Source organism: Bradyrhizobium sp. LA2.1 (assembly GCF_040547725.1).
GTDB lineage: Bacteria > Pseudomonadota > Alphaproteobacteria > Rhizobiales > Xanthobacteraceae > Bradyrhizobium > Bradyrhizobium barranii.
Genome location: NZ_JBEPQI010000005.1, coordinates 226,718 through 282,384 on the forward strand (window position 1 = coordinate 226,718; position 55,667 = coordinate 282,384).

Annotated in this window: 53 protein-coding genes and 1 pseudogene (2 of these 54 running past the window's edge); 34 read left to right on the plus strand and 20 right to left on the minus strand. The window is 64.5% G+C overall.

Annotation, left to right across the window (positions count from 1 at the left end):
- On the plus strand, nucleotides 1-250 hold the 3' portion of the coding sequence (locus tag ABIB95_RS11470; protein ID WP_014492689.1) for a hypothetical protein. The gene continues 209 nt to the left of window position 1, outside the view; the window shows 250 of its 459 coding nt (coding positions 210-459); its start codon lies off the left edge, out of view; it ends in the stop codon at nucleotides 248-250.
- Between the two features lie 122 nt (nucleotides 251-372).
- Here ABIB95_RS11470 and ABIB95_RS11475 read toward each other — a convergent pair whose 3' ends face one another.
- Nucleotides 373-1,143, minus strand: a complete 771-nt coding sequence (locus tag ABIB95_RS11475; RefSeq protein WP_028147148.1) for a response regulator transcription factor — start codon at nucleotides 1,141-1,143, stop codon at nucleotides 373-375.
- 817 nt (nucleotides 1,144-1,960) lie between these two features.
- Between ABIB95_RS11475 and ABIB95_RS11480 the strand changes: the two genes are divergently transcribed.
- Complete coding sequence (locus ABIB95_RS11480; RefSeq protein WP_354239372.1) at nucleotides 1,961-2,887, plus strand: hypothetical protein; 927 nt, start codon at nucleotides 1,961-1,963, stop codon at nucleotides 2,885-2,887.
- Nucleotides 2,888-2,901: 14 nt separating this feature from the next.
- Here the strand turns inward: ABIB95_RS11480 and ABIB95_RS11485 are convergent, their stop codons facing one another.
- Complete coding sequence (locus ABIB95_RS11485; RefSeq protein WP_028147146.1) at nucleotides 2,902-3,483, minus strand: MarR family winged helix-turn-helix transcriptional regulator; 582 nt, start codon at nucleotides 3,481-3,483, stop codon at nucleotides 2,902-2,904.
- Between the two features lie 548 nt (nucleotides 3,484-4,031).
- Between ABIB95_RS11485 and ABIB95_RS11490 the strand changes: the two genes are divergently transcribed.
- Together ABIB95_RS11490 and ABIB95_RS11495 are read left to right on the plus strand one after the other, a co-directional pair.
- Nucleotides 4,032-5,258, plus strand: a complete 1,227-nt coding sequence (locus ABIB95_RS11490; RefSeq protein WP_354239735.1) for an MFS transporter — start codon at nucleotides 4,032-4,034, stop codon at nucleotides 5,256-5,258.
- A 101-nt stretch (nucleotides 5,259-5,359) separates the two neighbouring features.
- The gene (locus ABIB95_RS11495; RefSeq protein ID WP_354239374.1) at nucleotides 5,360-6,247 is read left to right on the plus strand and encodes a dienelactone hydrolase family protein; all 888 of its coding nucleotides are present in this window, start codon (nucleotides 5,360-5,362) and stop codon (nucleotides 6,245-6,247) included.
- A 58-nt stretch (nucleotides 6,248-6,305) separates the two neighbouring features.
- Here ABIB95_RS11495 and ABIB95_RS11500 read toward each other — a convergent pair.
- Both ABIB95_RS11500 and ABIB95_RS11505 read right to left on the minus strand, forming a co-directional pair.
- Nucleotides 6,306-7,570 (minus strand): annotated as a pseudogene (locus ABIB95_RS11500) (serine hydrolase domain-containing protein).
- Between the two features lie 121 nt (nucleotides 7,571-7,691).
- A complete protein-coding gene (locus tag ABIB95_RS11505) occupies nucleotides 7,692-8,540 on the minus strand; it encodes an NAD-dependent epimerase/dehydratase family protein (protein ID WP_354239376.1) in 849 nt (282 codons plus the stop codon).
- A 143-nt stretch (nucleotides 8,541-8,683) separates the two neighbouring features.
- Here ABIB95_RS11505 and ABIB95_RS11510 point away from each other — a divergent pair, with 143 nt between their 5' ends.
- Nucleotides 8,684-9,439, plus strand: coding sequence for an HAD family hydrolase (locus ABIB95_RS11510; protein ID WP_063981326.1), 756 nt, complete (start codon nucleotides 8,684-8,686; stop codon nucleotides 9,437-9,439).
- A gap of 24 nt (nucleotides 9,440-9,463) precedes the next feature.
- On the opposite strand, the gene ABIB95_RS11515 is transcribed toward ABIB95_RS11510, so the two are convergent.
- Both ABIB95_RS11515 and ABIB95_RS11520 read right to left on the minus strand, forming a co-directional pair.
- Complete coding sequence (locus tag ABIB95_RS11515) at nucleotides 9,464-9,871, minus strand: nuclear transport factor 2 family protein (RefSeq protein WP_014492699.1); 408 nt, start codon at nucleotides 9,869-9,871, stop codon at nucleotides 9,464-9,466.
- A gap of 98 nt (nucleotides 9,872-9,969) precedes the next feature.
- The gene (locus ABIB95_RS11520) at nucleotides 9,970-11,454 is read right to left on the minus strand and encodes a mannitol dehydrogenase family protein (protein ID WP_354239378.1); all 1,485 of its coding nucleotides are present in this window, start codon (nucleotides 11,452-11,454) and stop codon (nucleotides 9,970-9,972) included.
- Nucleotides 11,455-11,599: 145 nt separating this feature from the next.
- On the opposite strand from ABIB95_RS11520, the gene ABIB95_RS11525 reads away from it, so the two are divergent.
- From ABIB95_RS11525 to ABIB95_RS11555, 7 genes are all read left to right on the plus strand, one after another.
- Entirely contained in the window at nucleotides 11,600-12,409 is an 810-nt protein-coding gene (locus tag ABIB95_RS11525) for a FadR/GntR family transcriptional regulator (protein ID WP_354239380.1), read from the plus strand.
- Between the two features lie 89 nt (nucleotides 12,410-12,498).
- The gene (locus ABIB95_RS11530; protein ID WP_354239737.1) at nucleotides 12,499-13,458 is read left to right on the plus strand and encodes a sialic acid TRAP transporter substrate-binding protein SiaP; all 960 of its coding nucleotides are present in this window, start codon (nucleotides 12,499-12,501) and stop codon (nucleotides 13,456-13,458) included.
- Between the two features lie 233 nt (nucleotides 13,459-13,691).
- Nucleotides 13,692-14,270: a TRAP transporter small permease gene (locus tag ABIB95_RS11535; protein WP_354239382.1), complete on the plus strand. Its 579-nt coding sequence runs from the start codon at nucleotides 13,692-13,694 to the stop codon at nucleotides 14,268-14,270.
- Between the two features lie 4 nt (nucleotides 14,271-14,274).
- Nucleotides 14,275-15,681 carry a TRAP transporter large permease gene (locus ABIB95_RS11540; RefSeq protein WP_028160738.1) on the plus strand — a complete coding sequence of 469 codons (1,407 nt, stop codon included), beginning with the start codon at nucleotides 14,275-14,277 and terminating at the stop codon, nucleotides 15,679-15,681.
- On the plus strand, nucleotides 15,678-16,727 hold the full coding sequence (locus ABIB95_RS11545; RefSeq protein ID WP_354239385.1) for an L-idonate 5-dehydrogenase: 1,050 nt from the start codon (nucleotides 15,678-15,680) through the stop codon (nucleotides 16,725-16,727). Before ABIB95_RS11540 ends, ABIB95_RS11545 begins: the two co-directional genes overlap by 4 nt.
- 73 nt (nucleotides 16,728-16,800) lie before the next feature.
- The gene (gene uxuA, locus ABIB95_RS11550) at nucleotides 16,801-17,991 is read left to right on the plus strand and encodes a mannonate dehydratase (RefSeq protein ID WP_354239387.1); all 1,191 of its coding nucleotides are present in this window, start codon (nucleotides 16,801-16,803) and stop codon (nucleotides 17,989-17,991) included.
- Between the two features lie 114 nt (nucleotides 17,992-18,105).
- Nucleotides 18,106-19,257, plus strand: a complete 1,152-nt coding sequence (locus ABIB95_RS11555) for an alpha-hydroxy acid oxidase (protein WP_354239389.1) — start codon at nucleotides 18,106-18,108, stop codon at nucleotides 19,255-19,257.
- Between the two features lie 20 nt (nucleotides 19,258-19,277).
- Here the strand turns inward: ABIB95_RS11555 and ABIB95_RS11560 are convergent, their stop codons facing one another.
- Nucleotides 19,278-20,216, minus strand: a complete 939-nt coding sequence (locus ABIB95_RS11560; RefSeq protein WP_354239391.1) for a LysR family transcriptional regulator — start codon at nucleotides 20,214-20,216, stop codon at nucleotides 19,278-19,280.
- A gap of 212 nt (nucleotides 20,217-20,428) precedes the next feature.
- Between ABIB95_RS11560 and ABIB95_RS11565 the strand changes: the two genes are divergently transcribed.
- Genes ABIB95_RS11565 through ABIB95_RS11590 form a run of 6 tightly spaced genes read left to right on the plus strand, consistent with a single transcriptional unit; the run spans nucleotide 20,429 to nucleotide 26,325 of the window.
- Complete coding sequence (locus tag ABIB95_RS11565; RefSeq protein WP_354239393.1) at nucleotides 20,429-21,511, plus strand: ABC transporter ATP-binding protein; 1,083 nt, start codon at nucleotides 20,429-20,431, stop codon at nucleotides 21,509-21,511.
- A gap of 36 nt (nucleotides 21,512-21,547) precedes the next feature.
- Entirely contained in the window at nucleotides 21,548-22,264 is a 717-nt protein-coding gene (locus ABIB95_RS11570; RefSeq protein WP_354239395.1) for an HAD family hydrolase, read from the plus strand.
- Nucleotides 22,265-22,279: 15 nt separating this feature from the next.
- Entirely contained in the window at nucleotides 22,280-23,587 is a 1,308-nt protein-coding gene (locus tag ABIB95_RS11575; RefSeq protein WP_354239397.1) for an NAD(P)/FAD-dependent oxidoreductase, read from the plus strand.
- A 27-nt stretch (nucleotides 23,588-23,614) separates the two neighbouring features.
- A complete protein-coding gene (locus ABIB95_RS11580) occupies nucleotides 23,615-24,661 on the plus strand; it encodes an ABC transporter substrate-binding protein (RefSeq protein ID WP_354239399.1) in 1,047 nt (348 codons plus the stop codon).
- 24 nt (nucleotides 24,662-24,685) lie between these two features.
- The gene (locus tag ABIB95_RS11585; protein WP_354239401.1) at nucleotides 24,686-25,543 is read left to right on the plus strand and encodes an ABC transporter permease; all 858 of its coding nucleotides are present in this window, start codon (nucleotides 24,686-24,688) and stop codon (nucleotides 25,541-25,543) included.
- Complete coding sequence (locus ABIB95_RS11590) at nucleotides 25,540-26,325, plus strand: ABC transporter permease (protein WP_085405285.1); 786 nt, start codon at nucleotides 25,540-25,542, stop codon at nucleotides 26,323-26,325. Before ABIB95_RS11585 ends, ABIB95_RS11590 begins: the two co-directional genes overlap by 4 nt.
- Before the next feature lie 198 nt (nucleotides 26,326-26,523).
- Here ABIB95_RS11590 and ABIB95_RS11595 read toward each other — a convergent pair whose 3' ends face one another.
- Nucleotides 26,524-27,174, minus strand: a complete 651-nt coding sequence (locus tag ABIB95_RS11595; RefSeq protein WP_354239404.1) for a TetR/AcrR family transcriptional regulator — start codon at nucleotides 27,172-27,174, stop codon at nucleotides 26,524-26,526.
- 207 nt (nucleotides 27,175-27,381) lie between these two features.
- Here ABIB95_RS11595 and ABIB95_RS11600 point away from each other — a divergent pair, with 207 nt between their 5' ends.
- The gene (locus tag ABIB95_RS11600; protein ID WP_354239406.1) at nucleotides 27,382-28,722 is read left to right on the plus strand and encodes an MFS transporter; all 1,341 of its coding nucleotides are present in this window, start codon (nucleotides 27,382-27,384) and stop codon (nucleotides 28,720-28,722) included.
- 21 nt (nucleotides 28,723-28,743) lie between these two features.
- Nucleotides 28,744-30,237, plus strand: coding sequence for a carboxylesterase family protein (locus ABIB95_RS11605; RefSeq protein ID WP_354239408.1), 1,494 nt, complete (start codon nucleotides 28,744-28,746; stop codon nucleotides 30,235-30,237).
- A 50-nt stretch (nucleotides 30,238-30,287) separates the two neighbouring features.
- Here ABIB95_RS11605 and ABIB95_RS11610 read toward each other — a convergent pair whose 3' ends face one another.
- A complete protein-coding gene (locus ABIB95_RS11610; RefSeq protein ID WP_354239410.1) occupies nucleotides 30,288-31,172 on the minus strand; it encodes an NmrA family NAD(P)-binding protein in 885 nt (294 codons plus the stop codon).
- Between the two features lie 58 nt (nucleotides 31,173-31,230).
- On the opposite strand from ABIB95_RS11610, the gene ABIB95_RS11615 reads away from it, so the two are divergent.
- A complete protein-coding gene (locus ABIB95_RS11615) occupies nucleotides 31,231-31,860 on the plus strand; it encodes a TetR/AcrR family transcriptional regulator (RefSeq protein WP_354239412.1) in 630 nt (209 codons plus the stop codon).
- Here ABIB95_RS11615 and ABIB95_RS11620 read toward each other — a convergent pair.
- The gene (locus ABIB95_RS11620; RefSeq protein ID WP_354239414.1) at nucleotides 31,853-32,413 is read right to left on the minus strand and encodes a GNAT family N-acetyltransferase; all 561 of its coding nucleotides are present in this window, start codon (nucleotides 32,411-32,413) and stop codon (nucleotides 31,853-31,855) included. The genes ABIB95_RS11615 and ABIB95_RS11620 overlap by 8 nt on opposite strands.
- Entirely contained in the window at nucleotides 32,347-34,044 is a 1,698-nt protein-coding gene (locus tag ABIB95_RS11625; protein WP_354239416.1) for a GMC family oxidoreductase, read from the minus strand. The genes ABIB95_RS11620 and ABIB95_RS11625 overlap by 67 nt, the downstream gene beginning before the upstream one ends.
- A gap of 262 nt (nucleotides 34,045-34,306) precedes the next feature.
- Between ABIB95_RS11625 and ABIB95_RS11630 the strand changes: the two genes are divergently transcribed.
- Nucleotides 34,307-35,077: a metallophosphoesterase family protein gene (locus ABIB95_RS11630; protein ID WP_354239418.1), complete on the plus strand. Its 771-nt coding sequence runs from the start codon at nucleotides 34,307-34,309 to the stop codon at nucleotides 35,075-35,077.
- A 42-nt stretch (nucleotides 35,078-35,119) separates the two neighbouring features.
- Here ABIB95_RS11630 and ABIB95_RS11635 read toward each other — a convergent pair whose 3' ends face one another.
- The 4 genes from ABIB95_RS11635 to ABIB95_RS11650 are packed head-to-tail and all read right to left on the minus strand — an operon-like array spanning nucleotide 35,120 to nucleotide 38,148.
- Nucleotides 35,120-35,848 (minus strand): aspartate/glutamate racemase family protein, encoded by a 729-nt coding sequence (locus tag ABIB95_RS11635; RefSeq protein ID WP_354239420.1) that lies wholly within the window; start codon nucleotides 35,846-35,848, stop codon nucleotides 35,120-35,122.
- Between the two features lie 39 nt (nucleotides 35,849-35,887).
- Nucleotides 35,888-36,646: an amino acid ABC transporter ATP-binding protein gene (locus tag ABIB95_RS11640; RefSeq protein ID WP_354239422.1), complete on the minus strand. Its 759-nt coding sequence runs from the start codon at nucleotides 36,644-36,646 to the stop codon at nucleotides 35,888-35,890.
- The gene (locus ABIB95_RS11645) at nucleotides 36,643-37,305 is read right to left on the minus strand and encodes an amino acid ABC transporter permease (RefSeq protein WP_166102640.1); all 663 of its coding nucleotides are present in this window, start codon (nucleotides 37,303-37,305) and stop codon (nucleotides 36,643-36,645) included. The genes ABIB95_RS11640 and ABIB95_RS11645 overlap by 4 nt, the downstream gene beginning before the upstream one ends.
- Nucleotides 37,306-37,311: 6 nt before the next feature.
- Nucleotides 37,312-38,148, minus strand: a complete 837-nt coding sequence (locus ABIB95_RS11650) for a transporter substrate-binding domain-containing protein (protein WP_354239424.1) — start codon at nucleotides 38,146-38,148, stop codon at nucleotides 37,312-37,314.
- Nucleotides 38,149-38,384: 236 nt separating this feature from the next.
- Between ABIB95_RS11650 and ABIB95_RS11655 the strand changes: the two genes are divergently transcribed.
- The 10 genes from ABIB95_RS11655 to ABIB95_RS11700 all read left to right on the plus strand — a co-directional run bounded on the left by ABIB95_RS11655 (nucleotide 38,385) and on the right by ABIB95_RS11700 (nucleotide 47,728).
- On the plus strand, nucleotides 38,385-39,302 hold the full coding sequence (locus ABIB95_RS11655; protein WP_354239426.1) for an NAD(P)-dependent oxidoreductase: 918 nt from the start codon (nucleotides 38,385-38,387) through the stop codon (nucleotides 39,300-39,302).
- Nucleotides 39,303-39,319: 17 nt separating this feature from the next.
- A complete protein-coding gene (locus ABIB95_RS11660) occupies nucleotides 39,320-39,673 on the plus strand; it encodes a RidA family protein (RefSeq protein WP_028160714.1) in 354 nt (117 codons plus the stop codon).
- 9 nt (nucleotides 39,674-39,682) lie between these two features.
- Nucleotides 39,683-40,909 carry a pyridoxal phosphate-dependent aminotransferase gene (locus ABIB95_RS11665; protein WP_354239428.1) on the plus strand — a complete coding sequence of 409 codons (1,227 nt, stop codon included), beginning with the start codon at nucleotides 39,683-39,685 and terminating at the stop codon, nucleotides 40,907-40,909.
- The gene (locus tag ABIB95_RS11670) at nucleotides 40,906-42,567 is read left to right on the plus strand and encodes a thiamine pyrophosphate-binding protein (RefSeq protein ID WP_354239430.1); all 1,662 of its coding nucleotides are present in this window, start codon (nucleotides 40,906-40,908) and stop codon (nucleotides 42,565-42,567) included. Before ABIB95_RS11665 ends, ABIB95_RS11670 begins: the two co-directional genes overlap by 4 nt.
- A 3-nt stretch (nucleotides 42,568-42,570) precedes the next feature.
- Complete coding sequence (locus ABIB95_RS11675) at nucleotides 42,571-43,836, plus strand: NAD(P)/FAD-dependent oxidoreductase (protein ID WP_354239432.1); 1,266 nt, start codon at nucleotides 42,571-42,573, stop codon at nucleotides 43,834-43,836.
- A gap of 9 nt (nucleotides 43,837-43,845) precedes the next feature.
- Nucleotides 43,846-44,589 carry an aspartate/glutamate racemase family protein gene (locus ABIB95_RS11680; protein ID WP_014492734.1) on the plus strand — a complete coding sequence of 248 codons (744 nt, stop codon included), beginning with the start codon at nucleotides 43,846-43,848 and terminating at the stop codon, nucleotides 44,587-44,589.
- A gap of 120 nt (nucleotides 44,590-44,709) precedes the next feature.
- Complete coding sequence (locus ABIB95_RS11685) at nucleotides 44,710-45,402, plus strand: GntR family transcriptional regulator (protein ID WP_225005418.1); 693 nt, start codon at nucleotides 44,710-44,712, stop codon at nucleotides 45,400-45,402.
- A gap of 356 nt (nucleotides 45,403-45,758) precedes the next feature.
- Nucleotides 45,759-46,301, plus strand: a complete 543-nt coding sequence (locus ABIB95_RS11690; RefSeq protein WP_354239434.1) for a thiamine pyrophosphate-binding protein — start codon at nucleotides 45,759-45,761, stop codon at nucleotides 46,299-46,301.
- Nucleotides 46,301-46,891, plus strand: coding sequence for a thiamine pyrophosphate-dependent enzyme (locus tag ABIB95_RS11695; RefSeq protein ID WP_354239436.1), 591 nt, complete (start codon nucleotides 46,301-46,303; stop codon nucleotides 46,889-46,891). The genes ABIB95_RS11690 and ABIB95_RS11695 overlap by 1 nt, the downstream gene beginning before the upstream one ends.
- A gap of 57 nt (nucleotides 46,892-46,948) precedes the next feature.
- A complete protein-coding gene (locus tag ABIB95_RS11700) occupies nucleotides 46,949-47,728 on the plus strand; it encodes an SDR family NAD(P)-dependent oxidoreductase (protein ID WP_063981355.1) in 780 nt (259 codons plus the stop codon).
- Nucleotides 47,729-47,732: 4 nt separating this feature from the next.
- Here the strand turns inward: ABIB95_RS11700 and ABIB95_RS11705 are convergent, their stop codons facing one another.
- From ABIB95_RS11705 to ABIB95_RS11715, 3 genes are read right to left on the minus strand one after another with little or no spacing between them, the layout of a single operon-like run.
- Nucleotides 47,733-48,560: a carbohydrate ABC transporter permease gene (locus ABIB95_RS11705; RefSeq protein WP_354239438.1), complete on the minus strand. Its 828-nt coding sequence runs from the start codon at nucleotides 48,558-48,560 to the stop codon at nucleotides 47,733-47,735.
- Nucleotides 48,557-49,405, minus strand: coding sequence for a carbohydrate ABC transporter permease (locus ABIB95_RS11710; protein ID WP_085405270.1), 849 nt, complete (start codon nucleotides 49,403-49,405; stop codon nucleotides 48,557-48,559). Before ABIB95_RS11710 ends, ABIB95_RS11705 begins: the two co-directional genes overlap by 4 nt.
- 6 nt (nucleotides 49,406-49,411) lie before the next feature.
- Nucleotides 49,412-50,752 carry an ABC transporter substrate-binding protein gene (locus ABIB95_RS11715; protein ID WP_354239440.1) on the minus strand — a complete coding sequence of 447 codons (1,341 nt, stop codon included), beginning with the start codon at nucleotides 50,750-50,752 and terminating at the stop codon, nucleotides 49,412-49,414.
- A 77-nt stretch (nucleotides 50,753-50,829) separates the two neighbouring features.
- On the opposite strand from ABIB95_RS11715, the gene ABIB95_RS11720 reads away from it, so the two are divergent.
- Together ABIB95_RS11720 and ABIB95_RS11725 are read left to right on the plus strand one after the other, a co-directional pair.
- Nucleotides 50,830-51,885, plus strand: coding sequence for a LacI family DNA-binding transcriptional regulator (locus tag ABIB95_RS11720; RefSeq protein WP_354239442.1), 1,056 nt, complete (start codon nucleotides 50,830-50,832; stop codon nucleotides 51,883-51,885).
- Between the two features lie 36 nt (nucleotides 51,886-51,921).
- Nucleotides 51,922-54,072, plus strand: a complete 2,151-nt coding sequence (locus tag ABIB95_RS11725; RefSeq protein WP_354239444.1) for an ADP-ribosylglycohydrolase family protein — start codon at nucleotides 51,922-51,924, stop codon at nucleotides 54,070-54,072.
- A 6-nt stretch (nucleotides 54,073-54,078) separates the two neighbouring features.
- On the opposite strand, the gene ABIB95_RS11730 is transcribed toward ABIB95_RS11725, so the two are convergent.
- On the minus strand, nucleotides 54,079-54,873 hold the full coding sequence (locus tag ABIB95_RS11730; RefSeq protein ID WP_354239446.1) for an IclR family transcriptional regulator: 795 nt from the start codon (nucleotides 54,871-54,873) through the stop codon (nucleotides 54,079-54,081).
- Nucleotides 54,874-54,892: 19 nt separating this feature from the next.
- Nucleotides 54,893-55,667 carry the final stretch of an FAD-dependent oxidoreductase gene (locus ABIB95_RS11735; RefSeq protein WP_231143313.1) on the minus strand. It continues 959 nt past the right edge of the window, so 775 of the gene's 1,734 nt are visible here — the last part of the coding sequence; its start codon lies beyond the right edge, outside the window; its stop codon occupies nucleotides 54,893-54,895.

A 55,667-nucleotide genomic window follows, 5' to 3' on the forward strand; every position in this document is an offset into this window, starting at 1 on the left:
CACCGTTGAGGCGCGGATCATGCACCAGCTCAACGTCCCTCCGGAGCCGTTCGTCGTCGACGAGGCCTTCCGCAGGATCTATGCCGACGACCGCCTCGATTTCAGGAAGCTCGCCCGTTACGACCTTTCCATCCTCACGACGGCCATCAAGCAGCGCGTCAACGAGCGGATGCAGGCCGACGTCGTCCAGGACGTCCTGGTCGAGGACTTCAACTATGTTTCGAAGGAAGAATTCCAGCAGAAGCCGTAGCTGTCGCGGCGCCGGCATCGCGAGATCGCTGTTCCGCTATCCCTGCCGCTGAAAGTGCAACGGCCTCTGCGAAGGGTACTCCGCAGAGGCCGTTGTCGTTTTCGTGGCGGTGCCCTGCCGCGTTAGTTTCCGGCCGGGTACGCCGCCGGGGCGGCATGTGCCCTGTTCAGGAGGATGCCGACCTCGTCGAGTTCCTGCATCGGCACGTCGATGGTCTCGCCGGCAGGGATGTTGAGGCGGTATCCGACGTAGCGCCTGGCCACGATCGCGTCGAAGCCGAGGCGGTCGCGGAGTTTCTTGCGCAGCTTGCTGACGTGGCTCTCGATCACGCTCTCGTCGAAGGTCGACTCGAAGATGCCGTAGACCGCGTTGAAGATCTGCGTCTTGGTGATCCACTTGCCGTGGTTGCTGACCATATACTCGAGAATGCGCAGCTCGCGGCGGGGCAGGGTGAGAGCGTGGCCCGCGATCTCGGGGTCACGTCCGTTGAAGAAGACCTGGATCCTGGTCTCGCAGGGCCTCGGCAGCTCGCCCACCCGGCGGCGCGCGATTGCGGCCGTTCGGGCGAGGATCTCGCGCAGGTGAATTGGCACGTGGACCACGTCGTCGACGCCCGATTCGAACAGCTCAAGCGTGTTCTTGAGCATCTTCTGGCCGCTCATGGCGATGATGGGCGCCGAGGAACGCTTGCGCATCGCCCGTGGCAGGCTTCCGCGGGCATCGCAGTCCCCGAGGAGAAAGGCGTCGACCGCCGCCAGATCCGGTTCGCTCGCAGATTGCAGCCAGTCCCAGAATTCTCCGGAAGAGAAGCCGATCGACGATACACCTTCGCGAACGAGCCCTCCAACGTAGCTGTTCGTGACGCTCTCGCGATCATCAACGATAATATACATTAGTCTTTCGCCCCTGTTTCGCACTTGTTGCGGCCGGATGGTTGTTGTGATGCCCGGCTCGGCAACCATGCTGTTTGACGATATTTCCATCCCGCGAACCGTTGTTATGGTTTCGATATTCGCGGGCAGCCCTACGCATTCAGTCCCTGCGTGTGCAGGCCTGCTACTTCGACTCGATACTGAACGCTTACTGCGTGAGGCTCGGCGGGTGTCTTACGGATCACCTCGCGGAGCGGATTGAGACAGACCTAGAACAGTTGCGCCAACTTGCCGATTGCGTCCGAACGCACCTGAACTGTGTCGATCTCCTCGCCAACTGGCGAGAATCACTTGAGTAGGACCGTAACAATTGCCGATTTCCGATCAAGCGCGCGCAGCAAAGCGGTTGCTATGCGTGTTTGATGCTGTTGATTCGTTTCTGGTTGTTTCTTTGTATGTTCGATCGCATCAGTTGATTTGGTAATCGAACTAGTTTTGCACCGTAGCGTTTCTAAAGTTCCGCATCCCCGCGTAATCACAGCTATTTTGCGCGGTGCTGCGGGTCATGCGCATAGTGGGGTTTTCAACCCGGGATTGACTCTCCTGCCGGTGTTTCCCCATGCGACAATTCGACTCATGTATGGCGCGGCGACTCCAGCTTGGCGAAATCTTGGCGAGTGTGTGTCTTTCGAGTCGCACTCTCGCCACGTCCATGACGCTTTTGACTCATGCGACGTCGCATCGGGCGCGATGAAAAGTTTTCGCTGCGCACGTTTCAGGCAAGCTTCGGCAAATAACTTCACCGTTCGATAGATCGAACCGAACGGAGCATTTTCACATGTTGTCCGATGGACAAGCTCGTCCCAACGCGACCGCTGATGTTTCCGCGGCGGCGAAGCCGGCTCCGGATGCGCGCGATACAAGCACGACACAGACGGCCAAGCCCGCTGCAAGCGCGAAGCGTGTGTCGGCTGCGGCGAACGACGAGACTCTGGCGAAAGAGGCGCTCGAGGGGCTGAAGCGTATTCGCGCCAAGGCGCGCCTCGACAAGATGGCGATACCGAAGCCTGCGCCGACCGTGATGAAGCCGGCCGTGATCGTAGCCAAGCCGCCGCCGCCGCGTCCGACATGGGTCGCGCCGCTCGCAACATTGGCGGTCGCTGCGATCCTGGTGGTCTGTGCCTGCACCGGCGTGATCGCCTATCTCACCACGCAGCCCGCCCAAAGCAACGTTGCCGCCAATACGGAGATCAGGAATCTGCGCGAGACTGTCGCGCTGCTGCGCAAGCAGGTGTCGGGCGTGTCCGAAAATCTCGACGGCCTGCGCACCGCGGTCGATCAGTCGAGCAAGGCGACCAACGATCGCTTCGGCAGGTTCGCCGAGAATCTGGACCGTATCGAGCGGGTGAGCTCGTCCTCGACGGTGAAGCTGGACAAGCTCGCCCAGGCTCAGGCCCAGGCGCCGGCGGCCGTCGCCTCGCAGTCGCCCTCGCAGACGATGCCGATGATGGCCTCGGTTGCCGCGCCCGAGATCACGGGTTCGGTTCCTCCGTCGGCGCCGCGCAAGGTGGTCAAGGGCTGGTCGGTCCGCCAGGCCTATGAGGGGATTGCGATCCTGCAAGGTCCGAACGGCGTCATCGAGGCCGTGCTTGGACAGCAGGTACCCGGCCTTGGCCGCATCGAAGAGATCAAGAACGAGAACGGCCGTCTGGTCGTGGAGTCCAGCGGCGGCGTCATCTACTCGTCACGCAAGGCGACGCCGTGATCGAGGGCCGCCTCCTATTGGCGATGATGCTCGAAGCTGGTGCATAGCAGATCGATCTCCGCCTCGGCGATCGGCGCGCGAAACAGGCGGCAGCTGAACTCGGCGGCGCCGGGCTTGCCGTCCGTGGCGGTGCGATCTTCGCGCAGGAAGATGCATCGCTTGCAGACGTCGGTATGGTGCCGCTGCTCGGCCGCGTCGGCCTGATCGAGCACGTGCCGGAGCGTGTCGCGAAAGCGGATCTTGGCCTCGTCGTCGAGGACGGCGATCGGCTCGAGGAGAACGCTGATGGGGTCGCGCACCAGGAACTTCTTGCCCTGCTGCGTCACGCTCAGCGTCACCGAACGCTTGTCCGTCGCGGAGCGCTTTCGCTCCAGATATCCGAGCCGCTCGAGCTCGCCGATGATGAAAGAGGCGGTGCCGCGCGTGGTGCCGACGTAGCTCGCGAGCGCCGAGGGCGTCCGCGAGAAACGGTTGGCGCGGGACAGAAAGCGCAGGGCCATCCATTCGCGATCGCGCAAGCCATGCTTGGTGCCTTCGAACCACAGGATGCGGGCCATCTGTCCCAGCAATTCAATCGCTTCGCGAGCTAAAATCATTTCAGTTCCAGGTCGGACAAGCTTTATTCAATTGGGCCTTTGGTAGCGCAATCTGGGTGGACGAGAATGAAAGTTCTCGGGCGATTCTTCGTCCGTTGCCGGATGGAGGGACCGCGCTCGGGAAGTTGCATCCGTTGTGCAGATGGAACTTCCGGCCGTGGAACTAGAGCGTCACACAGAAAGTTCGAGTAAATCGCACGGCTCAACTCTTCTGAAAATTTCAATCAAAATCACGAGAGCTTGCGCGTGAATTGACGGCGATGTGCGACGCCTGAGCAACATGATGTGTCATTGTCGCCACTGCGAGGCCCATTTGTTGCGGCCTGGAGTTTCGAATACGCAAAAGGGCGCATCACCTGTAACGCTTGGCGATGTGGCTGGCCGGGAGAGAACCCTCTCTTTCGGTTAATGGATGTTGCGACGCAATGCAGCCAGACGGTTAAGTCCGGCAAACGAGCGAATCCAGGGAAGTCAAAGTGTCGTTGGGAATTGAGCAAGCGGCGCCGTTCAACGTCAAACGAGCAGCATTCGCGGCCACCATCGGCAACATGCTCGAATTCTACGACTTCATTACCTACAGCTTCTTCGCCATCCAGATCGGCCATACCTTCTTCCCGACCGGAAGCGAGTATGGCAGCCTGATGCTGTCGCTGGCGACGTTCGGGGCCGGCTTCGTGACGCGGCCGATCGGCGGGATCGTGCTCGGCATCTATTCAGACCGGATCGGCCGGCGGCCCGCCATGCTGCTGAGCTTTGCGTTGATGGGAGCTGCGATCCTGACCATCGCGCTCACGCCGTCCTATCGCATGATCGGCGTCGCCGCGCCCATCATCGTGATTGCGGCGCGCATGGTGCAGGGCTTCGCCCTCGGCGGCGAGGTCGGACCGACCACCGCCTATCTCCTCGAGATTGCCCCGCCCGAGCATCGGGCGCTGGTCGTGGCATGGCAGCCGGCGAGCCAGGAGATCGCGGCGACCGCCGGTGCGCTGGTCGGCGTCATCCTGAGCACGACCATGGCGCCGGAGATGCTGGACTCCTACGGCTGGCGGGTGGCGTTTCTGATCGGGGCCGTCTGCCTGCCGTTCGGGTTCTGGATGCGGCGGACGCTGCCCGAGACGATTCCGCATGCCGATGCCGGTGTCGCAGCGAAACAGCGCACGGGTCACCTCTCGCAGGCCCGGCGTCACCTCGGCATCATCGCGCTGGCCTTGATGATCCTGGCCAGCGGCACGATCTCGACCTATGTCACGCAATACATGACGACCTATGCGCAGAATACCCTGCACGTGTCGTCGACACTGGCTTTCGCCGTGTCGCTCGTCAGCAACGGCATTCAGTTCGTCGGCGCACTGGCCGGCGGATGGCTCGCCGATCGTCTCGGCCGCAAGCCGATCATGATCTGGCCGCAGCTCGCAACCCTCCTGCTCACCTATCCGACCTTCCTGTGGATCGTCCATGCACCGGGCGCGCTGTCGCTCCTGATCGGCTTCGGCGTGCTATCGATCATCGGCTCGCTGCCGTTCACCGCGTTCTATGCGACCTTCATCGAAGCGCTGCCCCAGAACATCCGCGGAGGCGTGTTCGCGACCGTCTACGCGGTGGCGATCGCGAGCTTCGGAGGTACGGCGCAGCTCGTGGTCACCTGGCTCCTCCACGTCACCGGCAATCCGCTGGCACCGGCCTGGTACCTCCTGCTTGCGGCGATCGTCGGACTTGTCGCAATGAGCCTGATGCCCGAAACGGCGCCGGTGAAAAGACGTCAGGGCCTGGCCTGAACGCGAACATGCTCGCAGGCTGGTGATTTGCGTTTCGCCGGCAATTATCGGCGAATGCGCCGCCTGAGGAATCAGGGCCAAGCATCAGGAAGGATCGACCGATGAGCTTCGAAACCACCATGACATCCGACGTCGTCGGGCTGACGAAAGTCGCCCCGGTCTCGCGCCGCGGATTCATGAGCGCCACCGCGGCCGTCGCTGCCGGCTACACGCTTGCGGCCGGTCCGGTCCGTGCCGAAATCATCACGACAGATACCGGCGGCCTTCAGGCTGGCGACGCCAGGATCAAGGTCGGGTCCGAAGAGATGCCTGCCTATTTCGCTCGCCCGGCCGGCAACACCAAGGCGCCGGTGATCATCGTGGCGATGGAGATTTTCGGCCTGCACGAATACATCAAGGACGTGACACGGCGCCTCGCCAAGCTCGGCGCATTCGCGGTCGCGCCCGACTATTACTTCCGCAAGGGTGTCGATCTCACCAAGGTCACCGACATCAAGGATCTGCTGCCGGTCGTCAATGCCAAGCCGGACGCCGAGTTGCTGTCCGATCTCGATGCGACGGTGGCGTGGGCGGGATCGCAAGGCGGCGACACCACGAAGCTCGGCATCATCGGCTTCTGCCGGGGTGGCCGCAATGTCTGGGAATACGCCGCCCACAGTGGCACCCTCAAGGCTGGTGTCGCGTTCTACGGTGCGCCGGTCGATCCCGCCAATCCGGTGTGGCCGAAGAGTCCGCTTCAGCTCGCCCCCGAGATGAAGGCGCCGGTGCTCGGCCTCTATGGCGGCGCCGATACCGGCATTCCCGTGGCCCAGGTCGAGCAGTTCAAGGCGACGCTCGAGCAGGACAAGAAGGTCGCCGAATTCAAGATCTATCCGCAGGCGCCGCACGGCTTCCATGCCGACTATCGCGGCAGCTATCGCAAGGATGCGGCGGAAGATGCCTGGAAGCAGGCGCAGGCCTGGTTCAAGAAGTGCGGCGTGTTGAGCTGACGCCAGATTCGCAAAGGGCGACCCGAGCGGCCGCCCTTTCTATTCCAGCGCGCCGGTCTCACTTCGTCATCGCGCCGTAGACGATGTCCTGCACCTGCTCGCGATAGTATTTCCTGAGCTCGCCCGGCGCCGCCGTTCTCACCACCACGACGAGACGCTCCTTGGGATCGCAGAAGAACTGCGTCCCGTAGGCGCCGTTCCAGGTGAACTCGCCGGGATTGCCGGGAACCGACGACAGCCCCTCGCTGGTCCGGACCGCGACCGCGAGACCAAAGCCGAAGCCGGCGCGATGCGGCTCGATGTTGGCCACGTTGTTCTTGATCTCGGGACCGAGGTGGTTGGTCGTCATGTGATGCACGGCCTTCGGGGAAAGAATGCGCTGGCCGTCGAGCTCGCCGCCGTTGAGCAGCATCTGGCCGAAGCGGATGTAATCGCCCATCGTCGCGAACGAGCAGGCACCGCCGCAGTCGAACTTGGTCGGGGTGTCCAGCAGCTTGATGGCTTGCGGCTTGCCGGTCAGCGGATCGTTGGCAAACGGGCGGGCGAGGCGAGGGCGCTGTGCGTCGGTCGGGTTGAAGGTCGCGTCCTTCATGCCGAGCGGCTGCCACACATTGGCGGCGAGATAGTCGCCGAGCCTCTGTTCGCTGACCTTCTCGACGACGGCGCCGAGCACGTCGATCGAGAAGCCGTATTCGAACTCGGTCGAGGGCTGATGCGCCAGCGGCAGTTTTGTGATGCGGTCGATGAAGGCCTCAGTGTCGCCTTCCACCGCCGGGGCGACGCCATCGGGGTATTGCCGCGCCACCGGGCTCGATGAGTCGGGGCGGCCGCCATACATCAATCCGGACGTATGCCGGTAGAGATCGTGGATGAAGATCGGGGACGCCTGCGGTTCGAGCTTGAGCGAGCCATCGGCCCCGGTCGCGCCGACCTTCATGTCGGCAAAGCCGGGATAGTAGTCGGACAGCTTCGCCTGGAGCGGCAACTGGCCTTTCTCCATCAGCGTCAGGCCGGCGACCGCCGCCATTGGCTTGGTCATCGAGGCCAGCGCGAAGATCGCGTTGGCATCGGCGTGCCCTTGTCGGGATCGAGCATGCCGTAAGCCTTATAGTGCACGAGCTTGCCGTCCCGCGCCACCGCAACGACGGCGCCGGGGACGCGCTTGGCGGCGATCTCGCGCGCGAAGAAGCTGTCGAGCCGCGCGAGACCCTGCTTCGAGAAACCGGCGTCATCAGGGTTGGCTTCGGGCAGTGGTGCGGCGCGCGCCGTACCGAATGTGATGACGGCAGCCGCCGTCGCGATCATGGCGATCGTCTTGTTCATTGCATCCTCCCAAGGCGAGCTCGTTCTGTGGTGGCTCGCCGAGCGGCTAGATCACGGCTGCGCCTGAGCGAAGTCAAGCGCGGGTGGGGCATGTCTGGGACGCGTCGGAGATAACCGGAACCTATCGCCCTTGCCCGGTGCGCCACAATGCATCCAGGCCATGCCGATAGGTCGGATGGGCAAGCGTGACACCGAGCTCGTGCTTCAGTTTCGCGTTGGAGACCCGGGCACTGCTGGCATAGAAGCTGCGGGCCATCGCCGACATCTCGGCAGTCTCGAACGGCTCTTCGGGCGGCGGCGCAAGGCCCATCAGCTTCGCCGCATAAGCGATCACATCCTGCGGCGGCGCCGGCTCGTCGTCGCAGACGTTCCAGGTGCCGCCGTCACTGTGCTTCACCGCGGCCATGATCGCGCTCGCGATGTCGTCGGCGTGGATGCGATTGAAGACCTGCCCCGGCTTGATGATGCGCCGGGCCGTCCCCGCCCGCAGCGTCATCAGCGCGTTGCGGCCGGGCCCGTAGATGCCCGCAAGCCGCAGGATCGCGACGTCGCCGCGCGCCGCGGCGGTCCAGGCTTGCTCCGCCGCAACGCGCGTTCGCGTGCGGTCGAGGGTGGCCTGCGGCGGCGTGCTCTCGTCCACCCAGCGGCCTGCGTGATCGCCATAGACGCCGATGGTGGAGAGATAGACGATCTTCCGCCGCCGGAGCGCGAGCGCGTCGCCAAGGGCCGTAACTGCGGGGTCGCCCGCGCTGCCGGGCGGGATCGATATGAGAAGGACACCGGCGTCGCGGACTCGCTCGACCACCTCGCGGGCCGGACTGCTGCCGGAAAAGGCGTGCACCTCGATGCCGGCAAGGTCGTTTCGCTTGCCGGGATCGCGCACGGTGCCGGCGATATGCGAGAAGGCGCCGCCGAATTGGCCGACGAAATGCCGGGCACTGTAGCCGAGGCCGAGGATGAAGAGCCGCATGCGCCTGCCGTGCTGGAGTTCCCGCTCGCGCGAGCTGCGCGCCGTTCGCTCATAAGGGATTTTTGGGTCCGGCAAAAGATATTGCAATTTTACTCGGCCGCCAGGGCAGGCGATGCTCGCTTGTCAGGAGGGAGGCGTCGGTCATGCAGGCAGAAGCGCCGGCCGCAGTGCCATGCGGTGCCGCCGAGTTGATCGGGCGCGCCGCCGCACTGATCTTCGATGTCGACGGCACGCTGGCCGAAACCGAGGAGCTGCATCGGCGGGCCTTCAACCACGCCTTCGTTCGCCACGGTCTCGACTGGCAGTGGGACCGGGCCGTCTACAAGGAGCTGCTGCGTGTCACCGGCGGCAAGGAGCGCATGCGCGCCTTTCACGCGAGGCTGCAGGTTGCGCCGCCATTGCCGGATGCCGATATCGCAGCCCTTCACCGCATCAAGACCGCGCATTACGCCGAGCTGATCGAAACCGGCTGCTGCCCCTTAAGGCCCGGCGTGGCGGACCTGCTCACCGCCGCGAGGGCCCGTGGCCAACGGCTTGCGATCGCGACCACCACCTCGCACGGCAATATCGATGCGCTGCTGTCGCAGGCGCTGGGAACGCGCTGGGCGGCGGATTTTGATGCGGTCGTCGCCGGCGACGATGTCCGCCACAAGAAGCCGGCCCCCGATGTCTATCTGGAAACCCTGGCGCGGCTGAAGCTGGGCGCAGCCGACTGCGTCGCGATCGAGGATTCTCGCAACGGTCTGATCGCGGCCTCGCGGGCGAACATTCCGGTGCTCATCACCAGAAGCATGTTCTTTCGGGACGATGATTTCAGTGCGGCGCAGGTCGTGCTGGACGATTTGTCGGAACTCGGGGGCTCAAGACAAAAAACTGAAAAACAACCCCATGCACAGTAGAAGGCGCCGGCCGGCCCGCCGCGGTCAGTGGACGCGGTGGCTCGTTCTATCGTCTTCAGCCTGCTCGACAATCTGCGCGATTGGGCTCGACTGGTGGTGCACCAGCCGCCAGCCGTCGCCGACACGGCGAAAATGGTTGGCCGCGGCCAAAGCGGTGCCGTCGACGATCTCGATGCAGAGCACGCGCGCGCTGTCGCCGTCGACGATCGCCTGCGGTTCGGCACAAACGATCTGCGGCCGCTCCGGATTTTGCAGGATGTCGCGCCAGCTGCCGATCACCGTGGCTCGGCCGATGATGGCCGGCCAGCCGGGATGGATGCAGGAAATGGCGTCGTCGTCCGCCCACATCCGCTCCATTTCGTCGAAATCGCCCGTTGAAAAGGCGGCGTAGAAGGCCGCGTTCGCGGCGATGACCTTATTGTCCTTTGCCATGCCTCTCGGGTGGGGCAATGGCAGGCAAAAATCAAGCGCGACTTCCGTCCGACTTTGCGTTCGATTTGGACCGCAGTGCAGCATTGCCTGCTTTGTGGTCACGCCGAGACAAATGTCTCCACGGCTCGCCGCGCACCATCCTTATAAAGACGGCCGAGCGCCGTGGTCACGGCCTCGCGCAGGCGCGGCTCAGTGCCCAGCGGTCCGAACACTTTCTCGACCCCGAGCAATGCGGGCGCGAGCCGTTCGGCGACGGGACCCGCCTCGCGCGCCAGCGCGGCGAACTCGGCGGCGAGCGGATCGCGAACGTCGATGGCGCGGCCCTGCTCGTCGCGTGCGGTGACGTAACGCATCCAGCCGGCCACCGCGAGTGCATGCGTCGCGATCGGCAGGTCTTTGCGCAGGCGATCCTGCATCGCGCCGAGCAGGCGCTGCGGAAGCTTCTGCGAGCCGTCCATCGCGATCTGCCAGGTACGGTGATGCAGCGCGGGGTTGGCGAAGCGCTTGAGCAGCGAGGCGCGATAGGCGGCGAGATCGGTGCCAACAGGCATCGTCAGCGTCACCGCGGCCTCTTCCATCACCTGCGCGGCGAGACGGGCGAAATGCGGATCCAGCATGGTGTCGGCGATGGTCTCGTAGCCCGCGAGATAGCCGAGATAGGCCAGCGCCGAATGGCTGGCGTTGAGCAGCCGCAGCTTCATCAGCTCGAACGGCTTGACGTCGGTGACGAGCTCGACACCGGCGGCGGCGAGATCGGGCCGCCCCGCCGTGAAGCGGTCCTCGACCACCCATTGCGTGAACGGCTCGGTCATCACAGGCCAGGCGTCGCGCATGCCGAGCGCGTTCGAGATCGCATCCCGGTCGGCGTCCGTCGTCTCCGGTACGATGCGGTCGACCATCGTCGATGGGAAGGCGGTACTATCGGCGATCCACTTGCCGAGGTCCTTCGAGCGGAGCGCGGCGAACTGCGTCACGATCCGCTGCACGGTGTGGCCGTTGGCGGCGAGGTTGTCGCAGCAGAGCACGGTGAAGGGCGCAAGCCCCTGTGCGCGCCGGCGCGCCAGTGCGGCGACGATGAAGCCGGGCGCCGAGCGCGGTGCGTCAAAATTGTTGAGATCGTGCACGACATCCGGATGGCGCTCGTCGAGATCGCCGGTCTGCGGCGTGTGGCAATAGCCCTTCTCGGTGACCGTCAGCGAGACGATGCGAATGGCGGGATCGGCCATCCGCTCGACCAGTCCTGCCGGCTTCTCGCGCGCGACGACGCTGTCGAGCAGCGCGCCGATGACGCGGTGTTCGGTGCCTTCGGCGGCGCGCACGGCGACAGTGTAGAGATGATCCTGCGGGGCGAGGGCGTCGCGCGTATCCGGGCTGCGCAGGCTCGCGCCGACGATGCCCCAGGACGAGCCGCCTGCGGCAAGGCAGTCGTCGATGACGACGGCTTGGTGCGCGCGATGAAAGGCGCCCAGGCCCAGATGCACGATGCCGGGCGTAACGCGCGAGCGGTCATAGGCCGGGCGGCGGATGGCGGACGGCAGCCGGTCGAGATTGGCGCGGCCAAGACGCGTTGAAGTATGGCGCATGGTCGTCTCTCCCTGTGTTTGGCCGCTGCTTGACATGGCGCCTGTCCTCGGTCAATGCTTCGGTCAATTGGTAAGACCAATTTTCCAAAATTGGCGGGCCGCCGGGACGCGAGCTTCCCGGCGAGACCCTTTCGGGGAGGCCAGCGTGCCGCTGGAAGCTGTGGAGGCGAGACGGCTTTACCGCCAGGTCGCCGATCAATTGCGAAGCCTGATCGACAGCGGCGAGTACGCGGTCGGCAGCCGCTTGCCGACCGAACGGGAACTCGCCGAGCAGCTCAAGATCTCGCGGCCGACGGTGCGCGAAGCCCTGATCGCGCTCGAGGTCGAGGGCCGCGTCCGCATTCGCGTCGGCTCCGGCATCTATGTGACCGAGCCAGCGGACGCCGCGCCTGCGCTTCCAGCCGCCGGCATCGAAGGCCCGTTCGAGCTCTTGCGCGCCCGCGAATTCCTCGAAAGCGCGATCGCCGAGCAGGCCGCGCGCGTGGCGACCAAGGACGATATCGCCCGCATCAATGCGTCGCTTGTCGCCATGGAGAATGTCGAGCATCCCGGCGAGGCCTCGATGGTGCACGACCGTGCCTTCCACGTCGCGATCGCCGGCAGTCTCGGCAATGCCGTGCTGGTGCGCGTGGTCGGCGAGCTGTTCGACCAGCGCCTCAATCCCTATTTCGCGCAGCTTGCGCATTACTTCGAGAGCCCAGGCACCTGGCGCACCGCGCTCGACGAGCATTGCGCCGTGCGTGACGCGATTGCGGCGCATGATCCGGACGCCGCGCGCGAGGCCATGCGCAAGCATCTGGCGCGCTCGCAGGAGCGCTTTGCGCAGAATTTTGGTGCCGAGACCGCCGCGGGATCGCCTGCGGAGCGAGGCCGGGTCGCGCGCACGCCGGCGAAACCGGCAAAACCAAAACGCGCGAAGACGCAGGCCAAAAGCGGCAGCGTGCGGCGACGATGAGATTGGGCGGCTCGTCCCGGTTTTGGGGCGGGCAAACAAGAAGCAGACTTTAGTCAGTGGAGGATAAGTCAGTGTTGAAGAAGATGACGATGGTGCTGGCGACTTCGGTCGCGGCAATGTTCGCGGCGACCAATCCCGGCATGGCGCAGACCAAGCTCAAATGGGCCCATGTCTACGAGACCTCGGAACCGTTCCACACCGCTTCGGTCTGGGCCGCGCAGGAGATCGGCAAGCGCACCAACGGGCGCTATACGGTCGATGTCTATCCGGCCTCGCAGCTCGGCAAGGAAGCCGACATCAACCAGGGCCTCTCGCTCGGCTCGGTCGACATCATCATCTCCGGCTCGAGCTTCGCGGCCAAGAGCTTCCCGCCGATCGGCGTGACCTACTATCCCTACACCTTCCGCGACGCCGACCATCTCCTTGCCTACACCAAGAGCGACATCTTCAAGGAGCTCGCCAAGGGCTATGAGGACAAGAGCAGCCACCACATCGTCGCGGTGACCTATTACGGCGTGCGCCAGACCTCGTCGAACAAGCCGATCAAGACCTGCGCCGACCTCAAGGGCCTCAAGATGCGCGTGCCCGACGTTCCGGCCTATCTCGCGATGCCGCGCGCCTGCGGCGCCAACACCGCGCCGATCGCGTTCGCCGAAGTCTATCTCGCGCTTCAGAACGGCACCGTCGAGGCGCAGGAGAACCCGCTGACCACGATCGAGGCCAAGAAGTTCTACGAAGTGCAGAAGCACATCGTGCTGACCGGCCACATCGTCGACCACCTCAACACGGTGGTTGCGGGCGCGCTCTGGAAGAAGCTGAGCGACGAGGACAAGAAGATCTTCACCGACGTCGCCCAGGAGGCGGCTGCGAAAGCGACCGCTGAGATCAAGCAGAACGAGGCCAAGCTGGTTTCCTTCTTCAAGGAGAAGGGACTGACCGTGACCGAGGTCGACAAGAACGAGTTCCGCGACATCGTGCTGAAGAACGTTGCGTTCGAGACCTTCGGTTATCGCAAGGCCGACTGGGAACGCATTCAGGCGGTGAAATAACTGAGACCCTCATGGTGAGGAGCGCGAAGCGCGCTCCGGACGATGCTTCGCATCGCCGGGCGAACCATGAAGGCCCGGATGTCGCTCAGGCGCCGCCCGAGGCCATCCTTCGAGACGCTTGCTTCGCAATATCCTCAGGATGAGGAGCGGAGTTCGTAAAACTAAGTCGTCGTTCCGGGTTCAGCTCTTCGAGTCACCCCGGAATGACGATTAAGAGGTTGAGGAGTAACCCCATGTCCACCGTCGAAGTGCACCGGCAGATCACCGGGGACGAGATCGCCCACACCTTCGAGGAAGAGGCGGTGCCGAAGGTCGATCTCGGCGTCTACGCTTTCGAGGACTGGGTGGCGCTGGTGATCTTCTGGGTGATGGCGCTTGCCGTCTTCCTCCAGTTCTTCACCCGTTACGTCCTCAACGACAGCTATGCCTGGACCGAGGAGATCGCGACCTACTGCCTGATCGGCGTGGTCTTCATCGGCTCCTCGATGTGCGTGCGGCTGTCGCGGCACATCCAGGTCGACCTGATCTACCGCTATCTGCCGCACGTTGTGGCGCGCGCGCTGTCGACCGCGATCGACCTGATCCGGATCGCCTTCTTCGGCTACGCCATCAAGCTGGTCTGGGTCTACATCCAGATCATCGGCGACGAGTCGATGACCACGATCAATCTGCCCAAGGACTACGTCTATTACGCCTTGCTGGCGGGCTTCGCGCTGATGTTCGTGCGCTCGGTGCAGGTGGCCATCCAACATCTGCGACAGGGCTATTCGATCCTCGAACGTCCCGGCGCCTACGACGGTTTTGAGGGGTAAAGTTATGTTGCTGTTGCTTGGAGGCTTCCTCATCCTGATGCTGCTCGGCGTTCCCGTGGCGATCGCCATGGCCGCGTCGTCGCTGCTCTACATCCTGGTCAGCGGCGTGACGCCTGACGTCACGCTGGCGCAGCGCATGATCGCCGGCGTCGAGAGCTTTCCGCTGCTCGCGGTGCCGTTCTTCATCCTGGCCGGCAATCTCATGAACATCGCCGGCGTGACCGGTCGCATCTATAAATTCGCGGTCGCGCTGGTCGGCTGGATGCGCGGCGGCCTCGGCCACGTCAATATCATCGGCTCGGTGATCTTCTCCGGCATGTCCGGCACGGCGATCGCGGACGCCGCCGGTCTCGGCACCATCGAGATCAAGGCGATGAAGGACCACGGCTATTCCACCGAGTTCTCCGTCGGCGTCACCGCGGCGTCCGCAACGCTCGGGCCGATCATCCCGCCGTCATTGCCCTTCGTGATCTACGGCATGATGGCGAACGTCTCGATCGGCGCGCTGTTTCTCGGCGGCGTCATTCCCGGCATCGTCATGACGCTGCTGATGATGGCCACCGTCACCTACTTCGCGCACAAGAATAAATGGGGCAGCGACACGCCGTTCTCCTGGCCGCAGCTCGGCTCGGCCGGCCTCGAGATCGCCATCGTGCTCGCTTTCCCGCTCGCGATCTGGCTGATGGTGCTGGCCGGCATGTCGACCAACATGGCCGTTGTCATCGGCCTCGGCACGCTGCTCGCGATCGACTGGTACTTCGACTTCTCGGCGGTGATGGCGCTGATGGCGCCGGTCATCCTGATCGGCGGCATGACGCTCGGCTGGTTCACGCCGACGGAGGCCGCGGTCGCCGCCGTGATCTGGTCGCTGTTCCTCGGTCTCGTCCGCTACCGTACCATGACCTTGAAGACGGTGGCGAAGGCGACCTTCGACACCATCGAGACCACGGCCTCGGTGCTGTTCATCGTCACGGCGGCCTCGATCTTCGCCTGGTTGCTGACGGTGTCGCAGGCAGCCCAAATGCTCTCGGACTGGATGCTCAGCATCACCCACAACAAATGGGTGTTCCTGGCGCTCGCCAACGTCCTGATCCTGTTCGTCGGCTGCTTCATCGACACCACGGCGGCGATCACCATCCTGGTGCCGATCCTGCTGCCGATCGTGCTCAAGCTCGGCATTGATCCGATCCATTTCGGTCTGATCATGACGCTGAACCTGATGATCGGCCTGTTGCATCCGCCGCTCGGCATGGTTCTGTTCGTGCTCGCCCGCGTGGCCAAGCTCTCGGTCGAGCGCACGACGGTCGCGATCCTGCCCTGGCTGGTGCCGCTGATGGTCGCGCTGATCGCGATCACCTACATTCCCGAACTGACCCTCTGGCTGCCTAAATACATGGGACTCTCCAAATGACCTCCACCGCTCTCGCCGCAACCCTGTTCGGCCCCGAAGATCTGCGCATGATCGAGCATCCGCTCGACAAGCTCGCTGATGGCATGGTGCGCATCCGCTTCGGCGCCGGCGGCATCTGCGGCTCGGACATGCACTATTTCCGTCATGCCCGGACCGGCGATTTCGTCGTGAAGTCGCCACTCGTGCTCGGCCACGAGATCTCCGGCGAGGTCGTGGAGATCGCGGGTTCCGCAGCGAACCTGAAGGTCGGCGACCGTGTCGCCGTCAATCCGTCGCGCTGGTGCGGCCATTGCGTCGCCTGCCGCGAGGGCCGGCCGAACCTCTGCGAGAACATCTACTTCATGGGTTCGGCGTCGAAGACGCCGCACATGCAGGGCGGCTTCGCCAACTATTTCGACGCGGTCCCCGCGCAGTGCGTGAAGATCCCCGATCACGTGTCCTATCAGGCCGCGGCGCTGGCCGAGCCGCTCGCGGTCTGCCTGCACGCGGTGGCGCGCGCGGGCAACATCGAGGGCAAGCGCGGCATCATCTTCGGTGCCGGCCCGATCGGGCTTTTGACAATGCTCGCCGCACACCGCGCCGGTATGGCCGACATCACGGTGGCCGACATCGCGCCGGCGCCGCTCGCCTTTGCGACCCGGCTCGGCGCATCGCATGTCGAGAACGTCTCGGTCGGCGAGGAAGGACTGAAGGCACAGGCCGCATCGCGTCCCTATGACGTCGCGTTCGAGGTCTCGGGCACCGCCGCGGGCCTTGCCAGCGCGATCGGCATTGTCAGGCGCGGCGGCATTGTGGTGCAGATCGGCAATCTGCCGGGCGGCCAGATTCCGACGCCGTCGAATGCGGTGATGGCCAAGGAGATCGACCTGCGCGGCTCGTTCCGCTTCGGCTTCGAGTTCATGACCGCGGTGGAGCTGATCGGCGCAGGCAGCGTCGACGTGCTGTCGCTGGTCACTGCCGAGCGGCCGCTGTCGACCGCGCCGGACGCACTGCGGCTGGCGCTCGACCGCTCGCAGAGCGTCAAGGTCGTGCTGACCGCGAACTGATTCTTTGTTTTGACGCGTTTTCTTCACGCGAACCGGTATCCACTTCGCTCGAAAACGCTTTAGGAGAATTTCGATGATGCTCGAGGGATGGCGCTGGTACGGTCCGGATGATCCGGTGTCTTTGGACGATGTCAGGCAGGCCGGGGCGACGGATATCGTCTCGGCGCTGCATCAGGTGCCGATCGGCGAAGCCTGGACACGCAAGGCGGTCGAGGAGCGCAAGAACTTCATCGAGCACGGCCAGCCCGGCCGTTCGCAACTGACCTGGTCGGTGGTGGAGTCGATTCCGATCCCCGACGACGTCAAGCGGCTCGGGGCTAAGGCGACGGCCTCGATCGACGCGTGGATCGCGAGTCTCGAAGCGGTGGCCGCGGCCGGCATCAAGATCATCTGCTACAATTTCATGCCGGTGGTGGACTGGTGCCGCACCGATCTGGAGTGGGAGCTGCCGAACGGTGCTCGCGCCATGCGCTTCGACCAGGACCGCTTTGCCGCGTTCGAGCTGCATATCCTGAAGCGTCCCGCCGCCGTTCAGGAGTATTCGCCCGAGCAGCAGGCGCGCGCCAAACAGCTGTTCGAGAAGATGAGCCAGGCCGATATCGACTACCTCGTCATGGTCATCGCCAGCGCGCTGCCGGGCTCGACCACCGAGCCGATGACGATCCCGCAATTCCGTGACCGGCTGGAGACCTATCGCGACATCACGCCAAAGATCCTGCGGCAGCATCTCGCCGAGTTCCTGGGCCGCGTCACGCCGGTCGCCGAGCAACTCGGGGTCTCCCTGACGCTGCATCCCGACGATCCGCCGCGCCCGCTGTTCGGCCTGCCGCGCATTGCTTCGACCGCCGACGACTATCAGGCGCTGTTCGATGCCGTGCCGTCCAAGGCCAACGGCATCTGCCTGTGCACGGGCTCGCTCGGCGTGCGCGCCGGGAACGATCTGCCCGCGATGGCCGAGCGCTTCGGACCGCGCATTGCGTTTGCGCATCTGCGCGCGACCAAGCGCGAGGCCGATGGCCTGTCCTTCTACGAGTCCGATCATCTCGACGGTGACGTCGACATGGTCGCGGTACTGAAGGCGCTGTTGAAGGAGAACGCGCGGCGTTCGCCCGACAAGAGAATCGTGTTCCGTCCCGACCACGGCCATCGTATGCTCGATGATCTCGCCGCCACCAAGCGCACCAATCCCGGCTATACCGCGATCGGACGCCTGCGCGGCCTCGCCGAACTCCGTGGCGCGATCAGGGCGATCGAGCATCGATAGGAGACCGGCGGCTCCATCAGGCGAGAGATCGCCGCGAAGGCGGCCGCTGACAGCATCGGCGGCGCGATGGCAAGATGATCGACGCGCAGAGCATGCCGTGAGCGGAGTTGAGAAATGCGCCTGACACAGTGTCATAACTTCCACGATTTCCGGCGGCTGGCGCGCCGCCGACTGCCCGGTCCGATCTTCGACTACATCGATGGCGCGGCCGACGATGAGACCACCCATCGCCGCAACAGCGCGAGCTTCGAGCATTGCGACCTTCTGCCCAACGTGCTGCGCGGCGTGCAGGACGTCGATCTCTCGGTCACCATCATGGGCCAGAAGCTCGCGCTGCCATTCTACTGCTCGCCGACCGCCTTGCAGCGCCTGTTCCATCATGAAGGCGAGCGTGCCGTCGCCGCTGCCGCAGCGAGCTACGGCACCATGTTCGGCGTCTCGTCGCTGGGCACGGTGTCGCTCGAGGAATTGCGCAAGGCCCACGACACGCCGCAGGTCTATCAATTCTATTTCCACAGGGATCGCGGTCTCAACCGCGCCATGATGCAGCGCGCCAGGGACGCGGGCGTCGAGGTGATGATGCTCACGGTCGACAGCATCACCGGGGGAAATCGCGAGCGCGATCTGCGCACCGGCTTCAGCATTCCCTTCCGCCTGACGCCTGCGGGGATGCTGCAGTTCGCGATCAAGCCGATGTGGGGTATCCAGTATGTCAGCCACGAGAAATTCAGGCTCCCGCAACTGGAGGAGCACGTCGACATGAGCGGCGGCGCCATGTCGATCGGCCGCTACTTCACGGACATGCTGGATCCCGCGATGAATTGGGACGATGTCGCGGAGATGGTGCGGACCTGGAACGGCCCGTTCTGCCTGAAGGGGATCATGTCGGTGGAAGACGCGCGCCGTGCGGTCGATATCGGCTGTGCCGGGATCGTCCTTTCCAATCATGGCGGCCGCCAGCTCGACGGCTCCCGCGCGGCTTTCGATCAGCTCGCCGAAATCGTCGATGCCGTGGGCGACCGCATCGACGTGATGATGGACGGTGGCATCCAGCGCGGAACGCACATCCTGAAAGCGCTGTCGCTCGGGGCCAAGGCGGTCGGGCTTGGACGATACTATCTCTATCCGCTCGCCGCCGCCGGCCGGCCCGGCGTCGAACGGGCCCTCGGCCTGCTGCGGGCCGAGCTCGTGCGCGATATGAAGCTGATGGGATGTACGTCGATCAGCCAGCTATCGCGCGCCAATCTGCGCTTTCGGCCGGGGTAGCGCGCGGTGATCATTCGGCCTCAATAGCAGGCAGCCATCGCGCCGAGCTTCGGATAGAGCCGGTCGATCGCGGCGATCTCGTTTTTCATCTGCGCGATGATCCAGTCGCGGATCTCGGCGGCGATGGGGCGCATCGGCCGGTTGCGCGGCGGCAGGAATTCGCAGATGCGCCGCGTGGTGGTGAGCGTTTCGGAGGCCGGCACCAGCGCGCCGGTCAGGAGCCAGTGCGAGGCCACCGTCAGCCAGCCGAGCGCGATGCCCTGGCCGAGCAGGGCGGCCTGCATCACGACGGCATAGTCGGTGAAGCTCAGCGCCTTGGCCGCGCCACGGCGGCCGGTGAGAAGCGAGGCGTAATCCGCCGCCCAGTCGCCCGGCGTCTCGGCGAGGCGAATGATGGTGTTGCCTTCGGTGGGATCGGTCTCGCCGAGATAGCCGGGGCTGCACATCGGCAGCATGACTTCCTTCATCACCAGCGTGCCGCCGGATGACGGCTCGTCGCGGTCACGGAAGCGCATGCCGAGGTCGACATTCTCCACCGGCCCGCGCAGCGCGCCGGAGATCAGCTGGAAGCGCAGATCGACGTCGGGAAATTGCTTCTGGAGCTTGTCGATGCGCGGCATCAGCCAATGCGTGGTGAAGGCGGAGGAGACCGACAGCGTCACCGTCTCGGTGCCCTTGCGGCGCCGCTCGATCTCGACGAGCCCGGTTTCGATGCTGCGAAAGCCTTCGAGCACGCGGCGATAAAGCAGCTCGCCTTCCTCGGTGAGCACCGCGCGCCCCGCAGTGCGGTCGAACAGGCGGACGCCGAGATGCTCCTCGAACTGTCCGAGCATGCGGCTTACCGCCGGCTGCGTGACGTTGAGCTCGGCTGCTGCCGCCGTGAAACTGCCATTGCGCGCCGCTGCGTCGAAGACGAACAGGGCGTTACTGGAGGGCAGCATCCGGCGCAGCTCGGGCATAACGCCATGTTATGGACGCGGTGAGAATTTGGCAATTGCCGAGTTTTGCCAAGTCTGGTGTCATTGGCATCACAGCCTAAAGACAGGGCTTGCGAGCGAAGAATTGGTGCGGTGCACGCTTCGGCCGTGAGTGGTCAACATTCCTGTCTATAAAGCAGGCTTATGGCGCGCAGTGAGGCACGCCATTGCAGGGAACGAGGCGAGGTCGATCGTTGGACAAACGAGCGGAAAGCGTCGAGATCAGGTCCGCGAGCAAGGCGTATGGCCCCGTTCGCGCTCTCGACGACGTTTCGCTCAATGTCGGCGCCGGCGAATTCGTCTCGCTGCTCGGCCCCTCCGGCTCCGGCAAGACCACGCTGCTTGGAATTCTCGGCGGCTTCATCCTGCCATCGCGCGGAACCATCCTGTTCGGCGGTCGTGACGTCACCTGGATGCCGCCGCACAAGCGCGACATCGGCGTGGTGTTCCAGAACTACGCGCTGTTCCCGCATATGAGCGTCGGCGAGAACGTCGCCTTTCCCCTGCGCGCACGGCGCCTGCCGAAAGCGAGCTGGCCCGACAAGGTGCGCGCGGCGCTCGCGATGGTCGGTCTCGCCGGCTATGAAGAGCGCGGCATCGCGCAGCTCTCCGGCGGCCAGCGCCAGCGCGTGGCGCTGGCGCGTGCGATGATCTTCGAGCCGCGGTTGATCCTGATGGACGAGCCGCTCTCCGCGCTCGACAAGCAGCTCCGCGAATCCATGCAGATCGAGCTGCGCGCGCTGCACCGGCGCATCGGTGCCACCATCATCTACGTCACCCACGACCAGCGCGAAGCGCTGACCATGAGCGACCGCGTCGCCGTGATGAAGGACGGCCGGCTGATCCAGATCGACGCGCCCGAGCGGCTGCACGATCATCCCGCGGATTCCTTCGTCGCGAGCTTCATCGGGGAAGCGACGATGCTGCCTGTTCGCCGCGTCGATGCCTCCAGCGTCGTACTCGGCAACGCGCTATTGCGCAGCGCCCGCGCCATTCCCTCTGGCGATGCCTTGATGCTCGCCGTGCACAGCGAAAAACTCCTGATCGACGACGGCGCGCAGGATGCCGCCTGCAACCGGCTGACCGGGACGGTCACCGACATCGTCTACCAGGGCGAGAGTCTCCGCATCTTCCTGGCGCTCACCGATGGCATCGCGCTCAGCCTGCGCCAGCCGAGCTATCACCAGGCCTACAGCCGCATCCCGCCGCTCGGCGGCAGCCTCACCGTGACCCTTCACCCCGAGGACACCATCGTTGTCCCCAGGGCGGGGGACTGAACTCAAGCCTTGTTCAACCGAGAGAAGAAACCAAAGATGTCGTCAGCAGCCTCGTTCAGCAATTTCAAGGTTCTCACCTTCGACGTCGTCGGCACCTTGATCGATTTCGAGACCGGCGTGCTCTCCGCGGTACGCAAGATCTCCGGCAAGTCGCCGGCCGGGCTCAGCGACGAGCAGATCTTCGAGCCCTACAAGCGCGGCCGCGACAAGCATTATGAGCGCTCGAGCGAGGCGATGTTCCACGTCTATCGCCATCTCGCCAAGGAGCTCGGGCTTCCCTCCGACGATGCGTCCTGCGATGTGTTCCAGCTCTCGGTGCTGCGCTGGGGGCCGTTCGCGGATTCGGTCGAGGCGCTGAAGCGCCTGCGCACGAAATTCCGGCTGGTGGCGATGACCAATGCCGACCGCGTCGCGCTCTCCTGCTACGCGCACGCGCTCGGCAATCCCTTCGACGACACCGTCTGCGCCGACGATACCGGCGTTGCCAAGCCGAACCCGGAGTTCTTCGCCTACAACAAGGGGCGCCAGTCCGCATTCGGCTACAAGCAGTCCGACATTCTGCACGTCGCGCAGAGCCAGTACCACGACATCGGGATCGCGCGAAAGCTTGGCTACAAGGTGTGCTGGATCGAGCGCCGCCAGGGCATCGCCGGGTTCGGCGGCACGCCGGCGGTTGAGACGCTGACCAAGCCGGACTTCCACTTCCCGACGCTGAAGGCGCTGGCCGACGCGGCGATCGGACCGGCGGCATAAGGCATGAGCGGCGGCATGACACGGGACTGGAGCGCACTGCCATCGGCCAACTCGCTGTGGGAAGCCACGGCGGAGCCGGCGCGCGCGTGTCCCGTGATGTCGGGCGAGCGACAGGCGGATGTGGTGATCATCGGTGCAGGCTACACGGGCCTCTCCGCGGCGCACCACATCGCCAAGAGCGGGCTTAGCCCCATCGTGCTGGAGGCGAACCGTCCCGGCTGGGGCGCGAGCGGCCGCAATGGCGGGGTGATTACCGCGAAATTTCGCCTGTCGTTCCGCGAGATCGACGCCACCCATGGCCGCGTCATGGCGCAGCGCATGTACGAGATCGCGCATGAATCGACTGACATCGTCGAGGAGCTGGTCTCCGAGTTTGGTATCGCCAGCGCGGCGCTGACACGCACGGGCCAGGTCAAGGCCGCCCACAACGAGACGACGCTGAAGGCCGCGATCGACGAGGCCAACTGGATGACGCGCGAGATGGGCTCCGCCGAAGTCCGCATCCTCGACAAGCGCGGGGTGCGTGACGAAACCGGCTCCGACATTTTTGTCGGCGGTGTGCTCAATCCCGGCTCCGGCGGCATCCATCCGCTGAACTATCTGCGCGGGCTCGCAAATGGTGTGGCGAGCCGCGGCGTTCCCATCTTCCAGGGGTCGCCGGTGGTCAAACTCCGGCGCGAGAACGGCGGCATCGTCGCCGAGACGCCGCAAGGCGCGGTGCGCGCGAAGCAGGCGATCATCGCCACCAACAGCTATTCCGATCTCACCAGCGCGACCGCGCATATGCAGCGTACGCTGATCCCATTCCGCAGCGCCATGGTCGCGACCGAGCAGCTGCCGCGCAATCTCGCGGGCAAGCTGATGCCGACGGGGCGCACCTACACCGAGACCAAGCGCATGATGCGCTGGTTCCGCATGGTCGACAACCGCGTCATCTTTGGCGGCCGCGGCGCTTTCGGCAAGCAGGACTCGCAAGCCGCCTTCGACGCCTTGCGCAAGGCGATGGTCGGCATCTTCCCGGATCTTGCCGATGTGCCGCTCGCCTACAAATGGTCGGGCCTCGTCGGCATGACGCTGGACTCGGTGCCGCATATCGGCCGGCTCGACGACCGCACGCTGGTCTCGATGGGTTACAACGGCGCGGGTGTTGCGATGTCGAGCCTGATGGGCCGCTATCTCGCCGCCTTTGTCCGCGGCGAGACGCCCGAGGTCGGGCTGCTCGATATCAGGCGCATGAAGGCGATCCCGTTCTATCCGCTGCGCGAGCCCGCCGTGCGCATGGTTGCCGGCTGGTACCAGTTTCTCGATGCGATCGGTCAGTGAGATTATTTGGTGATGGAGGAGGCGAGGATGATGACGAAGCGGAATTTTGGATTGGGCTGTGCCGTGCTGGGCGCAATCGGATTTACCACCGCGGCAAACGCCGCCGAGCAGATCACCTTCGTCTCGCAAGGCGGAGCCTATCAGGCGGCGCAGACGGTGGCGATCCTCGATCCGTCCGCCAAGAAGCTCGGCATCACCATCAACCAGGACTCCATTCCCGACGCCTGGCCCGCGATCAAGACGCAGGTCGGCAGCGGCAAGCCGATCTGGGACGTCGTCGACACCCCGACCGGCAACTGCCTGCGCGGCGGCGAGCAGGGGCTGATCGAGAAGCTCGACTTTTCGAAGATTCCAAACGGCGCGGCGATGCCGGAGGCCTATCGCAGTCCCTATTCGGTGTCATACGAGTTCTATTCCAGCGTGCTGTCCTACAGCCAGAAGACCTTCCCGAAGGACGCGCCGAACAGTTGGGCCGATTTCTGGGACGTGAAGAAATTTCCCGGCCGCCGCGCGCTGCGCAACCATCCGTTCGCGACGCTCGAGGCCGCGCTGATGGCCGATGGCGTTGCGCCCGACAAGCTCTACCCGCTCGACGTCGACCGCGCCTTCAAGAAGCTGGAAGAGATCAAGCCGCACATCACCGTGTGGTGGACCTCAGGCGCGCAGTCGGCGCAGCTCCTCAATGACGGCGAGGTCGACATGGAGATGGCCTGGAACGGCCGCGTCAGCGCGGTGGCCAAGGAGGGTGCAAAGGTCTCCTTCACCTACAACCAGGGCGTCCTTCAGAGCACTTCGCTCTGCATCCTCAAGGGCGCGCCGAATCTGGAGACGGCAGTCAAATTCGTCAACGAGGCCGTCGATCCCGTGCACCAGGCCAATCTGCCGCTCCACATCGACTACGGTCCGGGCAATCCGAAGGCGTTCGAGACCGGCGTGATCAAGCCCGAGCGCGCCGCGCAACTGCCGAGCGAGCCGGCGAATGCGGCCAAGCAGGCGCTGATGTCCTACGCCTGGTGGTCCTCGCCCGCGGGCGAGGCCGCCGAGAAGCGCTGGGCGTCGTTCATGCAGAAGTGAGCGAGGTCAGCCTTGGCGACATCCATGCCAGATTCCTCCCAAAAGCATCAGCGCCGCGAGCATGCGCTGATGCTGGCATTGGTGTCGCCGGCGCTGCTCGTGATTCTTCTCCTGATCGTACTGCCGGTCGGCTGGCTCGCCTGGCAGTCGATCTACCATGACGGCTTCACGCTGGAGAACTATCGCCGGGTCTTCACCGAAGACATCTACTGGCGCAGCTTTGCGCTGACCTTCGAGATCAGCCTCGCCGTCACCGTGATCGCGCTGCTGCTCGGCTATCCCGTCGCCTATCTCGCCAACGCGGTGCCGAAAGGCTGGAGCATCCTCATCCTGTCGCTGGTGGTGCTGCCGTTCTGGACCAGCGTGCTGGTGCGCGCCTATGCGTGGCTGGCGCTGCTCCAGCGCACCGGCGTCATCAACCAGTTCCTGCGCTATCTCGATGTCATCTCCGAACCGCTCGCGCTGGTGCACAACACGTTCGGCACGGTGGTTGCGACCGTGCACATCCTGCTGCCGTTCATGGTGCTGCCGCTCTATGCCACCATGCAGAAGATCCCCGGCGATTTGTTGCAGGCCGGCGCGAGCCTGGGGGCGAGCCCGTCGCTCACCTTCTTCCGTGTGTTCCTGCCGCTGTCGCTGCCGGGCGTGCTCGCCGGCTGCACCATGGTGTTCGTGCTCTGCCTCGGCTTCTACATCACGCCGGAATTGCTCGGCGGCGGCCGAACCGTGATGGTGTCGATGCTGGTGAGCCGCAATGTCGAGCTCTACAACCAGTTCGGCGCCGCGAGCGCGGTCGCCGTGGTGCTGCTCCTCAGCGTGCTCCTGATCTTCTTCGCCGTCAGCCGCTTCATCTCGCTCGATCGCGTGTTGGGGCAGAAATGACGCGCACTTCGCCCGCACGGATTGTCCTCTACGTGATCAGCGCGCTGGTGCTGGTCTATCTGATCCTGCCCGTGCTGATCATCGCGCCGATCTCGTTTTCCAGTGCGCGCTTCCTGACGTTCCCGCCGCCGTCGTTCTCGCTGCGCTGGTACCAGCAATATTTCGCCAATCCGGCCTGGATGCAGGCGACGCGGGTGACGCTGACGGTCGCGTTCTTCACGGTCCTGATCGCAACGCCGTGCGGGGTCGCGGCGGCCTACGCGATCAGCCAGTCGAAGCTGCGCATCATGCGCATCATCCACATGGCGCTGCTGCTGCCGCTGGTGGTGCCGATCATCATCACTGCGGTCGGCATCTTCTTCGTCTATGCAAAGGTCGGCCTGGTCGCGACCATGCCCGGCCTCGTGCTGGCGAATGTGATGCTGGGCCTGCCCTACGTCGTCATCTCGGTGCTCGCGGGCTTGCAGAGCTTCGATCCGGCGCAGGAGATGGTGGCGCGCAGCCTCGGCATGAACCGCCTGCGCAGCTTCTTCGCGGTGACGCTGCCGCAGATCAAGTCCAGCGTGGTCGCGGGCGGCATCTTCGCCTTTATCTCGGCGATGGACGAGACCATCGTCGCGCTGTTCATCTCCGGCGGCCAGTATCAGCCGCTGACCAAGCGCATGTTCACCGCGCTGCGTGACGAGATCGACCCGACCATCGCCGCGATCTCGACGCTGATGACGGTGGCGTCGTTCATGCTGGTGCTGCTGGCGAGCACGCGGGGCAAGAAGGGCGGGTGAGGGGGGCTCCGGCCTCCGCCGTCATCACCCGCGAAAGCGGGTGATTCAGTATTCCAGAGACGGTAGTGGTTCCTCGATAGGCCGCAGCGTACTGGATTCCCCGCCTGCCGCCTACGCTAAAGCTTCGGCGCCCCTGGACCGCAGTCCCGGCGAAGCCTTGGCGTAGCCGGGTCGCGGGGAATGACAGCAAGTGTGTGGCTAACCCTTCGCCCCGAGCCACGCCAAAATCATCTCCACGATCTGCGTCCGGCTCTTTGCCAGCACCCTGGGCTCGCTGAGGTCGCGGTCGAACAGGGCGCCGAAGGTGTGGCGGTTGGCGACGCGGAAGAAGCAGTAGGAAGAGATGGCGAGGTGCAGGTCGATGGCGTCGACGTCGTCGCGGAAGGCGCCTTCGCCGCGGCCGCGTTCGAGGATGCCGTCGAGTGTCGCGATCACGCTGGCGTTGAGCTGGCGCAGTTGCAGATTCTGCTTGAGGTGCTTGCCGTGGTGGATGTTCTCGATGCTGACGAGGCGGATGAAGTTTGGATTGCGCTCGTCATGGTCGAAGGTGGCCTCGATCAGCCGGCGCAATCCTTCGCGGGCGTCGCAGCTTTCGATGTCGAGCTGGTCTTCCAGCGCGCGGATGCTGCGATAGGCCTCCTCCAGCACCGCGAGGTAGAGCTGCTCCTTGCCGCCGAAATAGTAATAGATCATCCGCTTGGATGTGCGCGTGCGCGCCGCGATCGCATCGACGCGGGCGCCGGAATAGCCCTCCGACGCGAATTCGGCCATCGCCACTTCGAGGATGTCGCGCTTGGTGCGCTCGGGGTCGTTGGTGCGCTTCGATGGGGGCGGCATACGCTCGAGCATCACTGTTTCTCCCGCCAGTTTCCACGGATCACCTTGAAGGTGAAGGCAAATTTCATCCGTCCGGGCACTGATCCAATGCGTATTGCATAAACGTACTAGTTCGTACATTATCGCTCCAAACAAAGTTGCGGCAACCAGAACCAGAAAACGCGCGCGAGGCGATCTGCCTGACGCGAACCGCACCGGCCACATGGGGAGGAGCCTTCAATGACGTTGACGTCAACCGCACCGCTGCGCGCATCATCCAGCGCGGAAGCCGCGCCGAACAAGCTGCCGAAGCGCGCCGCGCTGGTCAGCTTCGTCGGCAGCATGCTCGAATACTACGACTTCTTCATCTACGGCACCGCTGCGGCGCTGATCTTTCCGAAAGTGTTCTTCGCCAACGTCGATCCCTCGACCGCGACGCTGCTCGCGTTGCTCTCCTTCGGTATCGGCTATATCGCGCGCCCGGTCGGGGCCGTCATCCTCGGCCATTTCGGCGACCGTATCGGCCGCAAGACGGTGCTCTTGTTCACGCTGGTGCTGATGGGCGGCTCGACGCTGGCGATCGGCCTGTTGCCGGATGCCAAGACGATCGGCAACGCCGCGCCTGTCATCCTGACGCTGCTCCGCCTGTTGCAGGGCCTGTCGGCCGCCGGCGAGCAGAGCGGAGCCAACTCGTTGACGCTGGAGCATTCCGCCAATTCCAACCGCGCCTTCTTCACGAGCTGGACCCTGAGCGGCACCCAGGCCGGCGCGATCCTTGCAACACTGGTGTTCATCCCGGTGTCGAGCCTGCCGGAAGACCAGTTGTTGAGCTGGGGCTGGCGCATTCCGTTCCTGCTCTCCGCGCTCGTGCTGCTGGTCGCCTACCTGGTGCGGAGGACCATGCCGGAAACGCCCGTCTTCGAAGACATCAAGGACAAGGCGCAGGTGGCGCGCTTCCCGGTCGTTACGCTCATGCGCGACTACTGGCCGGACGTGCTGCGCGTCATCGTCTGTGCGCTGATCGCCACCGTGAGCACGATGACCGCGGTGTTCGCGCTCGGCTATGCCACCAGCAAGTTCGGCGTCGCCCGCCCGACCATGCTGTGGGCCGGCGTGCTCGGCAATGTCACCGCGCTGATCACCCAGCCGCTGTGGGCGCTGCTGGCCGACAGGATCGGCCGCAAGCCGGTGTTCATCGGTGGTGTGCTCGGCTGCGCGGTGCTGGTGTTCCCATACTTCATGCTGGTGACATCAGGGAATACGCTGGCGATCTTCGCCGCGGCGATGATCCTCTCGGGCGTCATCTACGCCGCGCCGAACGCGATCTGGCCGTCGTTCTATGCGGAGATGTTCGACGCGCGCGTGCGTTACTCCGGCACGGCGATCGGCACGCAGCTCGGCTTCCTCGCCGCCGGCTTCACGCCGCTGGTGAGTGCGAGCCTGGTCGGCGAAGGGCCGAACGGCTGGATTCCCGTGGCAATCTTCGTTGCCTGCTGCTGCGTGATCTCGGCGGCATCAGCGGCCACCGCGCGCGAAACCCACAATGTCGACATCGCCGATCTCGGCAAGCAGCGCGCTTGAGTCGGGATGAGTGAAAGTCGCATGTTGACCAACGCAGTTTCGACCGCCAGCGGGCCGATCATCGGCGCCGAGCAGAACGGCATACGCGCCTTCAAGGGCGTGCCGTTCGCGACCGCGCGGCGCTTTGCCAGGGCGACACCGCCGCTCGCGTGGACGGAGCCGCGCCAATGCACGGACTACGGCGCTTACGCGCCGCAGCCCGGCCATCTCGATCATGCCGACGAGGAGGCCTGCCTCAGCCTGAACATCTGGGCGCCGGCGGCGGATCACCCGCTGCCGGTCAAGTTCTTCATCCATGGCGGCGCCTTCGTCACCGGCGGCGGCGCCGACTATGACGGCTCCTTCCTCGCCGCCCACGGCCCGGCCGTCATCGTCACCATCAACTACCGGCTCGGGCCGCTCGGTTTCCTGCAACTGCATCGCAACGGCCTCACCGAAGCCAACAACCTCGCGCTCCAGGATACGCTCGCAGCGCTCGATTGGGTCCGTGCCAACATCGCGAACTTCGGCGGCGATCCGGATGCGATTACGCTGTCGGGACAATCCGCCGGCGCCTCCATGGTGATCGCGCTCGCAACCCTGCCGCAGGCAAGAGGCAAGTTTATCCGTGCGCTCGCGCTGAGCGCGCCAGGGCGCGACATCACGAGTGCAGGTCACGCCGACGATGTCGCGCGCCACGTGCTCGAGGAGCTCGAGCTTGCGCGCGATCCCGGCGCGATTGCGTCCGTGCCGCTGCCAAAGCTGTTCGCGGCGGTCGAGCGCGTCGGACGCAGGCTCGCGGACGAGACGGAGGCAGGCACCGTGTTCGGTCCTGTGCTCGACGGGACCGTGATCCCGCGCGAGCCGCGCGACGTCTTCGCCGACGGAACTTTGGGCGGCATTCCGCTCTGGCTCGGCTCCTGCCGCGACGAGATGGTGATGTTCCTGAAGAACGCGCCGCCGGCGGCGATGATCCGCGCCACCGAGCGACAAGTGCGCGCGGCGTTCGGCGATGCCGGCTGGTGCCGGCTGCTATCCTATTATCGCGCCACCGCGCGCCTCGACGAGGATCCGTACGAGGCGCTGCTGTCGGATGCGTTCTGGCATCGCCCCATGGCCGATCTTGCGCGGATTCATGCTGCGGCCGGCGGTGCCGTGTGGCTGAGCCGGTTCGACCATCGCCCGGCGCTGGAGCCGTTCCTGTCGCAGGGGCCGACACACGGTGCGGACAACGCCTGCCTGTGGGCGCATCTGCCTGATTTCATCGATCGGCCGATCCTCAAGCGCAAGGGCGGGCCGATGACGCCGGCCGACATTGATGTCGCGGCGCGGTTTCAGGCGAGCGTCTTGCGCTTCGTCACGACCGGCAGGCCGGATGTCGCACAAGCCTGGCCGCAGTTCGAGCCGGGCCATGAGCCGCTCGCGATCTTCGGCCAGCCGTTTCACATCGTGCCGCTCAACGACGGCGCGCGCTTCCGCGTGTGGGCGGAGCTATCGGCGCAGTCCGGCGGGGCGCAAGCTGTGACTGCGATGTAGCAAGGCAGCACCATGAGATGAGACTCCATGATGCGTCGCCTCAGCTTGAGCTATTTTTGAAACACCGAGATGTTGTCGCTCAGCCAATCGGTTACCGGGCGCGGAGCGTGGCCCGTCAACTCGCGAACAGTCGACGTGGTTTCAGCGAGGACCGATTCGTAGAAAAGCCGATCCAGACCGAGCAGCAGGTCGGCGACAAACTCGTTGAGTCCCGACGCGATCAGCTTCTCACGCTGCTCCGCAGGGCTTCGGTGCTGGTATGTGACGACACGTCCAAGCAGTCTGGACATCTCATTTGCTATCTCAGGCATGCTGACCGCGGTTGGCCCGGTCAGATGATAGGCGCGCTGAGAAGTTAAGTGCGCGTCGTCGAGAAGCACGGCGAAAGCCGAGTCTGCCACATCGCGCGTGTCGATCAAGTTGACCAATCCATCGCCGGCTGCCCCGCCCCATGCGTCATTGGCGACTGGAGCGCCAGCCCGTGCCAGGATATCGACGAAACTCGATGGCCGCAAAACCGTGAAGCCTACGTCGCAGGCCGCAAGATGCGCCTCAATTTGCGCATGCCAGTCGAACGGATGCAGCCGAGACGGTGGTCCCAACACGGACAATTTGACGATGTGGCCTACGCCGGCGGCCACGGCTGCGTCGATCAGCGCAATTTCATTGGCGACTTGCCGGGGGGACGTGCCGTGGGCGACGAACAGACGGTCAGCTCCGCGCAGCGCGTTGTCCAAAGTCGATCGCGCATCGAAGTCCACGGTCGCAAGCGAAACTCCGGACGGCAGACGTCCAGCATCCGACGTGCGGGTCAATGCCACAATCTCAACCGGTTCCGTGAACAGTTTCGAAATCAAGGCGGAGCCCACGCGACCTGTGGCTCCAGCAACTGCAATGCGCGTGCGGCCGGCGCTACGCTGGGAGGGGTTGAACATCCGGATAACCTTCCGTATCTTGGAACGATCAGTTCAAGATACTTGGAACGATCGTTCCATGATGTCAAGTGAGAGTGGCATGAGTGGAAAGCCCCAATTCGATGACGATGCCGTGATCAACTCCGCGATGGATGTGTTTTGGCGTCACGGCTATTCGGCCTCGTCGATCGATCAACTGACGACGGCGATGGGCTTGTCGCGGTCCAGTATGTACAAGCGATTTCAAGACAAGGACGGGCTATTCGAGGAGGTCCTTTCGGCTTACGTCGAGCGCGTCGAGCGGCGCATGAGCGCCGTTCGAGGCGACACGAAGCGCCAACAGCTCGAAGCGTTGTTGCACGAATTCCTGCCCAGAGGAGGCAAGACGGCGCGGCCCGCTGGATGCATGCTGGCCCGATCGTGCGCTGAGATGGCCGATCTGCCTCCGGCAGGCCAGTCGGTCGCGCGGCAGGGACTTATGCGGCAGCGCGCGATCCTCGGCGGCATTTTACGCGAGGCGGTCGCAAGTGGAGAATTGGCGGCGACAGCTGACATCGACGGATTGGCGTGGCACTACCTCGGTGTGTTGCAGGCGATAATGAATTTGCCGCAAGCCGGCGCGACTGTTGGCGAGCTTCGCCGTGTCGTAGAACTTGCAATGTTGGCATGGCCGTTCCTCCCGCCTGCCAGCCAATCCAAGCCTACATAGGGGCAGCGAGCGATCGCTCCATGATGATCGTGCGTTCGTCGCCAAAGTAGCTGTCGCGCACGGCCTTGAACCCGAGCCGTGCGTAGAAGGATTCCGCGGTGACGGAAGACGGGACGGTCAACAAAGCGATCTCTCGCTCGCGCGCGATGCGTTCGATCTCGGCCATCAGGAACTTGCCGATCCCCTGCGCCTGAACGTCGGGAGCCACGAAGACCGTGCGGACGACGCTTCCGTCAAGGCTCGCCGTTCCAACGACGCGGCCGCCAACGGCGGCAACAAGGACCGTGCGTTTGCGGATCAGCTCCAGAACGGCGGTCGGGCTGAAGCTATGCTCAACCCGCTCTATGATCTCGTCTGTGTAATCCCTCGCATTTGTCTCGCGCAGTGTGCGCAGAATGACGGCGCTGATTTCGCCGCTATGCTCTTCGCGCGCCGGGCGGATGCTGCAATCCATTGATCCCTCCACCTCCCGGCAGTCGCTAGCCCTCACTGCATTATCGACGCCGCGATCTTCTCCGCCGACATCAGCACCGGAAAATTGGTGTTGGCGCATGGCACCACCGGGAAGATCGAGGCGTCGACGACGCGCAGGCCCTGAATGCCTTTGACGCGGCCTTGATTATCGACCACCGCCATCGGATCGTCGGCCCGGCCCATGCGGCATGAGCACGAGGCGTGCCACACCCCGATGGTCGCCTTGCGGACGAAGGCTTCCAGCGCATCGTCGTCGTTCATCACCTGGTCGAAGGTGAAACCTTCGACGACGAAATTGTCGATCAGGTAGTGGCGCAGCGCCGCCGGCCCGTCCATCAAGGTCGCGGCGATCTTGGTCAGGATCCTGTTTTTGGTATTGACCACGCCGATCTTGCGCACCTTGTCCGTATAGGCGGCCGGAAACGGCTTGTCCGTCACCGCTTTCACCACGTCGCTCATCTGCACGGCCGCCATCTTGCGGAAGCCGCTCATCAGGCGATCGAGATCGCGGCGGTCGGACAGCAGATTGAACTCGACGATCGGCTCGGCGGCGGGATCGCGCGAGGCGAGCTTGACCTGTCCGGTCTCGGAATAGGTCTTGTTGACGAAGGTTAGCAGCGAGCCGATCTGCTCGCCGACCGCGTGCCAGGCCGATTTGCTGAGCAGGACGACGAACATGTCGCCCTTCGGTACGCCCGACAGCCCGGATGAATAACGCAGGCCAAGCTGCATGTGGCGCCTGGTGTGCTCGTTCATGCGCGCGCCGCGGCGGACAAAGGACGACAGCGAAATCGAGGGATGATCCATCAGGCGCTGACCGACGCCTGCCAGCCCCATCAGGACCGGAATGCCCATATCCTTGAGGTGACCGACCGGGCCGATGCCGGCGCGCAGGAGATGCGCCGGCGAATGGATCGCGCCGCTGGAGAGGATGATCTCGCGGCCGCGGAATTCCTGTTCCCGTCCGTCGACCATCGCCTTCACGCCGACGCATTGCGTGCCTTCGAACAGCAGCTCTCTGACCTGCGTGTTGGTGGAGATGGTGAGATTGGCGCGCTTGCGCGTGTCACGATCGAGATAACCCATCGCGGCCGAGACGCGTTGCTCGGCCTGATTGGAATGGGTCACCGGAAAATAGCCGTCGACGAACTCGCCGTTCTGGTCCGGCACGAACTGATGGCCGGCCTGCTGGAAGGCGTCGGCGAACGCCTGCGAATGCCGCGTCCAGTGTTCACGCGGAATTCTGCGTACCGGAATTCGGCCGTCCTTGCCGTGGTACGGTCCGTCGAAATCGAGGTCGCGCTCGACCTTCTTGAAGAAGGGCAGCACGTCGTTCCAGCTCCAGCCGTCGGCGCCCCGCGCGTCCCATTCATCGTAGTCGGTCGGTGCGCCGCGGTTGGCCATCTGGCCGTTGATCGACGAGCCGCCGCCCAGCACGCGCGCCTGCTCGTATTTGCGTAAGGGAGGACGCGCTTCGTTCGGATTGTTGTGGCTGACGATCTGGGTCGTGACCTTGAGTTCGGTCCAGTGGAAGCGGGGATCGAAATAGGCCGTGCCCGGATAGCTGTCCCTGATCTCGGCGGGCTCGTTGCCGGGCGGTGTGTCCTGTCCGGCCTCGCACAGCAGGACCTTGTTGGCGCTCTTTGCGGAGAGCCGGTGGGCCAGCACGGACCCCGCCGAGCCGCCGCCGACGATAATGAAGTCGTACACGATTGGCGTTTCCTCTTGGTCTTGTCCGGGAAACGTAGCGTGTTATTTTCCCGAGGTCACGTCGGCATTGCCGCGACCGTTCGTAACTCGCATCGCTTACCTGGCAACCACGATCGTGTAATTCTTCTGGCAGCGCCGATTTGATCCTCAGCTTGCGGGCGCTTCTACAAATGCAGCTAAAGAGACGTAGCTAAATTGACTAGCCAGTCCTGCATCCCCCGCATAGCGAGAACGATCGGCCATTCCGAATGGGAGGGGCCAAATGAGATTTGCTGCCATCGCGGACGTGCATGGGAATCGTCCGGCACTTGAAGCCGTCCTTGCGGACATTGCCACGCTCGGCATCGCTGAGGTCGTGAACCTCGGCGACCACGTCAGTGGCCCGCTTGAGGCAGCCTGGACCGCGGACCTGTTGATGGCGCGAGGCTTTCCGTCGATCCGGGGCGATCAGGATCGAATCCTCGTCGAGCTCTGGCAGGCCGGCGGCTCCCCTCGCAGCGATTTCCGTGAGCTCGCGCGCAAGCATTTCGACTGGATGGCAAGCATGCCGTCCACGCTCACGTATCAGGGACGGGTGTTCCTGTGCCATGGATCGCCAAGGGATGACGCTGCTTTCTGGCTCGACCACATCGCCGACGACGGCTGCCCGCGTCCGAGCGGCATCGACGCGATCGAGGCTGAAGCTGAGGGGATCGACGCCGAGATCATCCTGTGCGCCCACACGCACATTCCGCGCGTGGTCCGCCTGAGGGATGGCCGGCTGGTCGTGAATCCCGGCAGCGTCGGCTTGCCCGGTTATGACGGGAAGGTGCCCGTTCCCTACGTGGTCGAGGTCGGCACGCCGCATGCGTGCTACGCGATCCTGGAGCATGCCGAGAGAGGCTGGTGCGCGACGATCCGCTGCGTGCCCTACGACACCGCGGCCATGGCCGCACTGGCGCGCAACAAAGGCATGCTCAGCTGGGCAAGCGCGATTGCGACGGGTTGGGTGGAGCGCGAGGGGAGGGAGGCCGACGCGTCCGTCACGCCCTGACGCGTCTCGTTCCGGCCGGCAACGAGGGGCAGCGGGGCTCGTTCAGCGCAGGAACGGCACGGGATGGGCCGCGCGATAGAAGAAGTTGATCAACGTGTTGATGTCGAACACGGGCAGGTTCGAGACTTCGGCAACGTCCTTCGAGAACGGGCACATGTTGGTGCACTCGAACAGAATCGCGCCCGGGTTTTTGCAGGACGCCATGAAGGCTTCCGTCATCTCGATCATCTCGGCACGGAGCACGTCGGTGTCCAGCTCCTCGCGGCCGAGAATGTAAGTCGCGGGGAATTGCGCATCGGGCTTCATGCCCTGGATCTGGACGGGGATCTCGTCCGGCGACCAGCCGACACCGCGGAAGTGCCCCTCGTTCATGTGGTGGCCGCGTTCGGTGAAGATGCCGATGACCTTGCCCGGCGGCAGCATGGCATGGATCAACGGTGCCTGGATCAGGCTCGAGGTGAAGACCGGGATGTTCACGGCGGCCGCGAGTTGTTTCTGGAATGGCGCGAGGAAGCCGCAGCTCGTCGTGATCGCCTTGACGCCGTCGGCTTCCAGCTCGCGGGCCGCCGCGATGAACGGCTCGAGCAGGGCGGGATCGGGATGGTCGCCCATGATCCTTGTGGCGTGTGCGCCGCGCACGATCTTGTAGCGCACCGGGAAATCATAGGAGAGCGCATTGCCGATGTCGCCGCGCAGGCGCGGGAAGCGGGTATCGAGCATCAGGATGCCGATCGTCTCGCCGTAATTCGTGAAGCCGCCGCGGAGTTTCATGGGTGTCCCCACCGATTCGGAATGGTCGTGCCAGGCAGTCTAATGCGTCTCGTGAAACCGGCTGAGGAAGGACTTCAGCCGTTCGCTGCGGGGCTGGCGGATGGTCTCTTCGGGCGTGCCGATCTCGGCCATGATGCCGTCGTTCATGAAGCCGACGCGGGTGGAGACGTCGGCGGCGAAGGCCATCTCGTGCGTCACCAGCACCATGGTCATGCCTTCGCTCGCAAGGCTGTGGATGACGGACAGGACTTCGCCGACAAGTTCGGGATCGAGCGCCGAGGTCGGTTCGTCGAACAGCATCACGTCCGGCTTCATCGCGAGCGCACGCGCGATCGCGACGCGCTGCTTCTGGCCGCCGGACAGGCGGCTCGGAAAGGCGTCGGCCTTGTCGGCGAGGCCGACCTTGGCGAGCAAATCGCGGCCAAGCGCATCGGCTTCGTTTCGCGCCATGCCCTTCACCTGCACCGGCCCTTCGGTGACATTGGCGAGCACCGACATGTGCGGGAACAGGTTGAAATGCTGGAACACCATGCCGACGCTGCGCCGAAGCAGCGCGAGCTGCGCATCGCCGGCGGCGCGCATGCCTTTGCCGAAGGCGAATTGGTGCGTGCCGATGGCAAGCGCGCCCTGCTGCGGCATTTCCAGGAGGTTCAGGCAGCGCAGGAAGGTGGACTTGCCGGAGCCGGAGGCGCCGATCAGGGTGACGACCTCGCCGCGTGCGACCGAGAGCGAGACGCCCTTGAGCACCTCATGGTCGCCGAACGCCTTGTGGATGTTGTCAGCGATCAGAGCACTCATCGATGCGCTCCCATCTTCAGCTCGACCCTATCCGCGACCAGCGTCAGCGGGAACAGCACGACGAAATAAAGCACGGCGATCGTGGTGTAGACCTCGAGCGGCTTGTAGCTCGACGCCGTGATGACCGTGCCCTGATAGAGGAGGTCGCCAACCGCGACCACCGACACCAGCGAGGTGTTCTTCAGCTGCATGATGGTCTGGTTGATGAAGGAGGGGATCATCACCTGCGTCGCCTGCGGCAGCACGATGCGGCGAAAGATCTTGCCGCGGCGCATGCCGATGGCGCGGCCGGCCTCCCACTGGCCGGTGTCGACGGCTTCGATGCCGCCGCGGAAGATTTCCGCATAGAACGAGCCGGCATAGAGCGACAGCGCGATGAAGCAGGCCATCGCCGGCGACATGTCGACGCCGATCAGCACGGGCAGGGCGTAGTAGACCCAGATCAGCTGCACCAGCAGCGGCGTGCAGCGGAACACCTCGATATAGAGACGCAACGGCACCGTGACCCAGCGCGGTGCCGTCGTGCGCAGGATGCCGACGAACAGTCCGATGGCGAGACCCGCGACCACCGTGGTCACCGTGTAATACACGGTGACCAGGAGCCCTTGGCAGATCAGGCCCCAATACGGCTTGAGCGCCGCGAAGTCCCAGACATACATGGCCGATCAGAACTGCACTTCGGCCGGAAGATCGTCGGCGGTGAGGCCGACGGCCTCGAAGCCTTTCAGCATCCAGTCGCGGGTCTGGCCCATCGCGCGGTTGTAGTCGGCCCAGGCGCTGAGGAAATCCTTGTAGCGGCGGTCGCTCTCGGCGCGGATGCCCATGTTGGTCGGCAGCGTCAGCAGCGGGCGCGGAATGGCGAGATCGCCGAGGTTCGGGTTCTTCTTCAGCGTCGAGACCGAAAGCACCGCCAGCGAGACGTTGCAGTCGGCACGTCCCGTCGCAACCGCCAGGATCGCCTCGTCGCGGTTCTTGAAGCCGAGGATGGTCGCCTTCGGACAGTAGCGGCGCGCGATCGTCTCATGGGTCGAGCCGATGTCGACGGCGATCTTGACCTCGGGCTTGTTGAGCTCGGCCCAGGTCTGCGGCTTGGCAAAGCCCTTCTTGGTGATGACGGTGAAGGAGTGCACCAGGATCGGCGTCGAGAAGTCGATGACGAGCGCGCGCTCCGGCGTCGGGTTCACGGCGAAGGCGAGGTCGACCTTGTCGGCCTGGAGATCGAGGATCTGGTTGCCCCAGGTCGATTCCAGCGTCTCGACCTTGGCGCCCAGCTTGCCGGCGATGTCCTTGGCCATGTCGATGCAGGCGCCCGACCATTCGTTGGTGGCGAGGTCCTTATGGAAATAGGGCTCCTGGCCGACGATGACAGCGACGCGCAGCACGCCATTCTTCTTGATGCGGTCGAGCGTCGAGGCCGGCGCATCGGCCTTGGCCGGGCCGCTCGCGGCGGCGATCGCTGCGCCTGCCAGCGCGACGGTGGTGAGAGCATCCCTGCGATTCATGGTCTCTGTCTCCCTGGAATCTGGGTCGGATCGTGTGTCCGGCCTCTGTATTCCTGTATTCAGGATAAAATGCAATACGGTATTTCAACTTGCTGACCATTTGGGCGGCAAGGCAGAATTGAGCCCAATATCTTGGCAGGATTGAGCAAAATTCCTGATGGAGAGGGGTTGTAAATTGCATTTAAGTCTGAATACAAGACTGAACGCAATATGGAAGTGAGCTGAAGGAGAGGCCTGTGCGCGCCCTATTCGTCGATGCGAACGAGACCCTGGCAGCGGTGACCGACAAGCTGCTGGCCTCGCAGAAGCTGCCGGTCAGCATCAACCGCAATCCCTCGATCAAGCCCGACGATCTGCCCGGCCTGCTCGGCGATGCCGAGATCATGATCGTCGACCACACGGCGGTGCCATCAGCGATTGCCGAGAAATGCGCGGAGCTGAAGCACGTCGTCTTCCTCGGCACCGGCGCGCGCAGCTACATGAATCCGGAGGAGCTCGCCGAGCGCGGCATCTCCGTCCACACCATCAAGGGTTATGGCGACACCGCGGTTGCCGAATGCGCGATCGCGCTGATGTGGGCGTCTGCGCGAAATTTTGGCGAGATGGATCGCGGCATGCGTGAGGGCAACTGGCTGCGCCGTGACGCGGTGCAGCTCACCGGCAAGACGCTCGGCCTGATCGGCTTCGGCGGCATCGCGGCGGAAGCCGCGCGCATGGCGGCAGGCTGCGGCATGAAGGTGATCGCCTGGAACAGGACGCCGAAGACGCATCCCGGCGTCGAGTTTGTTTCGCTGGAGAAGCTGCTGGCCGAGAGCCACGTAATCTCGCTGCACCTCCTGCTCAACGACGAGACCAAGGGTTTTCTGTCGCGTGAGCGCATCGCCCAGATGCGTAAAGGCAGCATCCTGATCAACACCGCGCGCGGCGCCGTCGTCGACGAGGACGCGATGCTTGACGCGCTGCGTTCAGGCCACATCGCGCATGCCGGCCTCGACGTCTTCACCGTCGAGCCGCTGCCGGCGGGGCATCCCGTAACCAAGCTGCCGAACGTGACGCTGTCGGCGCATTCGGCGTTCCGCACGCCCGAGGCGAGCGACAACCTCATCGGTGCGGCGCTCGATCACTGCCGCCGCATCATCGCCACCGGCAAGTAAAGACATAAGGACATCCCATGTCGGATATCACCCGCATCGACCAGAACGCCCGCCGCAGCCGCGCTTCCGTATTCGGCGATCTCGTTTTCCTCGCAGGTCAGGTGGCGGACACCAAGACCGCTGATATCACCCAGCAAACGAAAGAGGCGCTGGCGAAGGTCGACGACATGCTGGCGCGCGCCGGCACCGACAAATCGCGCCTGCTCAGCGTGCAGGTCTGGCTCAAGACCATGGACGATTTCGACGCCATGAACGCGGTCTATGATGCCTGGGTCGTGCCGGGCAACACGCCGACCCGCGCCTGCGGCAAGGTCGAGCTTGCCGATCCCGCCTTCCGTATCGAGGTGATCGCGATCGCCGCGCGCAGTTGAGGCTCGGCCGTGACTGTCCAGGCGCCCGCATCGACCTTCCGTCCCGCCCAGCGCATCAGCGCGATCGGCGTCTCCGAGATCCTCAAGATCGGCGCGGTCGCGCAGCGGCTGAAGCGCGAGGGGCGGCCGGTGATCGTGCTGGGCGCCGGCGAGCCTGATTTCGACACGCCTGACTATGTCAAGGACGCCGCGGAGTGCGCCATCCGCGCCGGCCAGACCAAATACACCATCCTCGACGGCACGGTGGAATTGAAGGCGGCCATCGCCGAGAAATTCCGCCGCGAGAACGATCTCGTCTATGCCGCCGACGAGATCACCGCAGGTGCCGGCGCCAAGCAGGTGATCCACAACGCCTTCATGGCGAGCTTAAGTCCAGGCGACGAGGTCATCCTCGCCGCGCCCTATTGGACCAGCTATGCCGACATGGTGCGCATCGCCGACGGCACGCCGGTCGACGTGCCCTGCCGCGAGGAGAACGGCTTTCGCCTCGATGCCGCCGATCTCGAACGCGCGATCACGCCGAAGACGCGCTGGCTGCTGTTGAACTCTCCGTCCAATCCGACCGGAGCCGCCTATTCGGCCGCGCAGCTTCGCCCGATCCTGGATGTGCTCAAGCGCCATCCGCATGTCTGGTTGATGGCGGACGACATCTACGAGCACCTGATCTATGACGGCATGCCGTTCGTGACCGCGGCGGCGCTCGAGCCGAGCCTGAAATCGCGTACGCTGACCGTGAATGGTGTTTCCAAGGCCTACGCCATGACCGGCTGGCGCGTTGGCTACGGCGGCGGTCCGCGCGAATTGATCGCAGCGATGGCGGTGGTGCAGAGCCAGAGCACGACCAATCCCTCCTCGGTGAGCCAGGCCGCTGCGATCGCCGCGCTGACGGGGCCGCAAGGCATCCTGATCGAGCGCCGTGCCGCGTTCCAGCGCCGCCGAGACATCGTGGTCGATGCGCTCAACGCCATCGACGGCGTCACCTGCCGCCGGCCGGAAGGAGCGTTCTATACCTATGCGAGCTGCGCCGGCCTGATCGGTCGCCGCACGCCGGATGGGACCGTTATCGATAGCGATGCCGCGTTCTGCCGCTTCCTGCTGGAGAGGCATGACGTGGCCGTGGTGCCGGGCAGCTGTTTCGGCCTTGCACCTTATTTCCGCCTGTCCTACGCCACCTCGGAACAAAACTTGCGCGAGGCCGTGATGCGCATCGCCAAAGCCTGCAGGGAGCTGTCATGACCATTCGCAACACCCGCACCGGGGGCCAGATCCTGATCGATCAGCTCGTCGCCCAAGGCGTCGAGCGCGTCACCTGCGTGCCGGGCGAGAGCTATCTCGCGGCACTCGACGCGCTGCATGACAGCCCGATCGACGTCGTGATCTGCCGCGCCGAGGGTGGTGCTGCGATGATGGCGGAAGCCTATGGCAAGCTCACCGGCCGTCCCGGAATCTGCTTCGTCACCCGCGGCCCCGGCGCCACCAATGCCAGCCACGGCGTCCACATCGCGATGCAGGATTCGACGCCGATGATCCTGTTCGTCGGACAGGTCGACACCGGCATGCGCGAGCGCGAGGCGTTCCAGGAGCTCGACTACAAGGCGGTGTTCGGCACCATGGCGAAATGGGCCGTCGAGATCGATCGCCCCGATCGCATTCCGGAGCTGGTCGCGCGTGCCTTCCGCGTCGCCATGCAGGGCCGTCCGGGTCCCGTGGTGATCGCGCTGCCGGAGAACATGCTGACCGAGACCGCGGCCGTTGCGGACGCCATGCGCATTGAGCCGGCCGTGAGCTGGCCGGCGCCCGCTGACATCGAGCAGGTCAGTGCGATGCTGGCGAGTGCGAAGGCGCCGCTCGTCATCCTCGGCGGCTCGCGCTGGACGGATGAGGCGACCAAGAGCATCGCGCGCTTCGCCGAGCGGTTCGACCTGCCGGTCGCGACCTCGTTCCGCCGGGCCTCGCTGATCGACGCCGATCATTCGCATTATGCCGGCGATCTCGGCATCGGGCCGAGCCCGGGCCTGAAGGCGCGCATCGACAACGCCGACGTCATTCTCCTGATCGGCGGCCGCATGTCGGAGATGCCGTCCTCGTCCTACACGCTGTTCGACATTCCGACCCCGCAGCAGAAGCTGATCCACGTGCACCCGGGCTCCGAAGAGCTCGGCCGCATCTATCAGCCGGCGCTCGCGATCCAGGCGACGCCCGCCGCGTTCGCCGCCGCCGTCGAGACGCTGAAGCCCGCTGGCGCCGTTGCCTGGAAGGGTGAGGCGGCCAAGGCGCATGCCGATTACCTCACCTGGACCGACAAGGCGCGTGAGCTGCCGGGCACGTTCCAGTACGGTCAGGTCATGACCTGGTTGCGCGACCGCCTGCCGAAGGACGCGATCGTCTGCAACGGTGCCGGCAACTATGCCGGCTGGATCCATCGCCATCACCGCTTCCACAGCTTTGCCGCCCAGCTCGCGCCGACTTCGGGCTCGATGGGATATGGCGTGCCGGCCGCGGTGCTTGCAAAGCGGCAATATCCGGATCGCGTCGTCGTCGCCTTTGCCGGTGATGGCTGCTTCCTGATGAATGGCCAGGAATTCGCGACCGCCGTGCAGTACGACGCGCCGCTGGTGGTCATCGTCGTCGACAACTCGCAATACGGCACCATCCGTATGCACCAGGAGCGTGATTATCCCGGCCGCGTGGTCGGAACTCAGCTCAAGAACCCTGACTTTGCGATGTATGCGAAGGCATTCGGTGGCCATGGCGAGCGCGTCGAGCGCACCGAAGAGTTTGCGCCGGCGTTCGAGCGCGCGCTCGCTTCGGGCAAGCCGTCGATCCTCCACTGCATCATCGATCCGCGCGCGATCTCGGTCGGCAAGGATTTCGCGCCGGCGGTGAAGGCGTAGCCGATGTCGGAAGGCCGCCACGTCGCTATCATCGGAGCCGGCGCGGTCGGCGTGATCAGCGCCATCGAGGCGCTGCGCGAGGGGCATCGCGTCACGCTGATCGACGTAGGTGAGCCTGGTGGCGAACAGGCGGCGAGCTACGGCAATGCCGGCTGGCTCTCCTCCCATTCGGTGATTCCGCCGGCCGAGCCGGGCCTCTGGAAGAAGGTGCCGGGTTATCTGATGGACCCGCTCGGCCCGCTCGCGATCCGCTGGTCTTACTTGCCGAAGGCGCTGCCCTGGCTGATCAAGTATTTGCTCTCGGGCTGGACCGAGGCACGGGTCGAGAAGACCGCCTTTGCGCTGCGCGATCTGCTGAAGGACGCGCCGCTGCTGCACAAGAAGCTCGCGGAAGAAGCGGGCGTGCCCGAGTTGGTCGAGCGCAACGGCGTGATGCACGTATTCCCGTCGCGCGGCAATTTCGACAGCAATCTCGGCTGGCGCCTGCGCAAGAAGGTCGGCGTCGAATGGCTGGAGCTCAACGCCGACGAGATGCGTCAGCGCGAGCCGGATCTGCATCCGCGCTACACCTTTGGCGTGGTGGTGGAGGAAGCCGGCCGCTGCCGCGATCCCGGCGCTTACGTTGCGGCGCTGGCCCAGCATGCGCTCGCGAGCGGTGCCAAGCTCGTTCATGCCAGGGCGACCGGTCTGAAGCTTTCAGGCAACAAGCTCGTTGCCGTTCTCACCGAGACCGGTGAGATTGCTTGCGATGCCGCGGTGGTCGCCGCCGGCGCGCGGTCAAAACAGCTCACCGCATCCGTCGGCGATCCCTTGCCGCTCGAAACCGAGCGCGGCTATCACGTCATGATCGAGAACCCGGAATCGGGTCCGCGCAGCTCGATGATGGCGTCCGACGTCAGCATGGTGGTGAACTGGACCGACAAGGGCCTGCGCGCCGCCGGCACGGTCGAGATCGCGGGCCTCGAGGCCGCGCCGAACTGGAAGCGCACCGAAATCTTGCGCAACAACCTCTTCAGCATGTTCCCAAAGCTGCCGAAGGACATTCCCCCCTCGCGCATCAAAACATGGTTCGGTCATCGGCCGAGCATGCCGGACGGCCTTCCCTGTATCGGCCATGCGCGTGCCTCGCGTGATATCGTCTACGCCTTCGGCCATGGCCATGTCGGCCTGGTCGGATCGGCCCGCACCGGCCGTCTGGTCGCGCAGCTTCTGAGCGGCAAGCAGCCGGAGATTCCGCTCGCGCCGTTCGCGCCCACTCGCTTCCTCTGAGAACGCAACATGACCTATCCAGCCAACTCGTCCTCTCGCATCGCCCGCGGCGGCAAGGCCATCTATGGCGCGCCGCTCGGCATTTTGATGCTGGAAGCGCGCTTTCCCCGCATTCCCGGCGACATGGGCAACGGCACGACCTGGCCGTTCCCCGTGCTCTATCGGGTGGTGAGCGGCGCGTCGCCGGAGAAGGTGGTGCTGAAGGGCGCCGCCGGCCTGCTGCCTGACTTCATCGATGCGGCCAAGGACCTGGTCCGGTTGGGCGCGGAAGCCATCACCACCAATTGCGGCTTCCTCTCGCTGTTTCAGAAGGAGATCGCGGCCGCCGTCGGCGTTCCCGTTGCGACCTCGTCGCTGATGCAGGTGCCGTGGGTGCAGGCGACCTTGCCGCCGGGCAAGCGCGTCGGCCTCGTCACGGTATCAGGCTCGACCTTGACGCCGGCCCATCTCGAAGGCGCCGGCGTGCCGCTCGATACGCCACTGGTCGGCACCGAGCACGGCAAGGAATTCTTTCGCGTCCTGATCAAGGCCGAGAAGGACGACATGGATGTCGCCCAGGCCGAGCGTGACGTGGTCGAGGCGGGCAAGGAGCTGGTCGCGAAGAATCCGGATGTCGGCGCCATCGTGCTTGAATGCACCAACATGCCGCCTTATGCGGCAGCTTTGCAGGCCGAAGTTGGACTGCCGGTCTACGACATCTATTCCATGATCACCTGGTTTCATGCTGGACTGCGTCCGCGCGCATTTGCCTGAGTCCGGCTGTCGCAAAGCTCTGCACAAGATGTGCTAGGCAGCTGTTTGGATTGCAATCGTCCATACAGCCCCGGTATATTGGGCTGTGTTCGGGCATGAATGCAGCTTATGAAGAGCAACGTGGAACTGGCTTCCGATAGTATCGTCGATCGCGTCTATGAACAGCTCAAGGCGATGGCCGTGAGCTATGAGTTCAAGCCGGGCGAACGGCTCAACGAGGGCGAGCTGGCAAAACGCCTCGGCGTCAGCCGCACGCCGCTGCGCGAAGCGCTCAACCGTCTCAACACCGAAGGCTTCCTGCGCTTCACGCCGGGCAAGGGCTTCTTCTGCCGCGAGCTCGACGCGCACGAGATCTTCGATCTCTACGAGCTGCGCAAGTCGATCGAGGTCGCCTCGATCCGCCTCGCCATCAAGCGTGCCAGGGACGAGGACATCGACGCGCTCCTGAAATTCCTCGAAGCCACCGGTCCCGATCCCGGCGAGCGTTCGTCGGTGGAGCTGGTCGAACTCGACGAGACCTTTCACGAGCGGTTGATGGGGATGTCGAACAACGCCGAGATGCTGCGCGTGCTGCGCAACGTCAACGCCCGCATCCGCTTCGTGCGCTGGATCGACATGGACCGCATCAACCGCTCCAACACCCAGGCCGAGCACCGCGCGGTCGTCGAAGGGTTGAAGGCGCGCGACGAGGAGGCCTGCGTCTCGGTGCTGGAGAAGCACATCGACCGCCGCCTTGATCGCATCACCTCCGCGATCAAGGAAGGCTACGCGCAGATCTATATGCCGGCTGCGGCGAGGTCCGCGGCGAATTGAGTCGCTAGTCCAAGCGACAGTGTCTCTTCCCTTCTCCCCTCATGTCCGCCGAAGCCTTGGCGAAGGCGGATGCGGGAGAAGGTGGCGCGAAGCGCCGGATGAGGGGTATCTCTCCGCGCATATCGATGCATATGAATGCGCCGAGAGATACCCCTCACCCCAATGAATTTGTATCTTCCTGCGGTGACGCCCTCTCCCGCAAGGGGAGAGGGCGCAGTCATGCGCATCGTGCTCTGGTCCAGGCGACAACGGAAAAGGCAGCTATACAATCCTTCAATACCTGATCGTGCCAGACGGTCAGAGCCGTCGCGCGGAATAATCGCTAGGGTCCGCTCGAATGTCACGGAGACCTCGCGGTGCACAGCCCTCAACCGAATCCTGAAACGCGCGGCAGCGACGACTGGCCGTCCGAGCTCTATCGTATCCTCAAAGCCGCCGACGTCAGGCAGATGTCCTACGTGCCGGATGCCGGCCACAGCCAGCTCATCCGCATGTTCTCGGCCGACCGCGACGTCACCACCAACGTGCTGACGACCGAGGAGGAGGGCATCGCCATCGCCGCCGGCGCCTGGCTCGGCGGTCAGCGCAGCGTGCTGCTGATGCAGTCGAGCGGCGTTGGCAATTGCATCAACATGCTGTCGTTGTCGGCGATCGGGCGCTTTCCGCTGCTGATGCTGGTGACCATGCGCGGCGAATGGGCCGAATTCAATCCGTGGCAGGTGCCGATGAGCCGGGCGACGCAGCCGTCGCTGGAAGCGATCGGCCTGAAAGTGATGCGCGCGGAGACGGCGGAGGATCTGGTCGAGACGGTCGAATCGGCGGCATCGCTCGCCTACGAGTCCGATCAGCAGATTGCGGTCCTGATCGGGCAGCGCCTGATCGGCAAGAAGAAGTGGTGATGCCGATGCAAGCTCAACTCGATCGTCGCGCCGCTGTCGCCGCGCTCCTGAAGGACCGCAAGGACACGCTGGTCGTCTCCGGTCTCGGCTCGCCCACCTACGACCTGCATTCCGTGGGGGATCACGACGGCAACTTTTATCTCTGGGGCGCGATGGGTGGCGCCGCGCTGATCGGGCTTGGGCTCGCGCAAGCCCAGCCGGGCAAGCGCGTCCTTGCCTTGACGGGCGATGGCGAGCAGTTGATGGGTCTCGGCGGCATCGCCACCATCGGCGTCGCGCGTCCGCGCAATCTCGACATCGTCGTGATCGACAATCAGCATTTTGGCGAGACCGGCATGCAGGCGAGCCACACCGGCCGTGGCGTCGATCTCACGGCAATTGCCGCCGCCTGCGGCTTCGCCGCGACCGGAACCGTGCGGACGCTCGAGGAGGTGCAACGCCTCGCCGCGCAGATCGCCGGACCGGCCGATGGCGCGCGGCTTTTTGTCATCAAGGTTTTGGCCGAAAATCCGCCGCGCTCGCTGCCCTCGCGCGATGCCGTCTTTATCAAGAACCGGTTCCGTGCTCATCTCGGCTTTGCGGCGGCTTGAACCCGGGTCCTCTCCGGGATAGCTCGCTGCCCAAGCAGCTATCCTGGAGTGAGACCCATGAAACTATCCGGCAAGGTCGCCGTCATCACCGGCGCGGCGCGCGGCATCGGCAAGGCGTGCGCAAAGCGATTCCTCGACGACGGCGTCAAGGTCGTCATCTCGGACGTCGATACGGATGAGCTCGAGAAGACCGTCAACGAGCTGGGCAAGCCCAAGGAATTGTATGCCGTGCCATGTCACGTCGCACGGCGTGCGGACGTCGATCGCGCGGTGGCGACCGCGGTCAGGGAATTCGGCCGGCTCGACATCATGGTCAACAATGCCGGCGTCGCCCGCAACCGGGACATCCTGGAGATTTCCGAAGAGGAATTCGACGAAATCATCGGCATCAATCTGAAGGGCGCGTTCTTCGGCGTGCAGGCTGCCGCGAAGCAGATGATCGCGCAGGGCGGCGGCGGGGTCATCATCAACATGTCCTCGGTGAACGCGCTGCTGGCGATCCCGACGCTTGCGACCTACGCCATTTCCAAGGGCGGCATGAAGCAGCTGACCTCGGTCGCCGCCGTCGCGCTCGCCCCGCACAACATCCGCGTCGTGGCGGTCGGGCCGGGCACGATTTTGACCGATATGGTGGCGTCGTCCATCTATACCTCGGAGGATGCCCGCAAGACGGTGATGTCACGCACGCCGGCCGGCCGCGGCGGTGAGCCGAGCGAGGTGGCCTCCGTCGTGGCGTTCCTGGCGAGTGATGACGCGTCTTACATCACCGGGCAGACGATCTATCCGGATGGCGGGCGGTTGATCCTGAACTACACGGTGCCGGTGAAGGACAAGTAGGGCTTCAAGACTTCACCGCGCCCGACGTCATGCCGTCGATGAACTGACGCTGCAGCAGCACGAAGATCGCAACGATCGGCAGCACGATGGTGACGGCTGCGGCCAGCATCTCGCCCCAGTCGGTCGAATACTGGCCGGTCAGATTGTAGAAGCGCACGATCGCCGTGACGTTGCTGTCTTTCTGCAGGAACGTCACGGCGATGACGAACTCGTTCCAGGCGTTCAGCCCGACGATGATGGCGACCGTGAGCAGACCGGGCCGCATCATCGGCAGGATCACGTACCAGAAGGTCTGCCACGGCTTTGCGCCATCAACTTGGGCTGCTTCCTCGAGCGCGACGGGAATCGCGAGCGCGTAGGTGCGCAAGAGGAAAATTGCAAACGGCGAGAACATCGCCGTGTAAATCAGCGCCACCGCGGGGATCGAATTGACCAGCCCGAGCTTCGCGAAGATGAAGTAGAGCGGGTAGAGATAGAGCTGCACGGGCACGGTGATCGTGGCCATGAAGTAGAAGGTGATGAAGCGCCAGAATTTTCCCTTCTGCCGCGCCAGCACATAGGCGCAGGGCGTCGCGGTGACGCACACCATCAGAATGGTCAGGATCGCGACTTCGGCACTGTGCAGCAGGCTCGGGCCGAGTTGGGCGTTGCGCCAGGCGGAGGAAAAATTCTCCCAGTGCAACTGGGTCGGCAGCGCGAGCGGATTGCTGCCGATCTCGACCGTCGTCTTCAGTGCGTTCATCACGGCGAGCACGATCGGCAGCAGCGAGCTGAACGATGCGATACCGATCAGCCCGAGGCTGAATGTCCTGCTCCAGCGATCCCCGATCATGTCGATTGCGCGTCGTCGGTGATCTGGAGCCAGAGATAGACGGCGGTGGCACACAGGCCGAACAGGCTCATGACGCAGGCGGCGGCTGCAGCCTGGCCGACGTCGCCTTCGAAGAAGGCGTGGCGGTAGGCAAATGTCGCCAGCACCTCGCTGCCATAGGCGGGGCCGCCGCGGGTGACGATGAAGATGAATTCGAAGACCTGGAACGACCAGATCACGGTCAGGATCAGCATCAAGGTCAGCGTCGGGCGGATGCCCGGGATCAGAACGTAGCGGAACAAAGCAAAGAAGCCGGCTCCGTCGAGCCGCGCGGCTTCGATCTGGTCGATGCTGATCTGCCGCATCGCCGACAGGAACACGACCGCGAGAAAGCCCCACCAGTGCCAGATGTCGACCGCGGCGACAGCATAGAGCGAGCGGTCGGGATCGGCGAGGGGATCGGAGATCGAAAAGCCGTGCTCGTTTAACCAGGCGACGACGCCGGTCGCTGGGCTGAAGATCATGCCCTGAAAGATGCGGCCCGTGACTGCGACGGCGATGATGCGCGGCAGGAAGATGATGGACTGGACCACGATGCGCGCCTTCGGCGCCATCAGCAGCGCCGCTGCCATCACGAGCGCGAGGCAGACCGGCACGGTGAGGAAGATCGCCGTCCAGATGAAGTTATTTGTCAGCGCCGACCAGAACACGGGATCGGCGAACATGTTCTGAAAGTTGGCCAGTCCCGCCCACGCCGGCTTTCCGACACCGTCCCACATGAAGAACGCCGCCGTGAATGTCAGCACGGCGGGAACCAGGATGATGCAGACGTTAATCAGGAGCGCTGGAAGCGCGAAGAGCCACATCGTGCGTCAGGCCGTCCGCGGCGGCAGCGGCGGCACCTTGCCTTCCTTTGCTTCCTGGCTGAAGAGCGTCTGCATCCGCGTGAGGTAAGCGTCCGGCGTGATCTTGTTGAGCCAGACCTGCTCGATGCCTTCGATCAGATAGGAGTTGGTGGCGCCGGGCCAGAACGTCCAGGTGGTGAAGCCGTACTGCCCCTTGCTGAACGCTTCGTGCAGATTCGCGATCGTCTTCTCGAATAGGGGATAGCCGATGCCCTGGAGCATGTCCGGCGGCAGGTCCTTCACCGGGAGTGCCCATTTGCCGGGCCAGTCGCGGTTCATGGTCTCGTAGAACTTGCGCGTCAGCATGAACTCGAACACTGCGGCTGCGCCTTCCGCATTCTGCGAGTTCTTGGCGATCGACAGCGTCGCGCCGCAGGCGAGATGGACCAGTGATCCCGTGAAGGCCGAGCCGAGGGTCGGCGTCGGCATGACGTCCATCACGGTATCGGGCTTCGACATGCCGTAGGATTTGGTGCCGAACGACCAGGTGCCGCTGAACGCCATCGCCGCCTTGGCGTTGACGACCTGGAGGAAGCTCTGCTCGATGGTCAGCGAGAAATAGTTCTTGCCGAAATAGCCCTTGTTGTACCACGCCTTTGACAGTTCGACCGCCTCGACGAACGGCGGCGCGGTCCAGGGCAGTTCGCCGGCAAGTGCCTTGCGCACGTTGTCGGGGCCAGCGACGTTGTTGAAGAACACCGTCATCAGCCACTCGTTCACGCCCTTCCAGTCGGCATTGCCGGCGCCGAAGGGGATGATGCCTTTGGCGAGCGCTGCGTCTGCGATCGCTTCCATCTCCTGCCGGTTGGTCGGCTGCTTCCAGCCGTTCTGCTTGAACAGCTCCTTGTTATAGAACAGGTGCATCGACTCGTAGTCGCGCGGCAGCGCGTAGAGCTTGCCGCCGTAGACGCTGGTGTTGAGCAGCGGCGCCAGGAAGCGATCCTTCCACTTGTACTTCTCGGCGAAATCGTCGAGCGGCAGCACCTGGCCGGCATTCGCGATCGCGGTGAGATAGGCGGGACCCGCTGTCTGCACGATGTCCGGGCCGTTACCGGCGACGAGTGCGACCTTCAGGAGGTTGTTGACGGCGGCGCCCTTCACCTCGAGCTGGAGCAGATATTTGTCCTGCGAGGCGTTGAACGCCTCGACCAGATCGTTGCGCAGCGCGGCCTGGCCGTCCGAATTCGCCTGGCCGAACCAGAAAGTCACGACCTTGCGCCCGTCCTCGGCGCGAACGTCGCGCGGCAAGCTCGCGGCAAGCGCGGCAGCGGGGATGGCGGCAACAAGCTGGCGTCGGGTCATGGTCATGGCGATGAACCTCGGTTTCCTCAGGTCATTGGCGGTGATTGTTGATTTTCCTTTAATAATACGTATAACTAAGCCAGATGACGACGTCAACAACGAGGACGAAGCGGGGGAAGGGGCGCGACAAACAGGCGTCGGCCCGCCCCACGCAGAAGGATATTGCGCTCGCGGCCGGTGTTTCGCAGGCCGCGGTGTCGCTCGTCCTGAACAAGACGGAGACGCCGTCCGTTCCGCCTGCGACGCGCACGCGCATCCTCCAGGTCGCGCAGGAGCTCGGCTATCAGCCGAACCATCCGGCGCGGATGCTGCGCAGCGCGCGGACCATGACGTTTGCCTGTGTCATTCCAGATATCACCAACCCGTTCTATCCGGGCCTCGTCCGGGGATTGCAGACGGTCGCGGCGCCGGCTGGTTACGACGTCCTGATCTTCGACACCGACGGGCGGCCGGAAGGCGAGGCCCGCGCCATCGACTGGTTGCTCCAGGGGCGGGCCGACGGCGTCGTCGCAACGTTCTTTCATCTGCGGGCGCCCCAGCTCGCCGTGCTCGCGCGTAAGGGCATCCCGCTGGTGCGGCTGGAGAGCCAGCACAAGCCGGACGGACCGCTCGCGATCGACAGCGTCTATATCGACAATGCCGAAGCGGCCGCGGAAATGACGCGGCTTCTGATCGCGCGCGGGCACCGGCGCATCGCGATGATCCAGGCCGAGTTCGGCCCGAGCCAGCGGCGCGCGCAGGGTTACGGCGCGGTGATGCGGGAAGCCGGACTTGCGCCAGATTTCATTACCGATAGCGCTTATTCCGAGGAATCCGGCGCGCGTGCGATGAAGCGGCTGCTCGAAAGAAAGGGCGATCGCCCGACCGCCGTGTTCGGCGCGAGCGACGTGCTGGCGCTCGGTGCGATGGAGGCGGCGCGTGCTTCCGGGCTCTCTATCCCCAGCGACATTGCAATCGCCGGCTTCGACGATATCCCGGTCGCAAAGCTGCTCGGGCTCACCACGGTGCGGCAACCGGAGTTCGATCTCGGCGCGCTTGCGGCGGAAACGCTGGTCAAGCGGTTGCAACCGGGCGGGCTCGCGGCGCCGGGCCGGAGCCATGAATTGAAATTCGAGATCATGAAGCGCTCGTCGGTCTGACCCGCGAGCCAAGAAATTGGATATGGGAGTGAACTCGTGACAGCTATTCCTCATGACTACGCGGAGCGGGTCTATGCCGGCGTGCTTGGCAAGCTCATCGGTGTCTACCTCGGCCGGCCCTTCGAGGGCTGGACCTATGAGCGCATCATGAAGGAGCTCGGGCCGATCAACTACTATGTCAACGAGCGTCGTGACGTCGCGTTGCGATCCCATCATCTCGTCGTCACCGACGACGACGTCTCCGGCACTTTTGCGTTTCCCCGCTCGCTTGCCGACAATGGCTATCCGAAGCGTCTCACCTCGAGGCAGATCGGGCAAGCCTGGCTGAACTACATCGTCGAGGAGCGCGCCATCCTGTGGTGGGGTGGCATCGGCAATTCCACCGAGCACACCGCCTATCTGCGGCTGAAGTCCGGTATCCCGGCGCCGCAGAGCGGCTCGATCGAGCTGAACGGAACGACCGTAGCCGAGCAGATCGGTGCGCAAATCTTCATCGACGGCTGGGCGATGGTGAGCCCGGGTAATCCGGAGCAGGCCGCTTATCTGGCCGAGCAGGCCGGGCGCGTGAGTCATGATGGTGAATCCGTGCATGCCGCAAAACTGCTCGCGGCGATGGAGGCGCTGGCCTTCGTCGAGCACGACGTGCAGAAGCTGATCGATGTCGGGCTCGGCTTCGTGCCGAAGGACGCGCTGATCCGGCGCGTCGTCAACGACGTCCGGGAATGGCACGCCGGCGACAACGGCAACGACTGGGAACGGACCCGTGCGCTGATCGCCGAACGTTACGGCTACGACAAATTCCTCGGCAATTGCCATGTCGTGCCCAACCACGCGCTGATCATTCTGGCGACGCTCTACGGCGGGAACAGCTTTCAGGAGGCGATGCGCATCGCCAACACGGCCGGCTGGGATACCGACTGCAATGCCGGCAATGTCGGTTGCCTGTTCGGCATCCGCACCGGACTTGCCGGCCTCGACGCCGGGCCGGACTTCCGCACCCCCATCGCCGACCGCATGTACATCTCGACGGCCGATGGTGGCGCTGCGATCTCCGACGCCGTGATCGAGACGCAGTCGCTGGTCGCGGCCGGGCTTGCGCTCGCCGGTGCGCCGGCGCTGGCGGTCGCCAAGGACGGCGCGCGCTTCAACTTCAACTTTCCGGGCAGCCTGCAGGGCTTCCACGTGAAGGGCGGCTCGCCCGCACGGCTCCATGAGGTCGAGCTCAGCAATGTCGCCGGCCACAGCCGCACTGGGGAGCGGAGTCTGGCGATCGACTTCCGCCGTCTGGCCCCCGGACGCGTGGCACGCGTTGCGAGCCCCACCTTCTTCGACAAGGAGGTGTTTACGATGCCGACCTACCAGCTTGTGGCCTGTCCGACGCTGTATTCGGGGCAACGGGTCGAGTGCCGGATCGAATCGGAGGCGGATAGCGGCACCGTGGCGGTGCGGCTGTTTTCCAGCGTCTATGACGAGCACGACGAGCTGATCCAGATCTACGGCGATGCGCAGGAACTGACCGGCGGCTGTCACGCCGTGCTGAGCTGGGAGGTGCCGGAGACCCATGCCTATCCGATCTTCGAGATCGGGGTGGAGATCGAAACGCGCGATCCGCTCGGCGTCGATGGCACGCTCTATCTCGACTATCTGACCTGGGGTGGCGCGCCTGACACCGTGCTGAAGCGGCCGGACAACAATCTGAGCACGATGTGGAAGCACGCCTGGGTCAACAATGTCAGCCAGTTCCAGACCCGCTGGGAGGGCCTGCGCGTTACCAATGGCGACGGGCTCGGCTTCATCGCGCAAGGTACGCGCGACTGGAAGGATTATCGCGTAACGTCCGAGATCATGCCGCTGCTGGCGAGCGCCTGGGGCCTCGCGGCGCGGGTGCAGGGACGCGAGCGCTACTACGCGCTGATGTTCGACCGTGCCGAGGGCGGCCGCGTCCGTTTGGTCAAGCGCGTGCATGACGAACTCGTGCTCGCCAGCGAACGCTTCGACTGGCAGCTCGACCGGAGATATCGGATTGAGCTGCGCGTGGCCGGAAGCGACATCGAAGCCCATGTCGATGGTAAAAAACTCTTCAGCGTTCAGGATACGGGCGATCTCCCGTTGACCAGCGGCGCCGTCGCGCTCGTGGTCGACAGCGGATCGATCTCCGCGGAAGAGGTGCGGGTGTCGCCGGCCTAACAGGCCTCACTCCGCCGCGATCGTCATCCCGTAGCCGAGCCGCTTCGAGATGCCGCCGGCGCAGTCGCGCAGGGCATGGGCGATCGGGCTGTCCCAGCGCGCATCAAACGTGCCTTCCGGCCCCATCGCGGTGATCACCAGCGCGACATGGCCGGAATGATCGAACACCGGCGCCGAGAATGCATTGACGCCGGGCAGGGGATCGCCGAGCGCGCGGGCGAGGCCGTGCTTGCGGACCTCGGTGAGCATCTCGGCGACCTTCGCGCCTTTCACCGCCCGCTTCGGATTGTAGCCGACGCCATAACGGTCGAGGCCGCTTTCGAGCGCGGCGTTGATGGTCTTCTCCGGCAGGAACGCTGCAAAGGCGCGGCCGGTCGCGGTTTCGAGCAGCGCCATCACCGAACCGGCACGCATCACGATGTGCACGGGCTGGCCCGGCTCTTCGAGCTGCACCACGGTCGGGCCGTGCGTGCCCCAGACCGCGAGCGAGACCGCATGGCCGATCTGGCTCGCAAGGCCTGCGATCTTCGGACGCGCGATCCGCACGCCGGAGAGACGGCGCAGGCTGATCAGGCCGAGCTCCAGCGCCAGCGCGCCGATCTCGTAGCGGCCGGTGGTCTCGTCCTGCTCGATCAATCCGATGCGGGAGAAGCTGGCGAGATAGGGATGCGCCTTGGCCGGCGTCATGCCGGCCTCGCGCGCGAGATCGCGCAACATCATCGGTTCGCCGCATCTCGCGAGCGCGCGAAGCAATTCTCCGCCGACCTCGATCGACTGGATGCCGCGGCTTTCTCTCTTCATGCGTCTCCTGGCGCGTGGCTTACGCCGCGTTGCGCTTGGCGGCGCTGTCGGCGAGATGACGGCCGGCAATGTAGCCGAAGGTCAGCGCCGGCCCAAGCGTGATGCCGGCACCGGGATAATTGCCGCCCATGATGCTCGCCATGTCGTTGCCCGCGGCATAGAGCCCGGGAATCACCCGGCCTTCGGCGTCCAGCGCCCGCGCGTTCTCGTCGGTGACGATGCCGGCATAGGTGCCGAGATCTCCGATCACCATCTTGATGGCGTAGAACGGGCCGTTCTTGATCGGTGCGATGCAGGGATTTGGACCGTGCATGGCGTCGCCCTGGTAGCGGTTATAGGCTTTTGAACCTTTGCCGAAGGCGGCGTCGTGCCCTTGCGGCGCAGTCGCATTGAACTGCCTGACCGTCTCGGTGAACGCCGTCGCGTCGATGCCGGTCTTCGCCGCCAGCGCCTCCAGCGTGTCGCCGCGCATGAGATAGCCGGTATCGAGGTGATGACCGAGCGGCATCGGGAACGGCGGCACACAGCCGAGGCCGTATTTGCGCAGCGTCGGGTGATCGCAGACGAGGTATGCGGCGATCTCCTCGCCGGGCTTTGCGGCCTTGATCATGGCCTGGACGAAGTCGTGATAGGAATTGCCCTCATTGGCAAAGCGCTTGCCGTCCCGCATCACCGCGATTACGCCGGGTTTGGCACGGTCGATGAAATGCGGCATCACGCCGCTCGAACCATCCTTGCGTTTGGTCACCGACACCGGCACCCAGGCCGCCGCGTTCGGTAGGCGATCCTCGACA

Excerpts from the sequence above, each read along its gene's own strand:
- ABIB95_RS11530 (WP_354239737.1), top strand. The coding sequence starts at position 12,499 with ATGGTGCTGGCGACTTCGGTCGCGGCAATGTTCGCGGCGACCAATCCC.
- ABIB95_RS11705 (WP_354239438.1), bottom strand. The coding sequence starts at position 48,560 with ATGATCGGGGATCGCTGGAGCAGGACATTCAGCCTCGGGCTGATCGGT.
- ABIB95_RS11630 (WP_354239418.1), top strand. The coding sequence starts at position 34,307 with ATGAGATTTGCTGCCATCGCGGACGTGCATGGGAATCGTCCGGCACTT.
- ABIB95_RS11590 (WP_085405285.1), top strand. The coding sequence starts at position 25,540 with ATGACGCGCACTTCGCCCGCACGGATTGTCCTCTACGTGATCAGCGCG.
- ABIB95_RS11475 (WP_028147148.1), bottom strand. The coding sequence starts at position 1,143 with ATGTATATTATCGTTGATGATCGCGAGAGCGTCACGAACAGCTACGTT.
- ABIB95_RS11560 (WP_354239391.1), bottom strand. The coding sequence starts at position 20,216 with ATGCCCGAGCTGCGCCGGATGCTGCCCTCCAGTAACGCCCTGTTCGTC.
- ABIB95_RS11495 (WP_354239374.1), top strand. The coding sequence starts at position 5,360 with ATGAGCTTCGAAACCACCATGACATCCGACGTCGTCGGGCTGACGAAA.
- ABIB95_RS11600 (WP_354239406.1), top strand. The coding sequence starts at position 27,382 with ATGACGTTGACGTCAACCGCACCGCTGCGCGCATCATCCAGCGCGGAA.
- ABIB95_RS11570 (WP_354239395.1), top strand. The coding sequence starts at position 21,548 with ATGTCGTCAGCAGCCTCGTTCAGCAATTTCAAGGTTCTCACCTTCGAC.
- ABIB95_RS11640 (WP_354239422.1), bottom strand. The coding sequence starts at position 36,646 with ATGAGTGCTCTGATCGCTGACAACATCCACAAGGCGTTCGGCGACCAT.
- ABIB95_RS11575 (WP_354239397.1), top strand. The coding sequence starts at position 22,280 with ATGACACGGGACTGGAGCGCACTGCCATCGGCCAACTCGCTGTGGGAA.
- ABIB95_RS11720 (WP_354239442.1), top strand. The coding sequence starts at position 50,830 with ATGACGACGTCAACAACGAGGACGAAGCGGGGGAAGGGGCGCGACAAA.
- ABIB95_RS11710 (WP_085405270.1), bottom strand. The coding sequence starts at position 49,405 with ATGTGGCTCTTCGCGCTTCCAGCGCTCCTGATTAACGTCTGCATCATC.
- ABIB95_RS11635 (WP_354239420.1), bottom strand. The coding sequence starts at position 35,848 with ATGAAACTCCGCGGCGGCTTCACGAATTACGGCGAGACGATCGGCATC.
- ABIB95_RS11670 (WP_354239430.1), top strand. The coding sequence starts at position 40,906 with ATGACCATTCGCAACACCCGCACCGGGGGCCAGATCCTGATCGATCAG.
- ABIB95_RS11715 (WP_354239440.1), bottom strand. The coding sequence starts at position 50,752 with ATGACCATGACCCGACGCCAGCTTGTTGCCGCCATCCCCGCTGCCGCG.
- ABIB95_RS11650 (WP_354239424.1), bottom strand. The coding sequence starts at position 38,148 with ATGAATCGCAGGGATGCTCTCACCACCGTCGCGCTGGCAGGCGCAGCG.
- ABIB95_RS11620 (WP_354239414.1), bottom strand. The coding sequence starts at position 32,413 with ATGCGCCAACACCAATTTTCCGGTGCTGATGTCGGCGGAGAAGATCGC.
- ABIB95_RS11580 (WP_354239399.1), top strand. The coding sequence starts at position 23,615 with ATGATGACGAAGCGGAATTTTGGATTGGGCTGTGCCGTGCTGGGCGCA.
- ABIB95_RS11505 (WP_354239376.1), bottom strand. The coding sequence starts at position 8,540 with ATGCGGCTCTTCATCCTCGGCCTCGGCTACAGTGCCCGGCATTTCGTC.
- uxuA (WP_354239387.1), top strand. The coding sequence starts at position 16,801 with ATGATGCTCGAGGGATGGCGCTGGTACGGTCCGGATGATCCGGTGTCT.
- ABIB95_RS11615 (WP_354239412.1), top strand. The coding sequence starts at position 31,231 with ATGATGTCAAGTGAGAGTGGCATGAGTGGAAAGCCCCAATTCGATGAC.
- ABIB95_RS11605 (WP_354239408.1), top strand. The coding sequence starts at position 28,744 with ATGTTGACCAACGCAGTTTCGACCGCCAGCGGGCCGATCATCGGCGCC.
- ABIB95_RS11515 (WP_014492699.1), bottom strand. The coding sequence starts at position 9,871 with ATGGCAAAGGACAATAAGGTCATCGCCGCGAACGCGGCCTTCTACGCC.
- ABIB95_RS11520 (WP_354239378.1), bottom strand. The coding sequence starts at position 11,454 with ATGCGCCATACTTCAACGCGTCTTGGCCGCGCCAATCTCGACCGGCTG.
- ABIB95_RS11555 (WP_354239389.1), top strand. The coding sequence starts at position 18,106 with ATGCGCCTGACACAGTGTCATAACTTCCACGATTTCCGGCGGCTGGCG.
- ABIB95_RS11645 (WP_166102640.1), bottom strand. The coding sequence starts at position 37,305 with ATGTATGTCTGGGACTTCGCGGCGCTCAAGCCGTATTGGGGCCTGATC.
- ABIB95_RS11675 (WP_354239432.1), top strand. The coding sequence starts at position 42,571 with ATGTCGGAAGGCCGCCACGTCGCTATCATCGGAGCCGGCGCGGTCGGC.
- ABIB95_RS11700 (WP_063981355.1), top strand. The coding sequence starts at position 46,949 with ATGAAACTATCCGGCAAGGTCGCCGTCATCACCGGCGCGGCGCGCGGC.
- ABIB95_RS11680 (WP_014492734.1), top strand. The coding sequence starts at position 43,846 with ATGACCTATCCAGCCAACTCGTCCTCTCGCATCGCCCGCGGCGGCAAG.
- ABIB95_RS11695 (WP_354239436.1), top strand. The coding sequence starts at position 46,301 with ATGCCGATGCAAGCTCAACTCGATCGTCGCGCCGCTGTCGCCGCGCTC.
- ABIB95_RS11535 (WP_354239382.1), top strand. The coding sequence starts at position 13,692 with ATGTCCACCGTCGAAGTGCACCGGCAGATCACCGGGGACGAGATCGCC.
- ABIB95_RS11545 (WP_354239385.1), top strand. The coding sequence starts at position 15,678 with ATGACCTCCACCGCTCTCGCCGCAACCCTGTTCGGCCCCGAAGATCTG.
- ABIB95_RS11730 (WP_354239446.1), bottom strand. The coding sequence starts at position 54,873 with ATGAAGAGAGAAAGCCGCGGCATCCAGTCGATCGAGGTCGGCGGAGAA.
- ABIB95_RS11485 (WP_028147146.1), bottom strand. The coding sequence starts at position 3,483 with ATGATTTTAGCTCGCGAAGCGATTGAATTGCTGGGACAGATGGCCCGC.
- ABIB95_RS11660 (WP_028160714.1), top strand. The coding sequence starts at position 39,320 with ATGTCGGATATCACCCGCATCGACCAGAACGCCCGCCGCAGCCGCGCT.
- ABIB95_RS11510 (WP_063981326.1), top strand. The coding sequence starts at position 8,684 with ATGCAGGCAGAAGCGCCGGCCGCAGTGCCATGCGGTGCCGCCGAGTTG.
- ABIB95_RS11610 (WP_354239410.1), bottom strand. The coding sequence starts at position 31,172 with ATGTTCAACCCCTCCCAGCGTAGCGCCGGCCGCACGCGCATTGCAGTT.
- ABIB95_RS11540 (WP_028160738.1), top strand. The coding sequence starts at position 14,275 with ATGTTGCTGTTGCTTGGAGGCTTCCTCATCCTGATGCTGCTCGGCGTT.
- ABIB95_RS11490 (WP_354239735.1), top strand. The coding sequence starts at position 4,032 with ATGCTCGAATTCTACGACTTCATTACCTACAGCTTCTTCGCCATCCAG.
- ABIB95_RS11480 (WP_354239372.1), top strand. The coding sequence starts at position 1,961 with ATGTTGTCCGATGGACAAGCTCGTCCCAACGCGACCGCTGATGTTTCC.
- ABIB95_RS11585 (WP_354239401.1), top strand. The coding sequence starts at position 24,686 with ATGCCAGATTCCTCCCAAAAGCATCAGCGCCGCGAGCATGCGCTGATG.
- ABIB95_RS11595 (WP_354239404.1), bottom strand. The coding sequence starts at position 27,174 with ATGCTCGAGCGTATGCCGCCCCCATCGAAGCGCACCAACGACCCCGAG.